The 49,710-nt window shown below is 66.2% G+C and carries 49 protein-coding genes, 3 tRNA genes and 7 pseudogenes; 42 read left to right on the forward strand and 17 right to left on the reverse strand.

From position 1 onward, the window contains the following. Positions 1 to 214, forward strand: a pseudogene (locus tag K6T84_RS21170) (hypothetical protein); the annotation flags it as partial. Between the two features lie 82 nt (positions 215 to 296). Here K6T84_RS21170 and K6T84_RS21175 read toward each other — a convergent pair. Together K6T84_RS21175 and K6T84_RS21180 are read right to left on the reverse strand one after the other, a co-directional pair. After that, positions 297 to 369: transfer RNA gene (locus K6T84_RS21175), tRNA-Arg, on the reverse strand. A gap of 41 nt (positions 370 to 410) precedes the next feature. Then, a tRNA-Ser gene (locus K6T84_RS21180) sits at positions 411 to 502 on the reverse strand. A gap of 198 nt (positions 503 to 700) precedes the next feature. Between K6T84_RS21180 and hisC the strand changes: the two genes are divergently transcribed. The 3 genes from hisC to K6T84_RS21195 are packed head-to-tail and all read left to right on the forward strand — an operon-like array spanning position 701 to position 2,643. Further along, the gene (gene hisC, locus K6T84_RS21185; RefSeq protein ID WP_225400896.1) at positions 701 to 1,747 is read left to right on the forward strand and encodes a histidinol-phosphate transaminase; all 1,047 of its coding nucleotides are present in this window, start codon (positions 701 to 703) and stop codon (positions 1,745 to 1,747) included. An 11-nt stretch (positions 1,748 to 1,758) separates the two neighbouring features. Beyond that, positions 1,759 to 2,172, forward strand: a complete 414-nt coding sequence (locus K6T84_RS21190) for an SRPBCC family protein (RefSeq protein WP_225400897.1) — start codon at positions 1,759 to 1,761, stop codon at positions 2,170 to 2,172. 3 nt (positions 2,173 to 2,175) lie between these two features. Further along, entirely contained in the window at positions 2,176 to 2,643 is a 468-nt protein-coding gene (locus tag K6T84_RS21195; protein WP_225400898.1) for a DUF4334 domain-containing protein, read from the forward strand. On the opposite strand, the gene K6T84_RS21200 is transcribed toward K6T84_RS21195, so the two are convergent. Both K6T84_RS21200 and K6T84_RS21205 read right to left on the reverse strand, forming a co-directional pair. Next, on the reverse strand, positions 2,579 to 3,577 hold the full coding sequence (locus tag K6T84_RS21200) for a TerC family protein (protein WP_225400899.1): 999 nt from the start codon (positions 3,575 to 3,577) through the stop codon (positions 2,579 to 2,581). The genes K6T84_RS21195 and K6T84_RS21200 overlap by 65 nt on opposite strands. Positions 3,578 to 3,632: 55 nt before the next feature. Then, complete coding sequence (locus K6T84_RS21205; protein WP_225400900.1) at positions 3,633 to 4,208, reverse strand: TIGR03086 family metal-binding protein; 576 nt, start codon at positions 4,206 to 4,208, stop codon at positions 3,633 to 3,635. A gap of 24 nt (positions 4,209 to 4,232) precedes the next feature. On the opposite strand from K6T84_RS21205, the gene K6T84_RS21210 reads away from it, so the two are divergent. The 4 genes from K6T84_RS21210 to lipE are packed head-to-tail and all read left to right on the forward strand — an operon-like array spanning position 4,233 to position 7,517. After that, positions 4,233 to 5,057: a crotonase/enoyl-CoA hydratase family protein gene (locus K6T84_RS21210; RefSeq protein ID WP_225400901.1), complete on the forward strand. Its 825-nt coding sequence runs from the start codon at positions 4,233 to 4,235 to the stop codon at positions 5,055 to 5,057. Then, positions 5,057 to 5,380: a DMT family transporter gene (locus K6T84_RS21215; protein WP_225400902.1), complete on the forward strand. Its 324-nt coding sequence runs from the start codon at positions 5,057 to 5,059 to the stop codon at positions 5,378 to 5,380. The genes K6T84_RS21210 and K6T84_RS21215 overlap by 1 nt, the downstream gene beginning before the upstream one ends. Beyond that, positions 5,377 to 6,243, forward strand: coding sequence for an acyl-CoA thioesterase (locus K6T84_RS21220; protein ID WP_225400903.1), 867 nt, complete (start codon positions 5,377 to 5,379; stop codon positions 6,241 to 6,243). The genes K6T84_RS21215 and K6T84_RS21220 overlap by 4 nt, the downstream gene beginning before the upstream one ends. After that, positions 6,240 to 7,517: a lipase LipE gene (gene lipE, locus K6T84_RS21225; protein ID WP_225400904.1), complete on the forward strand. Its 1,278-nt coding sequence runs from the start codon at positions 6,240 to 6,242 to the stop codon at positions 7,515 to 7,517. Before K6T84_RS21220 ends, lipE begins: the two co-directional genes overlap by 4 nt. Here lipE and K6T84_RS21230 read toward each other — a convergent pair. Then, entirely contained in the window at positions 7,496 to 8,164 is a 669-nt protein-coding gene (locus K6T84_RS21230; RefSeq protein ID WP_225400905.1) for a glycoside hydrolase family 25 domain-containing protein, read from the reverse strand. The genes lipE and K6T84_RS21230 overlap by 22 nt on opposite strands. 49 nt (positions 8,165 to 8,213) lie before the next feature. Between K6T84_RS21230 and cynR the strand changes: the two genes are divergently transcribed. The 4 genes from cynR (at position 8,214) to K6T84_RS21250 (ending at position 10,645) form a co-directional block, all read left to right on the forward strand. Next, on the forward strand, positions 8,214 to 9,131 hold the full coding sequence (gene cynR, locus K6T84_RS21235; RefSeq protein ID WP_225400906.1) for a transcriptional regulator CynR: 918 nt from the start codon (positions 8,214 to 8,216) through the stop codon (positions 9,129 to 9,131). A 93-nt stretch (positions 9,132 to 9,224) separates the two neighbouring features. Then, on the forward strand, positions 9,225 to 9,482 hold the full coding sequence (locus K6T84_RS21240; protein ID WP_225400907.1) for a hypothetical protein: 258 nt from the start codon (positions 9,225 to 9,227) through the stop codon (positions 9,480 to 9,482). Beyond that, positions 9,479 to 9,925 (forward strand): hypothetical protein, encoded by a 447-nt coding sequence (locus tag K6T84_RS21245; RefSeq protein ID WP_225400908.1) that lies wholly within the window; start codon positions 9,479 to 9,481, stop codon positions 9,923 to 9,925. The genes K6T84_RS21240 and K6T84_RS21245 overlap by 4 nt, the downstream gene beginning before the upstream one ends. 132 nt (positions 9,926 to 10,057) lie before the next feature. Then, positions 10,058 to 10,645 (forward strand): hypothetical protein, encoded by a 588-nt coding sequence (locus K6T84_RS21250; protein ID WP_225400909.1) that lies wholly within the window; start codon positions 10,058 to 10,060, stop codon positions 10,643 to 10,645. On the opposite strand, the gene K6T84_RS21255 is transcribed toward K6T84_RS21250, so the two are convergent. Next, a complete protein-coding gene (locus K6T84_RS21255) occupies positions 10,608 to 11,456 on the reverse strand; it encodes an alpha/beta fold hydrolase (protein WP_224863439.1) in 849 nt (282 codons plus the stop codon). The genes K6T84_RS21250 and K6T84_RS21255 overlap by 38 nt on opposite strands. 57 nt (positions 11,457 to 11,513) lie before the next feature. Between K6T84_RS21255 and K6T84_RS21260 the strand changes: the two genes are divergently transcribed. The 3 genes from K6T84_RS21260 to K6T84_RS21270 all read left to right on the forward strand — a co-directional run bounded on the left by K6T84_RS21260 (position 11,514) and on the right by K6T84_RS21270 (position 12,646). Then, entirely contained in the window at positions 11,514 to 11,864 is a 351-nt protein-coding gene (locus tag K6T84_RS21260) for a LysR substrate-binding domain-containing protein (protein ID WP_225400910.1), read from the forward strand. Between the two features lie 93 nt (positions 11,865 to 11,957). Beyond that, the gene (locus K6T84_RS21265) at positions 11,958 to 12,209 is read left to right on the forward strand and encodes a hypothetical protein (protein WP_224863442.1); all 252 of its coding nucleotides are present in this window, start codon (positions 11,958 to 11,960) and stop codon (positions 12,207 to 12,209) included. Positions 12,210 to 12,211: 2 nt separating this feature from the next. After that, a complete protein-coding gene (locus K6T84_RS21270) occupies positions 12,212 to 12,646 on the forward strand; it encodes a hypothetical protein (RefSeq protein ID WP_225400911.1) in 435 nt (144 codons plus the stop codon). A 7-nt stretch (positions 12,647 to 12,653) separates the two neighbouring features. Here K6T84_RS21270 and K6T84_RS21275 read toward each other — a convergent pair. Next, positions 12,654 to 12,740 (reverse strand) — tRNA-Ser (locus K6T84_RS21275). Between the two features lie 24 nt (positions 12,741 to 12,764). On the opposite strand from K6T84_RS21275, the gene K6T84_RS21280 reads away from it, so the two are divergent. Next, positions 12,765 to 13,733, forward strand: coding sequence for an NAD(P)H-quinone oxidoreductase (locus K6T84_RS21280; RefSeq protein WP_225400912.1), 969 nt, complete (start codon positions 12,765 to 12,767; stop codon positions 13,731 to 13,733). Between the two features lie 86 nt (positions 13,734 to 13,819). Here the strand turns inward: K6T84_RS21280 and K6T84_RS21285 are convergent, their stop codons facing one another. Continuing rightward, positions 13,820 to 15,016 carry a cysteine desulfurase-like protein gene (locus K6T84_RS21285; protein WP_225400913.1) on the reverse strand — a complete coding sequence of 399 codons (1,197 nt, stop codon included), beginning with the start codon at positions 15,014 to 15,016 and terminating at the stop codon, positions 13,820 to 13,822. Between the two features lie 89 nt (positions 15,017 to 15,105). Here K6T84_RS21285 and K6T84_RS21290 point away from each other — a divergent pair, with 89 nt between their 5' ends. The 5 genes from K6T84_RS21290 to wzm are packed head-to-tail and all read left to right on the forward strand — an operon-like array spanning position 15,106 to position 20,115. Continuing rightward, positions 15,106 to 17,058, forward strand: a complete 1,953-nt coding sequence (locus K6T84_RS21290; RefSeq protein ID WP_225400914.1) for a DUF6541 family protein — start codon at positions 15,106 to 15,108, stop codon at positions 17,056 to 17,058. Beyond that, positions 17,034 to 17,561 carry a bacterial proteasome activator family protein gene (locus K6T84_RS21295; protein ID WP_225400915.1) on the forward strand — a complete coding sequence of 176 codons (528 nt, stop codon included), beginning with the start codon at positions 17,034 to 17,036 and terminating at the stop codon, positions 17,559 to 17,561. Before K6T84_RS21290 ends, K6T84_RS21295 begins: the two co-directional genes overlap by 25 nt. A 6-nt stretch (positions 17,562 to 17,567) precedes the next feature. After that, positions 17,568 to 18,377, forward strand: a complete 810-nt coding sequence (wzt, locus tag K6T84_RS21300) for a galactan export ABC transporter ATP-binding subunit Wzt/RfbE (protein WP_408066160.1) — start codon at positions 17,568 to 17,570, stop codon at positions 18,375 to 18,377. Continuing rightward, positions 18,374 to 19,288 carry a galactofuranosyltransferase GlfT1 gene (glfT1, locus tag K6T84_RS21305; RefSeq protein ID WP_225400916.1) on the forward strand — a complete coding sequence of 305 codons (915 nt, stop codon included), beginning with the start codon at positions 18,374 to 18,376 and terminating at the stop codon, positions 19,286 to 19,288. Before wzt ends, glfT1 begins: the two co-directional genes overlap by 4 nt. After that, on the forward strand, positions 19,285 to 20,115 hold the full coding sequence (wzm, locus tag K6T84_RS21310; RefSeq protein WP_225400917.1) for a galactan export ABC transporter permease subunit Wzm/RfbD: 831 nt from the start codon (positions 19,285 to 19,287) through the stop codon (positions 20,113 to 20,115). Before glfT1 ends, wzm begins: the two co-directional genes overlap by 4 nt. Positions 20,116 to 20,215: 100 nt before the next feature. Here wzm and K6T84_RS21315 read toward each other — a convergent pair whose 3' ends face one another. From K6T84_RS21315 to K6T84_RS21325, 3 genes are all read right to left on the reverse strand, one after another. Continuing rightward, a complete protein-coding gene (locus K6T84_RS21315; RefSeq protein ID WP_225400918.1) occupies positions 20,216 to 21,154 on the reverse strand; it encodes a fatty acid desaturase in 939 nt (312 codons plus the stop codon). A 126-nt stretch (positions 21,155 to 21,280) separates the two neighbouring features. After that, positions 21,281 to 25,966: a PE family protein gene (locus tag K6T84_RS21320; protein WP_304621293.1), complete on the reverse strand. Its 4,686-nt coding sequence runs from the start codon at positions 25,964 to 25,966 to the stop codon at positions 21,281 to 21,283. Between the two features lie 507 nt (positions 25,967 to 26,473). Beyond that, entirely contained in the window at positions 26,474 to 27,589 is a 1,116-nt protein-coding gene (locus tag K6T84_RS21325; RefSeq protein ID WP_225400919.1) for a mandelate racemase/muconate lactonizing enzyme family protein, read from the reverse strand. 72 nt (positions 27,590 to 27,661) lie between these two features. Here K6T84_RS21325 and K6T84_RS21330 point away from each other — a divergent pair, with 72 nt between their 5' ends. The 6 genes and pseudogenes from K6T84_RS21330 to K6T84_RS21355 all read left to right on the forward strand — a co-directional run. Next, entirely contained in the window at positions 27,662 to 28,030 is a 369-nt protein-coding gene (locus K6T84_RS21330; protein WP_304621341.1) for a GtrA family protein, read from the forward strand. A gap of 115 nt (positions 28,031 to 28,145) precedes the next feature. Beyond that, the gene (locus K6T84_RS21335) at positions 28,146 to 28,364 is read left to right on the forward strand and encodes a DUF2191 domain-containing protein (RefSeq protein ID WP_408066161.1); all 219 of its coding nucleotides are present in this window, start codon (positions 28,146 to 28,148) and stop codon (positions 28,362 to 28,364) included. Then, the gene (locus K6T84_RS21340) at positions 28,361 to 28,528 is read left to right on the forward strand and encodes a hypothetical protein (protein ID WP_329786823.1); all 168 of its coding nucleotides are present in this window, start codon (positions 28,361 to 28,363) and stop codon (positions 28,526 to 28,528) included. Before K6T84_RS21335 ends, K6T84_RS21340 begins: the two co-directional genes overlap by 4 nt. Positions 28,529 to 28,804: 276 nt before the next feature. After that, positions 28,805 to 29,032, forward strand: coding sequence for a type II toxin-antitoxin system VapB family antitoxin (locus K6T84_RS21345; protein ID WP_224863461.1), 228 nt, complete (start codon positions 28,805 to 28,807; stop codon positions 29,030 to 29,032). Further along, positions 29,029 to 29,436 carry a PIN domain-containing protein gene (locus K6T84_RS21350; RefSeq protein ID WP_224863463.1) on the forward strand — a complete coding sequence of 136 codons (408 nt, stop codon included), beginning with the start codon at positions 29,029 to 29,031 and terminating at the stop codon, positions 29,434 to 29,436. The genes K6T84_RS21345 and K6T84_RS21350 overlap by 4 nt, the downstream gene beginning before the upstream one ends. Positions 29,437 to 29,714: 278 nt before the next feature. Continuing rightward, positions 29,715 to 29,945 (forward strand): annotated as a pseudogene (locus K6T84_RS21355) (GtrA family protein); the annotation flags it as partial. A gap of 83 nt (positions 29,946 to 30,028) precedes the next feature. Here K6T84_RS21355 and K6T84_RS21360 read toward each other — a convergent pair. Together K6T84_RS21360 and K6T84_RS21365 are read right to left on the reverse strand one after the other, a co-directional pair. Further along, a complete protein-coding gene (locus tag K6T84_RS21360) occupies positions 30,029 to 30,997 on the reverse strand; it encodes a PGRS repeat-containing protein (protein ID WP_329786824.1) in 969 nt (322 codons plus the stop codon). A 628-nt stretch (positions 30,998 to 31,625) separates the two neighbouring features. Continuing rightward, a pseudogene (locus K6T84_RS21365) lies at positions 31,626 to 32,135 on the reverse strand (PGRS repeat-containing protein); the annotation flags it as partial. An 884-nt stretch (positions 32,136 to 33,019) separates the two neighbouring features. Between K6T84_RS21365 and rfbA the strand changes: the two are divergent. Further along, positions 33,020 to 33,892: a glucose-1-phosphate thymidylyltransferase RfbA gene (gene rfbA, locus K6T84_RS21370; protein WP_329786825.1), complete on the forward strand. Its 873-nt coding sequence runs from the start codon at positions 33,020 to 33,022 to the stop codon at positions 33,890 to 33,892. An 86-nt stretch (positions 33,893 to 33,978) separates the two neighbouring features. Here the strand turns inward: rfbA and K6T84_RS21375 are convergent, their stop codons facing one another. Beyond that, positions 33,979 to 35,442, reverse strand: a complete 1,464-nt coding sequence (locus K6T84_RS21375) for a tetratricopeptide repeat protein (RefSeq protein WP_329786826.1) — start codon at positions 35,440 to 35,442, stop codon at positions 33,979 to 33,981. 539 nt (positions 35,443 to 35,981) lie between these two features. Here K6T84_RS21375 and K6T84_RS21380 point away from each other — a divergent pair. The 3 genes from K6T84_RS21380 (at position 35,982) to K6T84_RS21390 (ending at position 40,101) form a co-directional block, all read left to right on the forward strand. Then, the gene (locus K6T84_RS21380; RefSeq protein ID WP_329786827.1) at positions 35,982 to 36,140 is read left to right on the forward strand and encodes a hypothetical protein; all 159 of its coding nucleotides are present in this window, start codon (positions 35,982 to 35,984) and stop codon (positions 36,138 to 36,140) included. Positions 36,141 to 36,315: 175 nt separating this feature from the next. Further along, positions 36,316 to 38,475, forward strand: a complete 2,160-nt coding sequence (locus K6T84_RS21385) for a preprotein translocase subunit SecA (protein WP_329786828.1) — start codon at positions 36,316 to 36,318, stop codon at positions 38,473 to 38,475. A gap of 675 nt (positions 38,476 to 39,150) precedes the next feature. Next, the gene (locus tag K6T84_RS21390) at positions 39,151 to 40,101 is read left to right on the forward strand and encodes a TylF/MycF/NovP-related O-methyltransferase (protein ID WP_329786829.1); all 951 of its coding nucleotides are present in this window, start codon (positions 39,151 to 39,153) and stop codon (positions 40,099 to 40,101) included. Between the two features lie 123 nt (positions 40,102 to 40,224). On the opposite strand, the gene K6T84_RS21395 is transcribed toward K6T84_RS21390, so the two are convergent. Then, on the reverse strand, positions 40,225 to 40,635 hold the full coding sequence (locus K6T84_RS21395; RefSeq protein WP_329786830.1) for a DDE-type integrase/transposase/recombinase: 411 nt from the start codon (positions 40,633 to 40,635) through the stop codon (positions 40,225 to 40,227). Positions 40,636 to 41,114: 479 nt separating this feature from the next. Between K6T84_RS21395 and K6T84_RS21400 the strand changes: the two are divergent. Next, positions 41,115 to 41,285 (forward strand): annotated as a pseudogene (locus K6T84_RS21400) (ATP-binding protein); the annotation flags it as partial. A gap of 280 nt (positions 41,286 to 41,565) precedes the next feature. Here the strand turns inward: K6T84_RS21400 and istB are convergent. After that, entirely contained in the window at positions 41,566 to 42,369 is an 804-nt protein-coding gene (istB, locus tag K6T84_RS21405) for an IS21-like element helper ATPase IstB (RefSeq protein ID WP_329786831.1), read from the reverse strand. Further along, positions 42,366 to 43,346, reverse strand: a pseudogene (locus tag K6T84_RS21410) (Mu transposase domain-containing protein); the annotation flags it as partial. The pseudogene K6T84_RS21410 and the gene istB, both read right to left, overlap by 4 nt. Positions 43,347 to 43,387: 41 nt before the next feature. On the opposite strand from K6T84_RS21410, the gene K6T84_RS21415 reads away from it, so the two are divergent. The 10 genes and pseudogenes from K6T84_RS21415 to K6T84_RS21460 all read left to right on the forward strand — a co-directional run. Continuing rightward, positions 43,388 to 43,624 (forward strand): hypothetical protein, encoded by a 237-nt coding sequence (locus K6T84_RS21415; protein ID WP_329786832.1) that lies wholly within the window; start codon positions 43,388 to 43,390, stop codon positions 43,622 to 43,624. Then, positions 43,621 to 44,112, forward strand: coding sequence for a tyrosine-type recombinase/integrase (locus tag K6T84_RS21420; protein WP_329786833.1), 492 nt, complete (start codon positions 43,621 to 43,623; stop codon positions 44,110 to 44,112). Before K6T84_RS21415 ends, K6T84_RS21420 begins: the two co-directional genes overlap by 4 nt. Then, complete coding sequence (locus K6T84_RS23955) at positions 44,109 to 44,387, forward strand: site-specific integrase (protein ID WP_225401859.1); 279 nt, start codon at positions 44,109 to 44,111, stop codon at positions 44,385 to 44,387. Before K6T84_RS21420 ends, K6T84_RS23955 begins: the two co-directional genes overlap by 4 nt. Positions 44,388 to 44,417: 30 nt before the next feature. Continuing rightward, positions 44,418 to 44,681: pseudogene (locus K6T84_RS23960) on the forward strand (tyrosine-type recombinase/integrase); the annotation flags it as partial. 49 nt (positions 44,682 to 44,730) lie between these two features. Next, positions 44,731 to 45,102 (forward strand): tyrosine-type recombinase/integrase, encoded by a 372-nt coding sequence (locus K6T84_RS23965; protein ID WP_329786834.1) that lies wholly within the window; start codon positions 44,731 to 44,733, stop codon positions 45,100 to 45,102. A 371-nt stretch (positions 45,103 to 45,473) separates the two neighbouring features. After that, the gene (locus K6T84_RS21440) at positions 45,474 to 46,514 is read left to right on the forward strand and encodes an IS110 family RNA-guided transposase (protein ID WP_225401858.1); all 1,041 of its coding nucleotides are present in this window, start codon (positions 45,474 to 45,476) and stop codon (positions 46,512 to 46,514) included. A 13-nt stretch (positions 46,515 to 46,527) separates the two neighbouring features. Next, positions 46,528 to 46,782, forward strand: a pseudogene (locus tag K6T84_RS21445) (ATP-binding protein); the annotation flags it as partial. Between the two features lie 167 nt (positions 46,783 to 46,949). Next, complete coding sequence (locus K6T84_RS21450) at positions 46,950 to 48,194, forward strand: GSCFA domain-containing protein (RefSeq protein WP_225401857.1); 1,245 nt, start codon at positions 46,950 to 46,952, stop codon at positions 48,192 to 48,194. Continuing rightward, positions 48,191 to 48,949 carry a hypothetical protein gene (locus tag K6T84_RS21455; RefSeq protein ID WP_225401856.1) on the forward strand — a complete coding sequence of 253 codons (759 nt, stop codon included), beginning with the start codon at positions 48,191 to 48,193 and terminating at the stop codon, positions 48,947 to 48,949. The genes K6T84_RS21450 and K6T84_RS21455 overlap by 4 nt, the downstream gene beginning before the upstream one ends. A gap of 420 nt (positions 48,950 to 49,369) precedes the next feature. Next, positions 49,370 to 49,710 (forward strand): transposase (locus K6T84_RS21460; RefSeq protein ID WP_329786835.1); only part of this gene is annotated, 341 nt, incomplete at its 3' end.

The following is a 49,710-nucleotide window of genomic DNA, read 5'->3' on the forward strand; positions in this document are numbered from 1 at the left end:
CACTTTCATGCCGCCCCACCGAGGGTCATCCACAGGTTCTGATCATTGCTCGTTGGGGGCGGCATCAATAGACGGCCTTGGTGTTGAGGCGGCGCAACGGCAGCTGAGCCATAAGCAGCTGTCGACCACCGAGGCGCACTACGAGCAGCGGGTCACGGCCGGCCCGGATGCCCGCGCAGTGCTGGATGAATGGGCTAGCAAACCGACCGGCTGATCCAATTTACGGGGAAAGTACGCGACTTCGCGGTCCGGAGTTTGCCAACAAACTGCCCAAAGCCTCTGACCTGCAAACTAAGTGCGCCCGAAGGGATTCGAACCCCCAACCTTCTGATCCGTAGTCAGATGCTCTATCCGTTGAGCTACGGGCGCGTGTCTTCAGTTGTACTGCATCGGCCGAGCAGGCTCAGCCGTGGCGGAGGCGAGAGGATTTGAACCTCCGGTCCCCCGTAAAGGGGACAACTCATTAGCAGTGAGTCCCATTCGGCCGCTCTGGCACGCCTCCTCGAACTCGTTGAGGGTACCGGATCGATCCCCCGGTTCTAAAACCGCGGGGTTGGTGCGGCGGTCCCAGCATCGGCTCTCCTGCGTCGAGCCTCGTGAACCGCGGGGTTGGTGCGCGGTTCCAGCTTCGGCTCTCCTGCGTCGAGCCTCGCTAAACCGCGGGGTTGATGCGGCGACCGGCCCACATATGCTGTGGTCCGTGACCCCCCGCCTGCGCCCGGAGATCGCCGCACTGCCGGCCTACGTCGAGGGCAAGACGGTGCCGGGCTCGATCAAACTGGCCAGCAACGAGACCGTCGGAGCCCCGCTGCCCAGCGTGCTCAAGGCCGTCGAACAGGCCCTGACGGGCATCAACCGCTACCCGGACAACGGTTACGCCGCGCTGCGGGCCCGGCTCGCCGAACATGTCGGATTCGACCCCCAGCACGTGGCCGCCGGCGCCGGATCGGTGAGCCTGTGTCAGCAGCTGATCCAGATCTGCACCGGCGCCGGCGACGAGGTGGTGTTCGGCTGGCGCAGCTTCGAGATCTACCCGTTGCAGGTGCGCACGGCCGGCGCGGTCCCGGTGCAGGTGCCGTTGCGGGCACACACCTATGACCTGGACGCGATGCTGGCCGCCATCACCGAGCGCACCCGGCTGATCTTCGTGTGCAACCCGAACAATCCCACCTCCACCGTCGTCGACCCCGATGCGCTGGCCCGCTTCGTGGCCGCGGTGCCGTCGCACATCCTGGTCGCCATCGACGAGGCGTATGTGGAGTACATCCGCGACGGCATGACACCCGACAGTCTGGGACTGGCCCGTCAGTACCCGAATGTGGTTGTGCTGCGTACGTTTTCGAAGGCCTACGGGTTGGCGGGGCTGCGGCTGGGCTACGCGGTCGGGCACCCGGAGATCATCACCGCACTGGGCAAGGTCTACGTGCCGTTCACGGTGTCCAGCGCGGCGCAGGTCGCCGGGATCGCCTCGATGGACGCCGCCGAGGAGCTGCTGGCCCGCACCGACGCGGTGGTCGCCGAGCGGGTCCGGGTCGCCGGGGCCCTGCGGGACGCCGGATTCGAGCTGCCCGATTCCCAGGCCAACTTCGTCTGGCTGCCGTTGACCGAGCGCACCGCCGACTTCGTGACCGCCGCCGCCGCGGCCCGCATCGTGGTGCGCCCGTACGGCGCCGACGGGGTCCGGGTGACCATCGGCGCGCCGGAGGAGAACGACGCGCTGTTACGGTTCGCTCAAGGCTGGATCTGAGGAGGACCCCAATGCACGCCACCGCCACCACCACCGTTGCCGCACCCCCGTCGCGGGTGTGGGCGGTGCTCTCCGACTACGAGGGCATGTCCGACTGGGCCCCCGGTCTGAAGGTCACCCTGGCCCGCGCGGGCGCCCCGGAACCCTCCGGCGTCGGCGCCCAGCGTCGGGTCAACGCGGTGCCGGGAATGGCGCCCATGGTGGAGGAGATCATCGCGTTCGAACCGGACCACCGGCTGAGCTACCGGGCCGTCTCGGGCATCCCGTTCCGCAACTATGTCGGCGACGTGGTGTTGCGGCCGGCGGGTTCGGGCACCGAAGTCAGCTACACCGTCAGCGCCGACAATCGGCTGCCCGCGGTGGCCACGGTGCTCTCGCAGGTGATGCTGTTCCTGTTGAAGCGGGCCGTCAACAAGGCCGGCTGAGCGATGAGTGACGAGTCGGCCCGCACCACGTTCGCCGCGTTCAAGGAGCGCACCGGGCAGATCCCCGACGCCGAACTCGACGAGTTCTGGGCGACGCTGCCCCCGGCCACCGTCGAGGGCATGATCGGCGACTGGCGCGGCGGGGAGTTCGTCACCGGCCACAAGATGAACGGCCTGCTGGAGAAGGCCCGCTGGTTCGGCAAGAGCTTCCGCTCGGCCACCGATGTTCAGCCGCTGGTGTGCCTGGACGACGACGGCAACAAGTTCTCCAACATCAAGCTCGGCAAGGGCGAGGCCAGCCTGTGGTCCGAGGAGTTCCGCGGCGAAGTGGTGGCCACCATGGTTTATGACGGCCAGCCCACCCACGACCACTTCAAGCGCGTCGACGACGACGCCGTCATGGGCATCATGAACGGAAAAGGGGTACTGGATCAGGGTCGGTACTTCTACTTCTATCTGGAGCGGATCTGACCGAAGGGCTACTGCGCAGCGAGGCGACGACGGTGACCGCCAGTACGCCGATGATCACCAGCAGTGACACCCCGGTGCCGATCTCGGGGACGTCGACGCCGTCTTCGTGCAGGGCGTGCAGGATCAGCTTCACCCCGATGAACCCCAGGATCAGCGACAGGCCGTGGGAGAGATAGACCAGCCGATCCAGCAGGCCGTCGATCAGGAAGTACAGCTGCCGCAGACCCAGCAGTGAGAACGCGGTGGCGGTGAACACGATGTAGGTGTCGCGGGTCAGGCCGAAGATCGCCGGGACCGAGTCGAGCGCGAACAGCACATCGGTGCCGGCGATCGCGGCGATCACCAGCAGCATCGGCGTCATCACCTTTCGGCCCTGCACCGTGGTGAACAGTTTGTCGCCGTCGTAGTCATCGCTGGTGTGGATGACCTTGCGCGCCAGCCGGATCACGGCGTTGTCGGCCTTGTCCGCCTGCTCGCCGCTCTCCGAGCGCAGCATGTTCGCGGCCGTCAGCAGCAGGATCAGCCCGAAGAAGTAGAAGACCCAGGCGAAGGTGTTGATCAGGGCGGCGCCGGCGAAGATGAAGCCGGTGCGGGCGATCAGCGCAAAAGCGATGCCGAACAGCAGCACCTTCTGCTGGTCCTCGGGCGGCACCCGGAAGCCGGCCATGATCACCAGGAACACGAACAGGTTGTCGACCGACAGTGCCTTCTCGGTGACATAGCCGGCGAAATACTCCGACCCCGGGTCCGAGCCGCCGAGCACGAACATGCCGAGGCCGAACAGCACGGCCACGCCGATGTAGCCCGCCGACCAGACCGCGGCTTCGCGCAGCGTCGGCACATGGGCCTTGCGGACGTGGCAGAAGTAGTCGAATGCGAGCAATCCGACCAGGCCGACGATCGTCAGCCCCCATACCCAACCGGCTACATTCATCTCCCACCAGGCTAGGGGGCGGGGACGACGCCCGGCTGAAGTGCAGGTTGCGGGGCTATGACCGGCCGGTGAATGCGATCAACCGGTCCAGAGCGGGCGCGGAGTCGGCGACCTCGACGGGCGGGTCGAACCCGGCTGTCGCCCGGCCCGCCGGGGTGAGGATCTGCTGTGTCCGGTCCAGCACGTACTGGGCCAGCGGTTCCGGTGCCTCCAGGGTGCGGCCCGTCGCCGTCGCGTAGTCCCAGGCGTGCACCAGGAACTCCAGCGCCAGAATGCCCACGGCCACCTTCGCGGGCAGCTCGTTGGGGCCGAGGGTGACGGGGCCGTCCAGGCCGCGGCTGCGCCACGCATCCAGTGCGGGCCGGCCCGCGGCCAGGACCTGGGCAGCCGATGAATCGACCGCGTCGCCGGCCGGAGACTCTGCCCCCGCCGCACCACCGAGGACGGTGATCGAGTTCAGCAGGTGATCGGTCAGCTGCGCGACGTCGAATTCCGAACACGGCGTCGGTTTGGACGATTCGTCGCTGCCGATCCCACGCAGCAGCGGCTCCAGCACCGCCCACGCGGCTTCGGCGGCGGCGAGTTCGTCGGCTGGGGGCACGTCAGGGCCGGGTCTCAGGTCGGGAGTCATGCCCCCAGGCTACGGTTTCAGGCTATGACTGAGTCGTACGAATCCGTCACCGTCGAGATCAAGAACCACGTCGCCCAGGTCACCCTGATCGGGCCCGGTAAGGGCAACGCGATGGGCCCGGCGTTCTGGTCGGAGCTGCCGGAGGTGTTCGCCGCCCTGGACGCCGACCGCGACGTGCGCGCGATCGTGCTGACCGGCTCCGGCCGCAACTTCAGCTACGGCCTGGATGTGGCCGCGATGGGCGGCACCATGGCCCCGGTGCTGGCCGAGGGGGCGCAGGCCCGCCCGCGGTCGGAGTTCCACGCCGAGATCCTGCGGATGCAGAAGGCCACCAACGCCGTCGCCGACTGCCGCACCCCCACCATCGCGGCGATTCACGGCTGGTGCATCGGCGGCGGGGTGGACCTGATCGCGGCCGTCGACATCCGCTACGCCTCCGCCGACGCCAAGTTCAGCGTGCGCGAGGTCAAGCTGGCCATCGTCGCCGACATGGGCAGCCTGGCCAGGCTGCCGATGATCCTGTCCGACGGGCACCTGCGGGAGCTGGCACTGACCGGTAAGGACATCGACGCCGCCCGGGCCGAGAAGATCAACCTGGTCAACGACGTCTTCGACGACGCCGAGGCCTGCCTGGCCGCTGCGCACGCCACCGCCGCCGAGATCGCCGCCAACCCGCCGCTGACCGTCGAGGGCGTCAAGGACGTGCTGGATCAGCAGCGCATCGATGCGGTGTCGGCCAGCCTGCGCTACGTCGCCACCTGGAACGCGGCGTTTTTGGCGTCCAAGGACCTGATGGAGGGCATCGGCGCGATGATGGGCAAACGGAAGCCCGAGTTCACCGGCGAGTGATGGCCTGGATACTGCTGCTCGGGGCCATTGGTTTCGAGGTCGCCGGAACGCTGTCGCTGCGGGCCTCCGACGGGTTTTCCCGGCTCGGCTGGGCGATTCCGGTGGCCGTCGGCTACCTGGTGTCCTTCGTGCTGCTGGCGATGGTGCTCAAGCGGGGCATGCCGGTCGGGGTGGCCTACGGTGTCTGGTCGGGCGTCGGGGTGGCGCTGACGGCGGCGCTGGCCCGGTTCCTGTTCGACGACCCGTTCACCCCGGTGATGGCCGCCGGGGTGGTGCTGATCGGGGCGGGCGTGTACCTGATGGAGATCGGGGCGCACACGTGAGCGAGCCGTCTTTCCCACAACCGACCCTGGCCGACCTGGTCGCCACCCTGAACGTCGAGCAGACCGACGAGCATCGCTTCACCGCCACGCAGCTGGACAATCCGCACCACCACATCGTCGGCGGGCACATCGCGGGCCAGGCTCTGATGGCGGCCAGCCGCACCGCCCCGGGCCGGGTGCCGCACAGCATGCACGCCTATTACCTGCGGGCCGGGGACGCCGGCCGCCCGGTCGATCTGCAGGTGGAGGTGGCCCGCGACGGCGGCACGCTGTCGACACGGCAGGTCACCGCCCGCCAGGACGGCCATGTCCTGCTGGAGATGCTGTCGTCGTTCACCACGGCCGTCGAGGCACCCGAGCACCAGCTGCCGATGCCCGATGTGCCCGAACCGGATTCGGTGCAGCCGGTCCAAGCTCAGCTCGCTGCCTACGCCGACGAGCTGGACGGCTACTGGGTTCAGCCGCACCCGTTCGACCAGCGCTACATCGACCCACCGCCGCGGGCGGCCCTCGATCTCGGCGAGCCGTCACCGCGAATCCGCTTGTGGTGGAAGCCCTGTGAGGCGGTTCCGGTTGACGCCGCGCTGCACAGCGCCCTGCTGACCTACCTGACCGGCACCAAGATGGTCGAGACGGCGGTAGCCATGCGGGGGGCTACGCAGGCCAGCGCGTTCAACGCGCTGATCGACCATGCGCTGTGGTTTCAGCGGCCGGTGGATCTGTCGGATTGGGTGCTGTCCGATCAGGTCTCACCCAGCGGCGTCGCCGGGCGCGGCCTGGGAAGCGCCACGATGTACAACCGGGCGGGGCAGCTGGTGTGCGTCGCCACCCAGGAACTCTATTTCGGGCGGGGACGACAATGATTCCAGAGATCTTGACTCCCGACGGCAAGATCCGGCTCCCGGCCGACCTGGATGCGGTCACCGACGTCGGCGCCGAGGAGGAGCCCTTCGATTCCGCTGCGGTGGAACGGATCTGGCAGGCGGTACGGCACTGGTACTCAGCCGGCATGCACCCGGCGATCCAGTTGTGCCTGCGCCACAACGGCCGGGTGATCCTCAACCGCGCGATCGGGCACGCCTGGGGCAACGCCCCGTCCGACCCCGCCGACGCCGAGCAGGTGCCCGTCACCACCGACACCCCGTTCTGCGCGTATTCGGCGGCCAAGGCGATCAGCTCGACCGTGGTGCACCGGCTCGCCGAACAGGGTCACTTCTCGCTGGACGATCGGGTGACCGATTACCTTCCCGATTACGGCCGTAACGGCAAGGCGCGCACCACGATCCGCCAGGTGATCACCCACAGCGCCGGGGTGCCGTTCGCCACCGGGCCGCGCCCGGACGTGCAGCGTGTCGACGACAGCGACTACACCCGTGAGCAGTTGGCCAACCTGCGGGCCATCTACCCGCCGGGGTGGGCGCACATGTATCACGCGCTGACCTGGGGGCCGCTGGTCCGCGAGATCGTCTCGGCGGCCACCGGCCGCAACACCCGCGACATCCTGGCCACCGAGATCCTTGCACCCCTGGGCTTCCGGTGGACGAATTTCGGTGTGGCCGAACAGGACGTGCCGCTGGTGGCGCCCAGCCACGCCACCGGCCGCCCGCTGCCCGGGCCGATCGCCGCGGTGTTCCGCAAGGCCATCGGCGGGACCATGCATCAGATCATCCCGTTCACCAACACGCCGCTGTATCTGACCAGCGTCATCCCGTCGTCCAACACCGTCTCGACGGCGTTCGAGATGTCCCGGTTCGCCGAGATCTGGCGTCGCGGAGGCGAACTCGACGGCGTGCGGGTGGTCTCACCGGAGACCATGGCCGCCGCGACGGCCCAGTGCCGCAGGCTGCGCCCGGATGTGGCGACCGGGCTGGTGCCGCTGCGCTGGGGCACCGGATTCATGCTGGGCTCCAACCGATTCGGCCCGTTCGGACGGGGCGCGCCGGCGGCGTTCGGGCACCTGGGTCTGGTCAACGTCGCGATCTGGGCGGACCCGGCGCGCGGACTGTCGGCCGGGCTGATCTCCAGCGGCAAACCGGGCAGCGATCCCGAGGCCAAGCGCTACACCGCGTTGATGGACCGGATCGCGGCCGAGATCCCCGCTACCCGTTGGGGCGGCTACAGCGGCGACGGCGGCTGAGCCGGACGCGGACCGATGCCGCAGGCCGACGCGAACTGCTGCGGGGTCAGCCCGTCGGCGGAATTCATGTCGCACCGCCCGAACGGCGGGCAGCCCTCCGGCAGCCCTCCGCCGTAACCGTTCCCGTCGGTGTACTGGTGGGCCACCTTGCCCGGATACGGCGGGTTGGAGCCGTAGGCGGCGATGATCAGCCGGATGTCGTCGGGTTTGGTGGGCCACAGCCGGTTGAGATCGTAGACGTTGCCGTAACCGATTATCCGGGAACGGTTTCCGCACCACTCGGCCAGATTCCAGTACAGCCGATTGATCGGATCGGATTGGTCGCCGCCCGGATTGCCGCCGGACTCGACATCGAGCATCAATGACACCCGCGGGTGCAGGCCGCCGTTCTCGGCGAACATCGCCTGCACCGTGGCGGCATTGGACTGCCAGGTCGCCGGCCGCACGTAGGTGTAGACGATCCCGAACGTCAGGCGGCCGTCATCGAGCGCGCTGCGCATCCAGGCGTAGTTGCGCGCGAAGTTGTGGTCTCGGTAGGTGCCGTCGCTGACCCGGATCGACAGCACCCGGTAGGGGTAGGAATCATCGACCGGCACTTGAAATTCGGAGACATCGGCAAACAGCGTGTTGGGCTGTGCGAGCTGCATTCGGTTACGTTATCGCACCTCCGCGCTCGATGATTCCTATAGTGAATCGATGGAACTGCGGCATATCAGGTACCTGTTGGCGGTCGCCGATCATCAGAACTTCACCCGGGCGGCCGAGGCACTGCACGTCTCCCAACCGACACTGTCCCAACAGATCAAACAACTCGAGCACACGCTCGGGGTCGAACTGTTCGATCGCTCCGGCCGTACTGTCCGGCTCACCGACGCCGGGTCTGCCTACGCACACCATGCCCGACTGGCGCTGCGCGACCTGCAGGCCGCCGAGCGGGCCGTGCACGACGTGCGCGATCTGTCCCGCGGCAACCTGCGGATCGCGATGACTCCCACCTTCACCGCATATCTGCTCGGGCCGCTGATTCACCGGTTCCGGTCGGCCTACCCAGGCATTCGACTGACCGTGCTGGACACCAGCCAGGATCGCATCGAGGCCGACCTGTTGGCGGACCGACTCGACCTCGGCATCGGCTTCGCCGGTCCACACGCCGCCGGAATCGACGCGCAGACGTTGTTCACCGAGACGCTCGGCCTGGTCGTCGGATCGGGCCATCCACTCGCGGCGACCCCCGCCCGGGTGCCGGTCTCGCAGCTGGCCGACACACCGCTGGGGCTGCTCAGCGCCGACTTCGCCACCCGGTTACACGTAGACGACTACTTTGCGGACTGTAAAGTGCCGCAAAACATTGCGATCAACGCGAACTCGATCAGCGCGCTACTGGAGCTGGTACGCCACAACGTCGTCGCCACCGTATTACCGGATGCGATCACCAGCGAACGCCCCGACCTGCACCCGGTTCCCCTGGACCCCCCGCTGCCGACCCGCACCGTGGCACTGCTGCAGCGCGCCGGCGTCTACCGGTCCGCCGCGGCGCGGGCATTCACCGAGACCGTCGACGCGGTGGTAGCCGAGCGGCGGTGCCCATCAGGCAAGTATTGGTCGTACCAATAGTTCCACGTGGATCTGCGTATTGGACAGTGCGCCCGTTGCCTTCCATGCTGAATGTCATCTGAGTGAACACTTTTCAAACAGATGGAACATGGTATGCAATTTTTGAAGTTGAACTTGATCAACAAGCACGGGGTCTCCGACCGACACGGCGAGGTGCTGATCGCCACGTCTGAAATCGAGTCAGTGCGCTCGTTCATCCATGCCGATCACATGCTGTCGCACCACGAGGTCGGTTCGATCATCACCACCAAGACCGGTGACAAACACCATGTCTCGCAACACACCAATGAGATCGCCGACCTGCTGCGGTCAGCGGCCGATCACGAACAAGACTGGGTGGCCATCCGATGACGATCGCGGTATGCGACGACGAGGCCCTGGGCGTGCCCGAGCTGGCCCAACTCGAGCGATGGCTGCACGTCCCCCGCGGGCACCGTATCGCGTTGATCAACGCACCCGTCGATTCGGCACTGCGACTGTTGGCCGTCAGCCGCAGGAACCCCTACGACGCCGACGTGATAATCGCTTTCGCGACGCGGCGCAAGGAACTTGCCCGGCTGAAGGCGGCCTACCGTACCGCTTCCGCGGGCCGGCCGACGTGGATTGTTCACCCCGATCCGGACCGGCCCGGGACGGACCTGCGCTGGCAGTGGCTCATAGCCGCGCTACGACAGTACGGCGTCAACGCGGTGCAACAGGTTCCGATCGGCCGGCTCTGGTCGGCGGTGCTGTTGCAGCCGATCCACGACGCCCATCCGGGCGAGGAACTGGTGGGCCATCCGGGTTCTTCCTAGCCGATGCCTACCACCCCGCGCCTGTGGCTGATGACGCCCGTTGCCATTGGGCTGCTCGTTCTCGGCTGTCACCACCACCAGCCTCCGGGTTCGTCAACCCGTTCTGGGGCAATCACTTTGGAAGATGCCGCGATGGCAGCGATGCCACCGGGATGGCAACCCCATGTCGTCAATCCGATCAGTCAGCAAGAGGCCCAGGACACCGTGTTGGGCTACTTCGAGATGACGCTCCAGGCCCTTCCACCGGGAGCCGTCATCGTCGCCACCGACTACGGCGGAGCCGAAACCACCGGACCGTGCAACGGCGCGGTCGCCGGCACCGACCCGCCGCAGGAGTTCTCGGCCATCGGTCAACTCGAGACGCCCGGACCGGGGTCGGACCGCACCGTCGTCGCCGTCGGCGACACCTGGAGGAGTTGGGGCTGGTGGGTATTCGAGCGAGACGGTCTTGCCAAGCCCAACAGATTCGGCTACGCCCCGGACGGTTACGCCTTCCAGATCCAGGTATCCGACCCGCCCGGATACTCGCCGATCGTCAGCGCCATTTCACCCTGCTACTCGCACGCCGCGGCACGTGCTGACGCCCCGTTTCCGGCGATGATCTCCGCCGACGGCCGGCTCGACGACGTCGGAGCCTCGCGCCCCGTTTCGTACGGCATACAGTTCGTCAGCCATAACGGCGTCAGCGGGCGGTCGCATGCCTTCCGAAGTGCTCGGTGAGCAGCTTGGTCAGCCGCTGCGGCGCCTCGTCCGGAATCCAGTGACTGATCCCTTCCAGCGTCTGCAACTCCCACGGACCGGTGACGCGCCGCTGGGACAGCTCATGGCCCTTGCGGCCGACGGCGGTGTCGCCGTCGCTCCACACCTGCAGGGTGGGAACCGGCACCTTGCGCCGCAGAATGGCCGGCGGCGTCAGCGGCATGCCCCGATACCAGTTCAGCGCGGTTCGGGCGCTGCCGAGCCGCTGCAGTTCGGCGAAATCCCTGGCGGCGTTCGCCTTGCTCTGGCCGGTTCCGTGCAGGTTGGCGATGAAGCGGGATTCGTTGCCCAACAACATCTCCGGCAGCCACGGCAGCTGGAAGAACAGCATGTACCAGGACTTGAGGGCCTGGCCGCTGCGGGCCATCGACTTGATGAAGGCCAGCGGATGCGGAACCGATACCGCACTCAGGGTCTTGACCAGGTCAGGGCGCTCGGCCGCGACGCCCCACGCGACGGCGGCTCCCCAGTCGTGGCCGACAACGTGCACCGGACCGACACCGGCGGCGTCGATCAGGGCGACGGCGTCGGCGACCAGCTCGGTCAGCCGGTAGTCGCGGCGCCGCGTCGGCAGCGCGCCGGGTGTGTAGCCGCGCTGATCCGGCGTCAGCGTCCGGAACCCTTGATCGTTCAGCAGTTCGGCCACCTCCACCCAGGACGACGAGGTCTGCGGAAAGCCGTGCAGCAGCACGACCGGGACGCCGTCCTGCGGGCCGGAGTCGCGGACGGCGAAAACGAGACCCTGTCGTTCGAATGTGGTCAGTCTGGACATATAGCCATCTTCTCAGTCCTGCCGATCATTTCTATAGTTGATCGATGGAGTTGCGACATGCCGATGGGCCTGCTCAGCTCGGACTTCGCCACTCGGCTGCACGTGAACTCCTATTTCGCGGAATACAAGGCGCCGCACTACATTGCGATCGAGTCGAACTCGATGAGCGCGCTATTGGAGTTGGTGCGGCGCAACGTCGTCACAACCGTGTTGCCGGCCGCGATCACCAGCGAGCAGGCCGACCTGCACCCGGTGGTCTTGGAGCCGTCACTGCCGATCCGCACCGTACAACTGCTGCAGCGTGGCGGCATCTACCAAACTGCCGCGGCACGCGCATTCAGCAGCACCTTGGACACGGTGGTGGCCGAACGGCGGTGCCCCTCGGGCAAGTATTGGTCATATCAATAGCTCCCGGTGGATCTAAGTATTGGACATCGATTACGTCGGCTCCCATGCTGAATGTCGTCTGAGTGAACACTTTTCAAACAGATGGGGGCGGCGATGCAATATCTGAGGTTCAACCTGATCAACAAGCACGGGGTCTCTGACCAACGTGGCGAGGTGTTGATCGCCCCGTCCGAGATCGAGTCGGCGCGCTCCTTCATACACACCGACCACATCCTGTCCCATCACGAAATCGGCGCGATCATCACGACCAAGACCGGTGACAAGCACTACGTCTCACAACACACCAACGAGATCGCCGAGATGCTCCGCATGGCCGACGATCGCGAGAGAGGCTGGATTTCCTAACAATGACAACTGCCCTGGATTACGAGCTCGAGATCGTCGACCCACCCGGTTTTGCCCAACTGGTGGAGCGACTGAAGCTCGGACACGGCCGCCGTATCGCGGTCATCAATGCACCGCTGCATTCAGCGTTGCGCCAACTGCCGGTCAGTCGCGAGAACCCCTACGGCTCCGACGTAGTCATCGCGTTCGCGATGCGACGAGTAGATCTGGCCTGGTTGAAGCCGGCCTATCGGGCCGCCTATGCGCGTCGGACGAGTTGGCTCGTCTATCCCGAGCCGACCCGCCCCGGAACAGACCTGCGCTGGGACTGGTTCCTGGCGGCGCTACGTCAGTACGGCGTCCACGTCATCGAGCAGATTTCCATCGACAGAAACTGGTCGGCAGTCCAGTTGATGTCGAAGCAGGCCGGCGATCAGGACGCGACCCTGGTGGGGTAAAAAATTGCGGTGGCGGAGGGATTTGAACCCCCGGACGGTTTTGGCCGTCTCTCGCTTTCAAGGCGAGTGCATTAGGCCGCTCTGCCACGCCACCGCGGAAAATCGTACCCTGGCCGTCATGCGTGCCATCATCGCCGACTCCCCCGAAGTGCTGTCCTGGAAGGACGTCGCAGACATCCAGCCCGATCCGGGCGAAGTTCTGATCCAGGTCGCCGCAGCCGGGGTGAACCGCGCCGACCTGTTGCAGGCGGCCGGAAAATATCCGCCACCCCCGGGAGCCAGCGAGACGATCGGCTTGGAGGTGTCGGGTGTCATCGCCGCGGTCGGTGACGGGGTCGAGCAGTGGAGCATCGGCCAGGAGGTGTGCGCACTGTTGACCGGCGGCGGCTACGCCGAGTACGTGGCGGTGCCCGCCGCGCAGGTGCTGCCGATTCCTGTCGGCGTGGACCTGGTGGACGCCGCGGCGTTGCCGGAGGTGGCCTGCACGGTGTGGTCGAACCTGGTGCAGACCGCCGGCCTGTCCGAGGGCCAACTACTTCTGGTGCACGGCGGCGCGAGCGGGGTGGGCAGCCACGCCATTCAGGTGGCCCGCCAACTCGGCGCGTGGGTGGCCGTCACCGCCGGGTCCGATACGAAGTTGCAGCTCTGCCGTGAACTGGGCGCCGAGATCACCGTCAACTACCACGACGAGGATTTCGTCGAGCGCGTCCGCGAGGCCGGCGGCGCCGACGTGATCCTCGACATCATGGGCGCCGCCTACCTCGACCGCAATATCGACGCTCTGGCCAGCGACGGCCGCCTGGTGGTGATCGGGATGCAGGGCGGGGTCAAGGGCGAGCTGAACATCGGCAAACTGCTGGCCAAGCGAGCCGGGGTAATCGGCACGACGTTGCGCGGCCGGCCGGTGGAGGGCCCACACGGCAAGGGCGCCGTGGTCGCGGCCGTGGCCGAGAAGGTCTGGCCGATGCTGGCCGACGGCCGGATCAAACCGGTGATCGGGGCCAGCCTGCCGATCGCTCAGGCCGCTGAGGCGCACCGATTGTTGGCGTCCGGTGAGGTGGCCGGGAAGGTCGTGCTGACCGTCTGACCCCTCCTGCGCCGAGCGCGCACAAACGTCCACCCCCACCTGGGGAGATACCGGAACTTTCTGCACGCTCGGCGCAAAGGAACTTGTCAGCCCAGCGACGCCAGCGCCCGAACCAACTGATCGACCTCGGACATGGTCGAGTAGTGACTCAACCCGATGGTGACCGCTCCCCCGATGTCGTCCACCCCGATCGCCTCAAGCACCCGCGACCCGGCGTTGGCGATCGCCAGCACGCCATTGTCGGCCAGGCGCTGCACCACCCGCTCGGCCGGCACGTTACGCACCGCGAAGCTGACCACCGGGATGCGTGCCTCGGGCTGGCCGATCATCATCACCAACGGCAGCGACCGCAGTGAGTGCAGCAGGTAGTCGAACAGCCGGTTCAGGTACTCGGTGACCGAGCGCATCGAGATGGCCAGCCGCTCCGGCCGGCTGCCGCGGGCCGACTCATCCAGCGACGCCAGGTATTCGACGCTGGCAACGACCCCGGCCAGCAGGCCGAACTGGTGCAGTCCCACCTCCAGGCGGGCCGGGCCGGTGGCCACCGGATCGAGCGACACCGACGCGAAGGTGTCGATCAACGCCGGGTCGCGGAACACCAGCGCACCCACCGGTGGGCCGCCCCAACTGGCGGCGTTGACGGCCACCACGTCGGCACCGATGTCGTTAATGTCCATCAGCTGATACGGCGCGGCCGCGGAATGGTCGACAACCGCGACTCCGCCCACGTCGTGGATCAACTTGGTGACCGGCCGCAGGTCGGTGATGGTGCCCAGCACCCCCGACGCCGACGTCAGGGCCACCAGCCGGGTCGACTGGTTGATCAGGTTCGCCCACTGCCAGCTCGGCAGCTCCCCGGTCTCGATGTCCACCTCGGCCCAGCGCAGCTTGGCGCCGTAACGGTTGGCCGAACGCACCCAGGGCGCGATGTTCGCCTCGTCGTCAAGCCGGGTGACCACCGTCTCGTAGCCCAGGCTGACCCGCGACGACGCGGCATCGGCCAGCGCGCTCAACAGCACCGCACGATCCGGGCCCAGCACCACCGCGTCGGGATCGGCCCCGAACAGGTCGGCCACCGCCTGGCGGGCCGCCACCAGCACCGCCGCACTGCGCCGCGCCGCCGGGTGCGGACTGGCCGCCGTCGCCAGTGATCCGCGGAAGGCGGTGGACACCGTGGTCGCCACCGAATCCGGGATCAACATGCCGGTCGGAGCGTCGAAATGCACCCAGCCGTCACCCAACGTCGGGTGCAGTCCACGCACTCGGGCGACGTCGTACGCCATGGCAGCCACCTTCAAATACACAGGTACCTGAGAACGGATAGCTCCCCCGCCACGCTCAGCCGCCTCACCTAGGCAGACATACTAGTGCAGTGCTTGTGGGCCCCGGATTGATTGCCGCCTTGGTGCTCCTTGTCGTACCCGGAACCCTGGTGGCAGCCGGTGCGCGACTCTCCTGGCCGCTGGCGGTGACGGTCGGGCCGGCCCTGACCTACGGCCTGGTCGGCCTGGCGATCGTGCCGTTCGGCGCGTGGGGAATCCCCTGGAACGCGGGCACCGCGGGCGCGACGCTGGTGGTGGGCGGCGCTTTGGTGGCCGGGCTTGCGCGCGGGTTCCGGTCGCTGCTGGACCGCCGCCGGAGTATCCACGTGGCCGCGCCGGGATCGTCGGGCGGGCCGACGCTGCTGGTGGCCGCCGGGGTGCTGATCGGCATGGTCCTGATCGGCTGGGCGGCGGTGCGCGGGCTGGGCCATTGGCAGTCGATCCCGAGCACCTGGGACGCGGTCTGGCACGCCAACACCGTGCGCTTCATCCTCGATACCGGCCAGGCCTCCCCCACCCATATGGGCGAGCTGCGCAACGTCGAGACCCACGCCCCGCTGTACTACCCGTCGGCGTTTCACGCGCTGACCGCGGTGCTGTGCCAACTGACCGGCGCCGCACCCACCTCGGCCGCCACCCTGGCCGGAGTGGCCGCCTCGATATGGCTGTTCCCGATCAGCGCTGCGCTGTTGACGTGGGGCCTGCTGCAACGGGTTTCCAGCACGGCGGTGACGGCCTTGTCGGCGGCCGCGGCGGCGGCGTTGTCGGCATCGTTCACCGCGCTGCCTTACGTCGAGTTCGGCACCGCGGCGCTGCCCAACCTGGTGGGCTACGGGCTGGTGGTGCCGACGTTCACGCTGCTGACCAGCGTGCGCACCATGCGCGACCGGATTCCGTTGGCGGTGCTGGCACTGCTCGGGACGTTCTCGGTGCACCTGACCGCCGGTGTGGTGACCGTGCTCTTGGCGGCGGCCTGGTGGCTGTGCCCCCGCGACGGCGCGCTGTGGAACCCGTTGCGCGGCAAGCGACGTGACACTCTGGCGCTGGCCTCAGCGGTGGTGCCGGCCGGGTTGCTGCTGCTGCCGCAGCTGTTGAGTGTGCGACGGCAGGCCGAGATCATCGCCGGGCATTCCTTTCTGACCCATGAGGGCCGCAAGTCCGGGCTGCGCGACGCGCTGCTGCTGCACACCCGCCACCTCAACGACTTCCCGATTCAGTACGCGCTGGTGGGCCTGTGCGCGGTCGGGGCGGCGGTATTGCTCTACAAGAAGGTGTACTGGCCGCTGGCGCTGTGGGCGGTGCTGGTGGTGGGAGTGGTGCAGTCCTCGGCGCCGCTCGGCGGGCCGGTAGGCCGGACGCTCGGAACGTTCACCGACCTGTTCTACAGCGACCCGCGCCGGATCATGGCGGCGATGACACTGCTGCTGATCCCGATGGCCGGCGTCGGGCTGGCCTTTCTGGCCGGGCTGGCGGCCAGGCCGGTGGGTGCTCGGCTGCGTCCGGTGCTGACCGGGGTGCTGCTGGTGGCGGTGACGGTCGGGCTGGCCTGGCACTACCTGCCGCGGCACGCGTTCCTGCTGGGCGACAAGTACGACTCGGTGATGGTCGACGCCCGCGACCTGGAGGCCTTCGCGCATCTGGCGGCGCTCCCCGGGGCGCGCGACAGCGTGATCGGCAACGCCAACGTCGACGGCAGCTCCTGGATGTACGCCGTCGCCGGCCTGCACCCGCTGTGGACGCACTACGACTATCCGCAGCAGGAGGGCCCCGGCCCGCAGCGGTTCATCTTCTGGGCGTATGCCGACGACGCCGACACCGATCCGCGGGTGGCGCAGGCCGTGCATGACCTCAACATCCGCTATGTGCTGATCAGCAGCCCGATAGTGCGCGGGTTCACCCTGCCCGACGGACTAGTCTCACTGGATAAATCGCGGTCGTGGGCCAAGATCTACGACAACGGCGGGGCCACTATCTACCAATGGCAGGGAGGCGCGGGGCATTGAGTGTTGACCCGGGTGACAGGGACGATCTGGACGGGGTGGAGGTCATCTCCGGCTCCGACTCCGATGGCGGCGAGCAGTCGGTGACCGACTTGATCGAGCAGCCCGCCAAGGTGATGCGGATCGGCACCATGATCAAGCAGCTGCTGGAGGAGGTGCGGGCCGCTCCGCTGGACGACGCCAGCCGGGTCCGGCTGCGTGAGGTGCACGCCGCCAGCATCCGTGAGCTCGAGGACGGCCTGGCCCCGGAACTGCGTGAGGAGCTGGAGCGCCTGACCCTGCCGCTGCGCGAGGACGCCACCCCGTCCGACGCCGAGTTGCGGATCGCCCAGGCCCAGCTGGTCGGCTGGCTGGAGGGGCTGTTCCACGGCATCCAGACCGCGCTGTTCGCCCAGCAGATGGCCGCCCGCGCGCAGCTGGAGCAGATGCGTCACGGCGCACTGCCGCCCGGTGCCGGCCAGGGGGGCCAGCTCGGGCACGGCCACGACTCCGGCCAGTACCTGTAGCTGATCGTGGCCGGCACCGACCCGCACATCGAGACCCGGGACGCCTGGGTCGAGTTCCCCATCTTCGACGCCAAGTCCCGGTCGCTGAAGAAGGCGTTCCTGGGCAAGGCCGGCGGGGCGATCGGGCGCAACAACTCCAACGTGGTGGTGGTCGAGGCACTGCGCGACATCACCATGTCACTCGAGCTCGGCGACCGGGTGGGCCTGGTCGGCCACAACGGCGCCGGCAAATCTACACTGCTGCGCCTGCTTTCGGGCATCTACGAGCCGACGCGCGGGTCGGCGACGGTGGTGGGCCGGGTGGCGCCGGTGTTCGACCTCGGGGTGGGCATGGACCCGGAGATCTCCGGATTCGAGAACATCATCATCCGCGGGCTGTTCCTCGGTCAGACCCGCAAGCAGATGGCCGCCAAGGTCGACGAGATCGCCGAATTCACCGAACTGGGCGACTATCTGGCGATGCCGCTGCGCACCTACTCCACCGGCATGCGGGTGCGCCTGGCGATGGGTGTGGTCACCAGCATCGACCCGGAGATCCTGTTGCTCGACGAGGGGATCGGCGCGGTGGACGCCGAGTTCTTGAAGAAGGCCCAGACCCGGCTGCAGGCTCTGGTGGAGCGCTCCGGAATCCTGGTGTTCGCCAGCCATTCCAACGAATTCCTGGCCCGGCTGTGCAAGACCGCGATGTGGATCGACCACGGCACCATCAAGATGACCGGTGGAATCGAGGAGGTCGTCGGCGCCTACGAGGGCCCGGAGGCCGCCCGGCACGTGCGTGAGGTGCTGACCGAGACACAGTCCGAGGGCATGGCGTGAGTCAGACCGTCTACGCCGTCGTCGTCACCCATCGCCGGGTCGAGCAGTTGGCGGAGTCGCTAAAGGCGGTGGTGACCCAGTCCCGGGTGCCGGATCACCTGATCGTCGTCGACAATGACTTCGCCGCCGGCGACCCTGAAGTGGCCGAGTTGGTGGCGTCCCAACCGATACCGTCAACCTATCTGGGTTCGCGCCGGAACCTCGGTGGCGCAGGTGGTTTCGCGCTGGGCATGCTGCACGCCCTGGCCGCCGGCGCGGACTGGCTGTGGCTGGCCGACGACGACGGGCGCCCGGCCGACTCCGCGGTGCTGGACCGGCTGCTGTACTGCGCGACCCGCTACGGCCTGGCCGAGGTGTCACCGATGGTGTGCAACATCGACGAGCCGGAACGGTTGGCCTTTCCGCTGCGGCGCGGCCTGGTGTGGCGGCGGCGGGTCGACGAATTGGTCCGTGACGGAGACGACCTGCTGCCGGGCATCGCGTCGTTGTTCAACGGGGCGCTGTTCGCCGCATCCGCCTGCGAGGCGGTCGGCGTGCCGGATCTGCGGTTGTTCATCCGCGGCGACGAGGTGGAGATGCACCGGCGGCTGGTGCGTTCCGGCCTGCCGTTCGGCACCTGCCTGACCGCGGCGTACCTGCATCCCAGTGGCACTGAGGAATTCAAGCCGATTCTGGGCGGTCGAATGCACACCCAGTACCCCGACAACGCGGCGAAGCGGTTTTACACCTACCGCAACCGCGGCTACCTGATGGCTCAGCCCGGCATGCGCAGGCTGCTGGCGCAGGAGTGGCTGCGGTTCGGCTGGTTCTTCCTGGTGTCGCGGCGCGATCCGGCGGGGCTGGCCGAGTGGATTCGGCTGCGCCGGCTGGGGCGCCGGGAGCAGTTCGCCAAACCCGAGGGGCAGCAATGAGTTTCACCGATATAGCGGTCGAGTCGCGCACCTTCGCGCGGGCCCGGGCCGACTTGGCGGACGGCTTCGGCCGCCGCGAGCTGTGGCTGCACCTGGGCTGGCAGGACATCAAGCAGCGCTACCGGCGTTCCGTGCTGGGCCCGTTCTGGATCACCATCGGCACCGCCACCACCGCGGTGGCGATGGGTGGGCTGTACTCCAAGCTGTTCCACCTCGATCTGGCGGTGCACCTGCCGTACGTGACGCTCGGGCTCATCGTCTGGAACCTGTTGAACGCGGCCATCTTGGAGGGCGCCGACGTGTTCGTCGCCAACGAGGGGCTGATCAAGCAGTTGCCGACGCCGCTTTCGGTGCACGTCTACCGGCTGGTGTGGCGGCAGATGATCCTGTTCGCCCACAACATCGTCATCTACCTGCCGATCGCACTGATCTTCCCGAAACCCTGGTCGTGGGCGGATCTTTCGGTGATCCCGGCGCTGGCGCTGATCGCGCTGAACTGTGTGTGGGTGTCGCTGTGCTTCGGGATCCTGGCCACCCGCTACCGCGACATCGCGCCGCTGCTGTTCTCGGTGGTGCAGTTGCTGTTTCTGATGACGCCGATCATCTGGAACTACGAGACGTTGAAGGCCCAGGGCGCGACCCGGTGGATGAACGTCGTCGAGCTCAACCCGCTGATGCACTACCTGGAGATCGTGCGGGCACCGCTGCTCGGTGCGCACCAGCCGCTGCGGCACTGGGCGGTGGTGCTGGTGCTGACCGTCCTCGGCTGGGCGGTGGCCGCTTTGGTGCTGCGCCAGTTCCGCGCGCGGGTCGCCTACTGGGTGTAGCCCGCCCCGACCCCGAGTCACATTCGCCCCATGCGTACCTCGGGGGAACCACAGAGATGTTGACGAATCGGATAGCGCGGGCGATATCAGCAACGAACACCTACCCCGCCTTCCACTCCCGGTACTCCTGGGGTGTCAGCTCTCGGCCGAAGACGGTTGACAGAGCCGGATTCTGGGCGAGGTAGGCGTCCTCGTTGCTTCGCCAGGCCTGCCCATACCGATAGAACGGCAACCACGGGTGCAGGTGGTGCACCAGGTGATAGGTCTGCGACAGCATGACCGGCATCAGCAGCCACTCCATGCCGACCCGGTTTCGGGTGGCCCGGTAGCGATTCTCCTGCTGCGTCTGTTCCAAGCCGTGGTGCGGCAACCAGTCGAACCACCAGCCCAGGATCGCCATCCCGATGCGCTGCGGGATCAGCAACACGATCACGATGGTCCAAAAGTTCCCGGTGAGGATCGCGGCGCCGAGGCCCACAGCACTCAACGAGAACACCACTACCGTTTCGGCGACCTCGGCCAGCGGGCGACGTCGGCCACGCTGCAGCCTCCGCTTGAGCTGTCGGCAATACCAGACCGCATAGAAGGCATCCATCAGCGCCCAGCGGAACGGCAACTGCCAGGCCGGCGCGTGGCTGGCGAACAGGTCCGGATCGTTGTCGCCGTCGTTGGCGTTGCGGTGGTGCTGAAGGTGGACGTAGCTGAACGCCGGCAGCGAAAACATCGGCCCCACAAAGAGCCACGCCGCGCGACCGAACACCGAGTTCACCCAGCTCGCCGAAGACAGCGAGTGGTGCAGCGCATCGTGGGCCACCATGAACATCGCGTAGACCACCGCGGTGTTGACCGTGATGGTCAGCCAGATCGGCGCGTGGCCGCCGATCGCGGCGGCCGTGGAAAGAACGAAGACCACCAAGGCCACCGCACCCAGCGTCAGGGTGGGCCAGGCAATATCGGGTATCGACTCGCCCGGGTGCGGGTGCCGTTGACGTAGAACGGTTCTTGACGGCGCGTGATCCATCGTCTCGAGCGGCGGCATGAGCCTCCTCCAATACGCGACTACGCGAGTGCGAAATAACCTAAGCCGCATAAGAGATTATGGGATTTTCGACGAGAACTTCCCCACGCACGCTTGATGTTTGGTCAAAATGCCATCACGGTTTCGCTACGGAGTGACCGGGTTGTTCGCCCCGTTGGTGCCACTCGCCGTCGCGCCTTCCGACTGGGTGCCACCGGTGTTGACGATGTCGCCGTCGCCGCCACTGCCGCCGGTGTTGCCAGTCCCGGTGCCGCTGCCGCCGCTGCCGCCGGTAGCGGTGCCGCCGGTAGCGGTCGAGGGAGTTGCTGGGTCGGCACCGTCGTTGCCGAAGGCGTCGAGTCGGCTCGACCCGCCGAGGCCACCGGCGCCACCGTCCAGGCCGTCGCCGCCGTTGCCGCCGGTCGACGTCCCGTTGGCCAGGTTGCCCGCGTCACCGCCGGTCGCGATGCTGGCCTTGCCGCCGTTGCCACCGGTGCCACCGTTGCCCGCGTCATCGGATGTGGCGTTGCCGCCGGTACCGCCGTGCGCGGTGCCGCTGGCCGTGCCACCGGGGCCACCCAGCGATCCACCGTTGGTGGTCTTGGAGCTCTGGATGTCCGAGCTTCCGCCGTTGCCGCCGTGGCTGCCCGCGCCGGTGGCGTTGCCGCCGTCACCGCCGGTCGAGGTGCCGTACGAGTCGCCGCCGGTGGAGCTGTAGCCGGCCTCACCGGATTCCAGTTCACCGAAGCCGCCGTTGCCACCGGTGCCGCCGTCGGTGCCGGTGCCGCCGTTGCCGCCCTGGGCCACCGCGTCGCCTCCCGCACCGACCGAGCCGCCGCCGGGTGCGTCGACCACGAGGTAGCCGGCGCCGCCGTCGCCACCGGTGCCGTTGTCGCCGAGACCACCCTTGCCGCCGGTGGCGCTGCCGGTGACGCTGCTGTCGATGCCGGTTGCCGAAACAGCGGCCGCGCCGCCCGTGCCGCCCGTGCCGGTGTTGTCACCGGCGCCGCCGTCACCACCGGTGACGGTGGTCTGGTCGATGACGGCGCCATCGGTGGCCGTGATGTCGGCCGTTCCGCCCGCGCCGCCGCTACCGCCGTTGGTTCCGGTACCGGCGTTGCCACCGGTTGCGCTGCTGCCGGTGATGGCGCTGCCCTTGCCGATGGCGGTCAGGCTCGCGGCCCCGCCGTCGGCGGTCGCACTGGCGTTACCACCGGTCACCGTGGTGCCGGAGATGCTGCCACCGTCGCTGACGTTCACCGCGGCGCCGCCGCCGACATGGTCGCCGACGTTGTCGCCGCTGCGCACGGTGACGTCGCTGACGGTACCGCCGCCCTTGTTGACCATCGCGTTGTTGGTGCCGTCCTGACCGTTCACACCGTTGGCGCCGCCGTTGGTGGCGTTGCCACCGACCACGTTGGCGCCGTCGATGGTGCTGCCCTGGCCGTCGGCCTGGATACCGGCGTAGCCACCGGTGCCGCCCTGGCCGCCGACGCCGGTGATGCTGCCCGCACCGCCGTCGCCGCCGTTACCGCCGGTCGCGGCGCTGTTGGTGACGATGCCGCCATCGATCTGGCTGATGATGGCGCCACCGCCGCCACCACCGCCACCGCCGCCCTGGCCGGCGGTCGTGCCGGTCGCGGCGGCACCGCTGCCGCCGTTGCCGCCGTTGCCGCCGGTCACGGTGTTGGTGTTGTCGCCGCCGTTGATGGCGCCGCCGCTGGCGCCGGCACCGCCGTCGCCGCCGTTGCCGGCAGTGCCGGTTCCGACATTGCCCTCGCTGTCCACGGCCACCGCACCGCCGTTACCCCCGGCGCCGCCGTGGCCACCGGTGAAGCTGCCCGTTCCACCATCGCCACCGTTGCCACCCGCACCTGCGGTGCCATTGACGGTGGTGCCGCCGTCACCGCCGGTACCGCCCGAGCCGCCGGTGCTCAGCACCGGGTTGGTCAGGTCGGCGCCGACGGGTGCGCCCGTTCCGCCTCCGCCACCCTTGCCGCCGGCGCCGGCCGTGCCGTTCTCGGAGGAGCCGCCGACGCCACCGTTGCCGCCGTGCCCACCGGCCATGGTGGCCATCGGGATGAACTCGGGGTTCGCGGCACCGGTGGTGTTGCCACCTGCGCCGCCATCGCCACCGTTGCCCGCGGTGTCGTCACCGGTGGCGTTGGCACCGGCGCCACCCTGACCGCCGTAGCCGCCGTGGCCGGAACCGTCGCCACCGACACCGCCGACGCCACCGTTACCGCCGATGCCGTTGCCGCGGTCGGCCGCCGAGGTGACCGCGCCACCGCTTCCACCGTTACCGCCGGTGCCGCCGTAGACGCCCTGGCCACCGCCGCCGCCGGCACCACCGGTGCCTGCCGCGTAGCCGGATCCACCACTGCCGCCGTTGCCGCCGGAACCGCCGACCCCGGTCGCGTCGTCGTGCGCGGGGCCCAAGCCGTTGCCGACGAAGTTGCCGTTGTCATCGGTGAATGCGTCGCCGCCGAGCCCACCGGCGCCGCCGTCGCCGCCGTTGCCGATCCGGCCCAGGTTGCCGTCAGCGCCGTCGCTGTGGCCGTCGCCGCCACCGGTGCCGCCGACACCCACCGTGGCGCCGGCCGCGCCGCCGTCACCACCGTTGCCGCCGACGCCACCGGTGCCGCCGCTGCCGTTCTGGTCGGTGGGCACCAATTCCGTGATCAGTACACCGTTGGCGCCCTTGCCGCCGATACCGCCGACACCGGCATTGCCGCCGTTGCCGGTGTCGCCGCCGTTACCGCCGTTGCCGTTGGTCGCGTTACCGCCGTTGCCACCGGCGCCGCCTACGCCACCATTGCCGGCGTTGCCACCGGCTCCACCGGCCATGGACGGATCGATGGAGTCGGCACCGGTACCGCCGGTGCCGCCCTTGCCGCCGACACCACCCGCGCCACCGTTGCCGGCGTTGCCCGAGACCGAGCCACCGTTGCCGCCGACACCGCCCGCGCCACCTGCACCACCGGCGAAGCCGTCGCCGCCGGCACCGGGCGTGCCATCTTCCTGCAGGACACCATTCGAGCCGTCGCCGCCCTGCGAGCCGGTGCCACCGACACCACCGTTACCGCCGTTGCCGTGGTCGCCACCGGCACCACCGTTGCCGCCGGCGCCGCCGGCCACGCCGGTGCTGTCGGGGTTGAGTCCGTTGCCCGTGCCACCGACGCCGCCGTTACCGCCGTTACCCGAGACGGTCGTCGGCAAAGTGCCGTCGCTGCCGGCGGCACCCGCGGTGCCCGGCGTGCCACCGAACAGCAGCCCGGTGGCGAGGCCCGCCGCGCCGCCCTTACCACCGAGACCGACCGCGCCGAGGTTGCCGCCGTCACCGCCGGCACCGCCGTTGCCGCCACCGACCAGGCCCGTCGGAGCCGCGGCGGCGCCGACCAGTCCGGGACCATTGGCCGGCGCGGCCCCGCCGCCCGATCCACCGTCGCCGCCGTCGCCACCGTTGCCGGCCAGACCGGATCCACCACCGTTACCTCCGGCGCCGCCGTTACCGGCCGCACCCGCGGTGTGAATGCCGAAGAAGCCACCGGCACCACCGTTACCGCCGGCGCCACCGATGCCACCGGCACCACCGGATCCGGCGTTACCACCGTTACCGCCCAGACCACCGACGCCGCCGGGGCCGGTCGGGTCGGCGGCAAGTGCGGTGATGCCTTCGTTCACGGGCTGCGTGTTGTCGTTGCCGTTGCCGCCGACACCACCGTCGCCACCGTTTCCACCGACGCCGCCGTTACCTCCGGCGCCACCGGTGCCACCGGCGCCGGACGTGCCGAACAGTCCGGCGGCGCCACCGTTGCCGCCGACGCCCCCGGCACCGCCGGCCAAGCCGTCGACACCGGCACCGCCATTGGTGCCGGCGATGCCGGCCGCACCGTCGGCGCCGCCGGGGAAGCTCAACGCGTCCATGCCGCGGTTGCCGTTGGTCCCGGCCGCGCCGTTTCCGCCGGCGCCGCCGGCGCCACCGCTGCCGCCGTTGCCGAACAGGAAGCCGGCGACACCGCCGTTGCCGCCGGTCAGGCCGGCCAAGCCCGCCGCGGCGACACCGTCGGCGCCGAATGCGCCCGCGCCACCGTCGCCGCCGTTGCCCAGCAGGAAGCCACCGGCGCCGCCGTCGCCGCCGGCCATGTTGATGCCGGCACCGCTGCCGCCGGCACCACCGTCGCCGAGCATGCCACCGGCACCACCGTCGAGGTCAATCGAGCTGGCGTTCGCGAAGGAGTAGGTGCCGTCCTGAACGTCGGCCAGCGTGATCACATTGCCGTCGGCGTCAGTCAGGGCCGCGCCGCCCGCACCGATCAGGTCACCGTCGGCGTTGGTGAGCGTGCCGCTACCGCCGTCACCGAACAGGAAACCGCCCGCGGTGGCGGCGTGGTACATCAGGTCGCCGTCGTCGGCGAGGCTGACGTAGGCGTTGGCGCCGTTGGCGAAGACACCGTCGACGGTGAACCCGCCGCTGATCAGCGATTCACCGAGGCTGTGCAGCGGCTGGTAGATCACCGTGTTGATCGCGTTGGCGACGAAGTCATCCAGCCCCTGCAGCGGGTCGACCATCTGGTCGGCGGCCGAGCCTGGGACGTCGCCACCGAACAGCGCGCTGTAGTCGACGAGCGAGGACTCCATGGACGACGAGTCGAACCACGTCGACATCTGGCTCCACAGGGCATCGAACATGTCGTCGAACCCGTCGGCCCGTGCGGGTGCCGCGCTGAGCGGCATCATCCCGAATGCGAGGAAAGCCCCGACCGCACTCGTAGCGCCGACCACGCGGCCGGCCCGACGCCTGCCCTTTCCAGCGATAGACCTCGACGACATGATCCCCTCCTCCAGGCGATGGTGCGCGTTGACGACGACGTAAAAAACCTAAGTAACCGTAAGCTAGCTGAAATACGAGTCGGACGTGATGCCTTATCCGGACTTTGTTTTCGGCACATTACGAGCATGCGATTACACCGGTCAAGTGGGGTTTCGACGTGATGTTTGCCGGGTAACTTTCACAAATTCGGGCAACTGAGAGCGGATTTGTAACCCTGATAGTCGACGGGCCGCTGCTTATGCAGAGCCAGGAATTTCTTTGCTGACCCATCAGAAACAGCGAGCTGGTTGATTATCTGGGGCGTACCGAAAACCCCTGTGACGGCACACTTCCGGCTACGCGGAGATAGCTGCCGGGGAGCGCCATGGGTGGTCGAAGAATTTACTGCGGCAGCGAACCACCAGCTCAGCGGCTCGCCACGCAGCTGGTCACGCGGCCCCACCCCACCGCCTTGTTCGCTGAATTCCCGACAGGGTAGTTAACCTTCGGTGTTTGCAGGGTGTATGTCAGGAATCAAGATCGAAGCGGTACGCACTGATCACATCGGGATCGGGGTCCAGCCCCAGGCCGGGTCCGTCCGGCACCGCGATCCGGCCGTTCACCGGCATCAGGGCTTCGCCGTAGATCGAGGCTTCCAGGTCGAACCAGCGCCACTCGACCATCGCACCGGCGCCACCCAGTGCGGCGGCGGCGTGCATCGCGGCCAGCAGACCCGGCCCGTCATAGAAGGAGTGCGTCATCACCGCGACGTTGTGGACCGCCGCCAGCGGAAACACCTTGCACAACTCGGTGATTCCGCCCATCTTCGCTGGGCTGGGCTGCACGAAGTCCACCGCGCCGGCGGCCAGCAACCGCTCGAACTCCATGAGGGTGCCGACGTTTTCGCCCGACGACACCGGCAGACCCGTGCTGCGGCGTAGTTCGGCCAGTCCGCCGAAGTTCTCCGGCGGCCACAGCGGCTCCTCCAAAAACGTCAGCCCCAGGGCGTGCAGGTCGGTGGCGAGCGCTTGAGCCTGCGGCAGGCTCCAGGAGCAGCCGGCATCCACGATCAGCGCGATACCGGCCCCGGCTTGGTCACGGGCGGCCTGCATGGCGGGCAGCGTCGATTCGTGCAGCTTGATCGCGCCGAATCCGTCGTCGACGACGCGGCGCACCGCGGCACGAACCCGATCCGGCTCGGTGTAGCAGGCCAGGCTCGCATAGCAGGGCAGGACGTGGGCCCCGGTCGTGCCGCCGAGCAGCGCCGAGACCGGGACCCCGGCGCGTTTTCCGGCGATGTCCCACAGCGCGATGTCCACTGCCGACAGCGCGTAGGTGATGGCGCCGCCGCGGCCGAAGACGTGCAGTTTGCGTTGCACCTGCTCCATGAGCGCGGCGATGTCGCCTGCGTCGCGGCCCAGGCACAGCGGCGCGACGAGTTCGTCGAGCGCACGGGCCGCCAGGTCGGTACCGTACAACCCGAACGCCTCGCCCCAACCCACGGTGCCGTCGTCGGCGGTCACCTTCACCAGCAGTGAGTCCACGGCGTCGATCGGTTTGCCCCACAGCGCGGCACCCGGCAGGTCTGGCTTGAGCGGGATGCGCAGCGGAATCGCTTCGATGACAGCGATGACGGTGGGCATGGTTTTCAGGGTAGGACTTAAGCTTCCCGGGTGACTGAGACGCCGCAGCATCATCAGCACCTGCCCACGCAGATGCTGCGTTTCCTGATCACCGGGGTGCTGTCGGCGGTGGTGGACTTCGGACTGTACCTGCTGCTGTATCTCGGTTTCGGGGTCAAGGTCGACCTGGCCAAGGCGTGCAGCTTCGTCGCCGGCACCCTCACCGCCTATGTGATCAACCGGCGCTGGACATTCCAATCCTCAGCGCACACCGGGCGCTTCGTCGCGGTGATGGCGTTGTACGCGTTGACGTTCGGGGTGCAGGTGGGGATCAACCACCTGGTTCTGGACCTGCTGGACTACCAGCGGTGGGCGCTGCCGGTGGCGTTCGTGGCCGCGCAGGGCACCGCGACCGTCATCAACTTCGTGGTGCAGCGGACGCTGATCTTCCGGGCACGCTGAGCTCAGGCGAGCACGACCTACGGCGCCGGCGAGTGCGCGGTCGACGAGCCGGCGGAGTAATCGGCGCGAGCTGCGGCCACACCTGTCACTTCCGCACCGTGAGGTGACCATGTGGATGATGTTGAATCGGATAGCGCCGGCGATAGCACCGCGGTTGGTTGCCGAGCACCTGGGCCAGACGCTGCGGTCGACGGTGGAATCCGCGCTGCGCCGGCTGGTAGCCGAGGCCCAGGACGAGGCCAATGAGCGCCGGCGGCGGATCACCGAGCATCTCGCCCGCGCCGGCACACAGGTCGACACCGCGATACTGCTGTCCGATCAGGCGTGGCAATGACGCTGTGGCTGCTCGACAAAAGCGCGCACGTACGGCTGGTCGCCGGGGCGCCCGGAGTGGAAATTTCCGGATTCTGGCCTGATCACGGGTGGTTCGCGCCGGGTGAGTCGTTGGAGGCACGGCCCGATTCGATCGCGCGCAAATATTTCCGGCAACGTCAATAAAAACACCTGGCCCGGTCTCGCGACCGGGCCGGGTGTTCTCAGAGGGTATGGGTCACGGCTTGTTCTGGCCGGTCGTGCCGGTGACGGTCTCGCCGTCCGACTGCGCGCCGCCGGTGGTGACGATATTGCCGTCACCGCCAGTCGTACCGGATAGCCACCAAGAAGCGCCCTTTTTTGCTCCGTATTTCTCTGGAAACTCGCCCAGCGGCGTCTTGGCGCCGGCGATACCAGCGCTGGTCAGCTTGATATGTACGTATCCGTCAGTAATATGTACGCATGGCGGTGAAGCGGACGACGATCGAACTCGACGAGGATCTGGTGCGCACAGCCCAGTCGGTGACAGGCCAGACACTGCGGTCGACGGTGGAATCCGCGCTGCGCCGGCTGGTAGCCGAGGCCCAGGACGAGGCCAATGAGCGCCGGCGGCGGATCACCGAGCATCTCGCCCGCGCCGGCACACAGGTCGACACCGCGATACTGCTGTCCGATCAGGCGTGGCAATGACGCTGTGGCTGCTCGACAAAAGCGCGCACGTACGGCTGGTCGCCGGGGCGCCATTGCCGGACGGCATCGACCTAACCGACCTGGCCATCTGCGAGATGAGTGAACTCGAATGGCTGTACTCGGCGCGCTCAGCGGCCGACTACGACGGCCAGTCCGCGTCGCTGCATGACGCCTACCCGGTGATGGCCGCACCCACCGACATCTTCAGCCGGGTCCGCCGCCTTCAGCGGGACCTGGCACACCACCGCGGGATGTGGCATCGAACTGCGCTGCCCGACTTATTCATCGCCGAGACCGCGCTGTACCATCGGGCCGGCGTCTTACATCACGACCGGGACTACCGGCGAATCACCGAGGTGCGGCCGGGTTTTCAGGTCCGGGCGCTCGCGGCTGACAACGGCTAGCGGGGTTACGGCGCCGGTGTGACGCTCGGGTCGCCGTTGGCGCCGCCACCCGCGCTGGTTCCACCGTCGCCGCCGTTGCCGGAGACGGCCCGGAAGCACCGAATCCGCTGCCGGCGTTGGTGGCGTCGCCGGCGTCACCGCCGGTCGCGACGCCATGGGCGATGCCACCATTGCTGCCCTGGATCAAGCCCGTCCCGCCGAGACCTCCGGTGCTACCAGCACCCGTACCGGTACCGCCGGCCCCGCCGGTGGCCTGGCCGTAGGAGGTACCGCCATTAGTGATCAACCGGCGCTGGACATTCCAATCCTCAGCGCACACCGGGCGCTTCGTCGCGGTGATGGCGTTGTACGCGTTGACGTTCGGGGTGCAGGTGGGGATCAACCACCTGGTTCTGGACCTGCTGGACTACCAGCGGTGGGCGCTGCCGGTGGCGTTCGTGGCCGCGCAGGGCACCGCGACCGTCATCAACTTCGTGGTGCAGCGGACGCTGATCTTCCGGGCGCGCTGAGCAGCGCTCACGTAACCCTCCGCACAGACAGATTCGGCCGGCCGATGCCGGCCGGCCGAATCTAGTGAACAAGTGTGGAGAGGTTAGCCGGAGGCTCCCGCCGAGCCGCTCGGTCCCGGTGCGCCAGCCGCCCCGGCCGCGCCGTAGATCCCGGCTGCGCCGCCGGAACCGCCGGCACCACCGGCTGCGCCTTCACCACCGATACCGCCCAGGGGGCCACCGGTTCCGCCATCGCCGCCGCGACCGCCTGTACCGCCGTCGCCGCCGTTACCCATCCAGGTCGAACCGTTACCGCCGGCACCACCGGCGCCGCCGGCGCCGCCGACACCGCCCGGTCCATTGCCGGTGCCGGTGACGCCCACGGCCCCGACCCCGCCGTCTCCGCCGTTACCGCCGATTCCGAACAGGAAATTGGCCCCGGCGCCACCAGCACCACCGGCACCACCGGCCGCGCCGGCCACGGTCGCGGCCCCGCCGTCACCGCCATCACCGGCTATGCCGTACTGGGAGAGACCGCCGATACCGCCGGCAGCGCCGGCACCACCGTCACCGCCGGCACCACCGATACCGTCGTAGGACATACCCCCGTTGCCACCGGCCTGGCCGGCCACAGCGCTGTCCCAACCGTTGCCGCCGTCACCGAACCAGATTCCACCGGCGCCGCCGTCGGGGTGCGTCTCGGTTCCATCGATGCCGTTGCCGATCAACATGCCCTGGCCGCCGATCGCGGTCCAGAAGCCATTCAGCGCGTCATCCCACTGAACCGTCAGGTTGCCCAGCCACGTGTCACCGGCAATCCAGTCCTGGTTCCACTGGTAGTGGGGCTCCCAGATGTTGTCCTGGTACCACTGCGTGAGGTTGAACGGGTCAGCGGGCGCAGCACCGGACAGCCACGAGTCGTCCGAGTTATTGAGGTTCCACGAACCCTGCAGCGCGTCATTGAGGTTGTCGAGCCAGGTGTCCAGGTCGTGATTCTGCGCCGGGTCCACCGCGAACAGCGCATCGAAGAACTCGTTGAAGTCGATGACGAAGTCGTCGTCAGCCCTTGCCACCGGCGCCCCCGCCACCGGCGACAAGCCGAAGGTAAGGAAGGCTCCAGCCGCAACACCGAGTCGGACGACCCGATTGTGAGCCGTAGTCCGGCTAGCCGGTTTACCGTCCTGCTTCTTCGAGTGCCGACCCGTCATCTGTGCCCCTCCCATGTGCTTCTCATATGCACGCTCAGCTAGTTCCAATCATCCTAAGTGAAACTGTGTTCTCAGCCAAATCGATGCTCTACCAGCGGTGTAACGCATCCGTGTCCCGCGTCCGGCAGTCCTGCTGACTACACGCAATGCCTCTCACCTGAGATGATCCGCGATTGACCTTAGACGGTAAGTTAACTGAGCGGAAGCCAAAAGTACAAAATTTTCTACATTACTGCCCAGTAATTCGACAACACCGCTCTGACCTGCAGTTTTAAGGGTCGTAAAGAAAGAACCGGCGGTGGTGCCACTCGCACCCGTCCGCACAGTCAGATTCGGCCGACCGAAGCCGGCCGACCGAATCTGGTGAACAAGTGTGGAGCGGTTAGCCGGAGGCGTGTCCCGCCAAGCCACTCGGTCCCGCGGCGCCAGCCGCCCCAACCGTGCCGAAGATCCCGCGGGCGCCAGGCGCGCCGCCGGCACCGCCGGCACCGCCCGCACCGCCGGCACCACCGAGGGGGCCACCGTCGCCACCGTTGCCGCCCTGGCCGCCCATACCGCCGTCGCCGCCGTTGCCCATCCAGATCGCGCCGTGACCACCGGCGCCACCGGCACCGCCGACACCGCCGGCCAGGCCATCTCCGCCACCGTCGCTGCCCGTGGCCCCGGATCCGCCCTCGCCGCCGTCACCGCCGATGCCGAACAAGAAACCGGTCGCATTGCCACCAGCACCGCCGGCGCCGCCGGTAGCGCCGGCCGCCGCGGCGGCGCCGCCATCACCGCCATTACCTGCGAAGCCGTAGTTGGCGTCACCGCCGATACCGCCAGCAGCGCCGATACCACCGTCACCGCCGGCACCAGCGTTACCGTCGTAGGAGTAACCCCCGTTGCCACCGGCCTGGCCGGCCACCGTGCTGTTCCAACCGTCACCGCCGTCACCGAACCAAAGCCCACCGGCTCCGCCGTCGGGATGGTCCGCGGTTCCATCGATACCGTTGCCGATCAACATGCCCTGGCCGCCGATCGCGGTCCAGAAGCCATTCAGCGCGTCATCCCACTGAACCGTCAGGTTGCCCAACCACGTCTCACCGGCGATCCAGTCCTGATCCCACTGATAGTGGGGTTCCCAGATGTTGTCCTGGAACCACTGCGTCAGGTTGAACGGGTCAGCGGGCGCAGCCCCGGCCAGCCAGTCGTCTGAGCTGTTAACGTTCCATGAGCCCTGCAGCGCGTCATTGAGGTTGTCGATCCAGCTGTCCCAGTCGTGACTCTGCGCGGGGTCGACCGCGAACAGCGCATCGAAGAACTCGTCGAAGTTGAAGCCGAAGTCGTCGCCGTCAGCCCTTGCCACCGGCGCCCCCGCCACCGGCGACAAGCCGAAGGTAAGGAAGGCTCCAGCCGCAACGCCGAGACGGAGAATCCGGTGCTGGCTAGCCGGCTTGCGGTCCTGCTTCTTCGAACCTCGACCGATCATCTCTCTGCCCTCCCAATGCGCTTCTCATGTGCACGCTCAGCTGGTTGGGATCACCGCAAGTAAAACTGCGTGTTCAGCAAAATTAGTGATCTACCAGCGGTGGAACGCTTCCGCGGCCCGTGTCCGGCAGTCCTGCTGACTACGCCCAGTCCCTCTTACCTGAGATAATCCGAGGTTGACATTAGACCCGAAGTTAACTGAGCGGAAGCCAAATAATCAAAGTTTTCTATGTTACTGCTCAGTAATTTGACACCTCTGCTCTGACCTGCGGTTTTGAGATCCTCAGTCCCAATCCGACTAAGGCTCAATCAGCCGACTCTGCGGCCGGCCTAACGAACACCTGTCGCGGGGGGAGGGTTTCCGTCAGTCACGGCGGCGACTTGTGAGTATTGATCCGCCGCTGGCACACTCCTCGCGTGCGCGGAATCATCTTGGCCGGCGGAGTCGGCTCTCGGCTGCACCCGATCACCGTGGGTACGAGTAAGCAGTTGTTACCGGTCTTCGACAAGCCGATGATCTACTACCCGCTGACGACGCTGATCCTTGCCGGGATCCGCGACATCCTGGTCATCACCACACCGACCGATGCCGCGGCATTCGGCAGATTGCTGGGCGACGGATCGCAGTTCGGTATCTCGATCAGCTACGCGGTTCAGGCAAACGCAGACGGACTCGCCCGGGCATTCACGATCGGCAAGAGTCACATCGGAAAAGGCTCCGTTGCACTGGTTCTCGGCGACAACATCTTCTACGGCCCCGGGCTGGGGTCACAACTCAGCCGACTCAGAGACGTCCGCGGGGGCAGAATTTTCGCCTACCGGGTGTCGGATCCGACAGCCTACGGTGTCGTCGAATTCGACGCGGAAGGCCACGCGATCTCGCTCGAGGAGAAACCGAAGTGTCCGCGATCGAACTACGCGGTCCCGGGGCTGTACTTCTACGACAACGACGTCGTTGAGATCGCAGCGTCGCTTCGGCCATCGGATCGCGGTGAGTATGAGATCACTGACGTCAACCGCACCTACCTCGACCGCGGCACCTTGTCGGTCGAGGTCCTGCCTCGCGGCACCGCGTGGCTCGACACCGGAACGTTCGATTCGCTGCTGGACGCCGGCAACTATGTCCGCACCATCGAACTACGTGCGGGCTTGAAGATCGGCGTGCCCGAGGAAGTCGCCTGGCGCCGCGGCTTCATCAACGACGACCAGCTCCGGGAACGAGGCGAGAGCCTGATCAAATCGGGATACGGCCAATACCTGCTTGAACTGCTCGACACAGGTAACGGCTGAACTCGACCACCACGTTCGCTGGTCACGCCCGAAATACCAACTGGGCGAACAAGCTTCATCGGATGCTTCCCGATTGGGCAGGGCGTCTACGGCTGTGGGCCTGCGACGCACAGGACTTCATCGAGGCTGGCGGTGCGTGGGCCGGTGGCCGGATCGAGGTTGGTGTTTTTGACGCGGAGGGCCCGGCCTAAGCGTGCGGTGTCGTACATGGCCGGGCCCCGGGCCATGACGTTGGTCAGGATGTAGCGGCCGGTGTCAGCGGCGCGGTGAATCGCCTCTTCGGCTGCGCTGGCGCCGGTGAGTTTGGTGGCATCCCCGAGGTTGATGCCCACCTGGAAGACCCGGGGGTCGGCGTCGAGCACTGCGGTCAAGCAGGTGAGGTAGTTCTCCGGGGCGAAAAACCGCCAGCCTTGATCTAGGTGCAGCCAGAACCGTCCCTTGATCTGCGCGTGCAGCTGTGCGAGCTGGGCCCCCAGCCCGCCGCCGGTTCTGTCCCGGATGAGGGTGAGGAAGCGGTAGCGTTTGCGCAGGTGTGCGCGGTCCGCGGTCGATAGCCCGGTATCGAGCACCAGGACCTGCCCGATGCGTGAGGCATCGAGGCAGCAGTTGAGGAATGAGTTCAGTGTCTGCTCGGTCATGTCCCGGTCGGGTCCGGCGATCAGGGTGACGGTGACCGCGCCCTGGCCGGGTTTTGCGGTCAAGGTCTGTACTAAGGCGTCGGGATAGGGTGCGGCCGCGTCGAGCATGGCCGGTACGGCAAAGTCGCGGTTGGCTGCGATCCGTTGCCGATCCGAGTCGGGTAGGTCGGTGCGGGCCAGCAGGCGTCGGCCCAGGGTGAACGCCTCGTCATGCCGGCCGATCCAGGACGCACACACCGCCTGCTCATCAAGTGCACGCCAGGTGTAAACCTCGGCGAAGTATCCGAGGACGAAGAGGTCTTCGTCGGGGAACGGGATGGCGGCGGCGCGCTGGGCGAACGTGTAACCAAGCCGGTAGCTTTGCTGTTTCCGGTATTCGGCGGCGATCGCATGCAATGCTTCGGCGCGGGTCGGTCGGAAAGCCGAGGCAGCTAGGTAGGCGTCTTCTACATCGGGCCACGGTTCGCCGAGCTCCTGCATCGCCGCCGCAAGCCGATACATTGCCCAGTAGATCTCCTCCTCATCGCCGCCCAGCTCGATACGCCGCGCGTACCACCTGCGCGCGGCGATGAAATCCTCCAACTGGAAACACGTCTCGGCGAGGAAGAACACCGACCGGGCGTCCGTAGGATCACGCTCGACCTCGGCCAGCCACCGATCACGGTCCGGTACGAACTTGTGCCTGAACAGTTCCCGCTCCCGGCGTTGCTGATCAACGCTGTTGTCTCGGCCGTCCGCCTCCAGGGGCAACTCGATGCACGAGACGTCAACTGCCGCGGTCTCGTGGGTGAGCCCGTCAAGGCTTGCCGACAGTGCGCGCTCGACGATGGCGACCTGGTCGCGCGCGGAGAACAACTGGTAACCCTGCTCGGCGAGCTCGCGTCGCGCCCGCTCGTCGGCGAGCAGTTCCACACAACGATCAACCAGATCATCGTAGGCGGCGAACGCGAACCGGACTCCAACTCGTGCTCCAAAGCCGGATCATCACCCCGCTCGGAGACCACCGCACGCTTGTTGGCCAGCAGATAGGACACCCGCGCGATCTCGAAGATCTTGGCATCCCAGTAATGCATGTTCAGCACGATCTTCGAACGCGCGATCCACGCATCACGACTCGCCCCGTAAACGCCCGACAACCATTTGACGCGAAGGCCCCGATCATGCAGGTCTTTCAGAACCGCGTACCGGCGCTCGTATGATGCGCCGTAGAAAAGGACGTCAATGTCCTCGGGGGCGTGGGTGATCCGGGTCAGCTCGGGGACATACCCGATCGGGACATATGTCGGCCGGGGCAGCCCTCGCGCAGCGAGGTACTCGATGTTGGCCTGACTGTAATCCCACGTCGGATAACGCCGGAAAGGGTCGAAGAAGGCCGGTAGCGTCGCCGATGGCAAGTCGTCACCTAGTTGCTCAAGGTTGTAGAAGATGGCGTTTTTGGGCGGCCCCAGGCCATGCCGGACGAGGACATTTCCGCCGAGGACGATGGTGCGGCGCTCGTCGAGGTCGAGACGATTGGTCAGCACCGAGTCATGCCCCAGCGCCACAAGAGCATGGTGCAAACCCTCGGCAACTTCATCAAATGCTTTGCTGTGCTGAAAATTCGGAGGTGACACAATCGCGACGGCGAAGCGCATGGGCGCAGATTATCAGGACCAAAACACTGGCCACGGTGCTGGACAATGAACTGTGGCGGATTCGAGCGGCCTCGCACTTGTATCGTCAAAGCCCTACCGGGGTGGCCTCCGGGTGACGTTGTTCCGATCTTGACCTGGGAGGTGATGACCTGTGCTCTCCAGGCTGTTGCGCACCGGTGAGGGGCGAACGGTTAAGCACCTAAGTAAGGTGCATGACCGGGTCGATGCCTTCTCTTCTGCTGCGGCTGCACTCAGTGAGACAGAACTGATGGCAAAGACCGCGGAGTTCCGTATCCGTCATCAAGCCGGTGAATCCCTGGACGACCTACTGGGTGAGGCATTCGCGGTGGCCGGGGAAGCGGCATTTCGTGTGCTGGACCAGCAGCCCTACTACACCCAGGTGATGGCCGCTGCTGGGCTGCACCTCAACATGCTGGTGGAGATGGCACCAGGTGAGGGCAAGACGCTGTCGTGCGCGCTGGCCGCCTACCTCAACGCGATCTCGGGACACGGCGTTCATATCATCACCACCGACGCCTATCTGGCGAATCGCGGCGCTGAAACCATGGGCCCGCTGTATCAGGCACTGGGGCTGACCGTGTCGGCCATTACCCCGCAGATGGGGATTGAGCAACGGCGCGCTGCCTACCGCGCAGACGTCACCTACGCAACCGTGAGCGAAGTCGGCTACGACTACCTGCGCGACAACATCGCCACCGTAGCCACCGCCACCGTTCAGCGTGACTTGAACGTCGTGATCGTCGACGACGCCGACACAGTCCTGGTCGATCAGGCGAACCATCCCCTCACTATCACCGATGCCGGAGTAACACGCGATGCGTCCGTGACGGAAGACGGCGCGCTGCGCGCAATAGTCCTGCTAAGCCGTTACTGGGATCGGTCGGTCTCGCGGCGCTCCGCAGCAGAACTCGAAGTCGACGCACCCGAAGACGAAGAACAGATCTGGGCCACCATTCCGGTGGCGAGCTTCTTCTCGCTGTATCGCAAGCTTGGCGCGATTACCTCGGTGGCCGGTCAGACAGGTACGGAGATCGCCGAGGTTTATCAGCTCCAGGGGGCGTCGGTCCCCAGCGCGTGGCCTTCTGCTCGGACAGATCATCCCGACCTGATCTACAAGACCAGAGAAGCCAAATGGACCGCCGTCGTCGATGACATCAGTGACCGGCATGAGCGAGGCCAGCCAATTCTGATCGGTGCCGCCGACGGCGACGCCGCGCAACTGAGCGAGCACCTGACCGAGCGGGGCATCCCGCACCGGGTCGCCGATTCCGGAAATCCTCGCTCGGCCAGCGTCGTGATCAGCGAGGCAGCACAGTTCGGTGCGGTCACGATCATCTCCGGGACCACCGGCCGGGGTGTGGACATTCCCCTGGACACCGAGCGTGGCGATGAAGTGCGCGACGGGGGCGGGCTTTACGTGATCGGCACCGGGCGATACCCAGCTGCACGCAGCGATCTGCAGCTGCGCGGCCGGGCCGGCCGTCGCGGTGAGCCCGGCGAATCCCGGTTCTACCTATCACTGCGCGACAACCAGGTGCAGCAATACAACCGCGACGCAGCCGAATCGCTGGTCGCGTTGCAAGGGTTGCCCGAGGACGCTCCGCTGGCTTCGAAGGCGGTCACGCGGATCATCGACACGGCCCAACTGCGAGCCGAAGACGGTCCGGTCGCCCGGCGGATCGACGAGCCGGTCTGGGATGCCGTCGTGGGCCAGCAACGCACAGTCATCTACAGCCGACGGCGTGAAATCCTCGATGAGCACGATCTGACCGCTGTGGTCCGCCGCCTGATCGACACCACGATCACGGCGTACGTTGCCGAAGCCCACGCTCAGGGCCGGGATCTCGACGAACTGTGGCGGGGGCTGAGAAAGCTCTACCCGGTGGGCATCACCTCTGCCGAGTTGGCTGATACCGGGGGCAGCCTTGCTTATGAAGACATGGTGGAGAGGCTGATCTCCGACGCGGAACGCGCCTACGCCGCCCGCGAGGCCGCAATAGCGACCACGGCCGGCCCTGGAGCAATGCGCCAGGTGGAGCGGGCCGTGCTGTTGTCGATCATCGACGGCCACTGGCGCGAGTACCTGCGTCAACTGGGCGATCTTCGCAGAACCGTCGGCTGGCGAGCACAGGCCAACTCACCAGGGATGCAGACTAGGCCGGTTGACTATTACGGCCAGGATGCCCACGCGATGTTCAGCGCGATGTCCTCGGCCCTGGACCGGGAGTCGCTACGCTGCCTGTTCAACGTCAAGGTGGTTCCCGCGGAACCGCCGAGCATGACGGAATGACCCCAGCGACACGGCGAGAGGGAGCCATTTGTTGGCCCAGTTGATATGTCCCCGTGTTGTTGGTCCGACTGATCTGTACCCGTGTTGTTAGTCCGACTGATCTGTACCCGTGTTGTTGTCCACGATTGCGAGAGTCGAGGGCAGAGTGATCAGCAGGAGGTCACATGCCCCTGTTGGAGGACCCGATTGATGGTCCAGTCGCTATGCGGCTTGGGGTTGGTGGGTCGTGGTCCACTGTAGGGCGAACTCGGGCTTCGGCGGGCTTCCCCTGATTCGGCTTCGCTACGGCGGGATGGGTGAGCACGTCGATCACCGTCCTGGCTGCCAACAACTTCAGGGACGGTGGCGGCCCCCGTTGACACAATGCTGTGGTCCAATATTTGGCCGCAGGGTCGCTAGCCTACTCGGTCGGCTTCGACCTTGAAGTACTGGCCGCTTCGCGACTGGACGGATGCCACCAGGAGGCGGCAGATGGCACTCGATGGGACGAGGCCATGCCCGCGGCGACGCGCAGACAGCCGAGTTGACCAGACTACGACGCCAGAGCAGTAGCGGGGACAGGCGAACCGCGGAGGAAAGCGTCGACGACCGCAAAAATTTAATGCTAGGTTCGTGATAAACCTGTTTAGACAGAGTAGAATTCACGCAGATGTCGCTCGACGCTCGGAGGAAGGCTTGAACGAAAACGAGGAATTAATAACGGTTCTCTATAGTCGAATGTTAAATCGCACTCCGTCTGAAAGAGAATTTCAGGAATGGGTTGCGGTATTAGAATCCGGCCAGTCGGCAGCCTCTGTCGTTTCCGCGTTTTATGAATCGCGGGAATATCAGGACAAGAAGAGCGTCAAGCCCGCGCACCAAGATTCAGGCCGCGGAAGATTGGTCCAGCGATACCTCAACCTTCTCGAGGCGTCGCTAACCGGCATGATTCTCGAAGATGCGCCGTGCGATTATTGGTCGAACGGTAAATTCGATCCCAATCAGCGCATTTTGGGGAGGGACTGGCCCTCGCTTTCGTTCTCGATGATCGGGAGTGCTCGCATGCGGAATCTACGCTACGCCTGCGAGACAGTGCTACTTGATGGTGTTGAGGGCGATTTTATTGAGACCGGTGTTTGGCGAGGCGGCGCCTGCATCATGATGAGGGCAATTCTGGGGGTATATGGCGATGGCACGCGACGTGTCTTTGTCGCTGACAGTTTCGCGGGACTACCACCGCCAGATCCTGTAAATTTCCCCGCCGATATGGGTGACGAGCACCATACCCACCGGCAACTTAGTGTGTCGCGCGCGGAGGTCGAGCATAATTTCCACCGCTTCGGGTTGCTGGACGAACGGGTTGTCTTCCTTGAAGGGTGGTTCAAAGATACGTTGCCAAACGCTCCGGTTGATCGGCTAGCTATATTACGGCTTGACGGAGATATGTATCAATCGACAATTGAAGCATTGGATGCGCTGTATCACAAGGTTTCATTTGGTGGCTTTGTGATAGTCGACGATTATTTCCTGCCGGCTTGCGCGAAGGCGGTTGACGATTTTCGTGAACGTTACGAGATCGCGTCGCCCATACTGCCGATTGACGGATGGGGCACGTACTGGCGCGTTGATCATGCGCCGATCCGATAACTCTGTCCTTGGCGCCCCCTGTATGGTTGCCGTCAATGGCGGCGAGGAGCTCGACAATTTTCGGACAGTGAGATTTCGGTTTCTCAGGCCGTTTTCTGTTGGTCGAGCCATTCCAGCCCTACCTCATTCGGTGTGCGATATGCAATCGTGGAATGGAGTCGAATCTGGTTGTATCGCAATTCGATGTAGCGGGCGATATCCTTTCTTGCGTGCTCGCGCATCGGGCACTGTGTTCGACCGAAGTACGCCCAGTTCCTTCGTCAGCGCGGCGAATTCCATGGACAAATACTGGGTGCCGCGGTCGGAATGGAATATGGTCTCGCCGGCGGTGAATGCGCAATTGCGGGCCGCCATGACCAGCGCGTCGGAGACCAGCTCGGTGCGCATGTGGCCGGCCATCGCGTAGCCGAGGACCTTCTTGGCGAAGCAGTCCAATACCGTCGCCAGATACAGCCAACCCTCCCAGGTCCGGATGTGGGTGATGTCGCCAACCAGCCGACGGCCCGGCGCGTCGGCAGTGAAGTTGCGGCCCACCCGATCCGGCAGCGACCCGGCGTCAACGGCGATCGTCGTCGTCGGCCGACACGGCCTGGGCTGACATGCCACCAGGTCCAGCTCACGCATGATCGCCCGGACCGTCTCGGGTCCACCGTCGTGCCCCAGCGAGCAAGCCGGGCGTGGATCCGACGGTGACCGTAGGTGCCGTCGGAATGCTCGAACGCGAACCGCCTGAGTTTCGACGTTTGGCTTAGTACCCAGGTTTGACCTGACTTAGCTCACCTTCGGCCATTTTTTGATATCGCGGTTCGCTGACCTGCCAGTTCTCTGCGCTTTAGTGCCCTGTTTGGGGCACTAAGCGGGTAGTTTCGGGCGGTCAACGGCGCCACTCAGCCCTCGGTATGCGCACCCCGATAGAGTTCGAACTGCTACACCAAACCACCCAACCCGTGGCCTGAAACCCAGCATGGCGACTCCACCGAATCCGGGGCACATCAGAGTCTCCGGACACGCCGGGGGATTCACACCTGTCGATCGGACTAGGTATCCGCGCTTGTCAGGCTGGGCACCGCGTCGCGTTCGCTAGCGCCGCCCAATGGGTCGACCGCCTCGCCGCAGCCCACCACGCTGACCGGCTCCAAGATGAACTCATCAAGCTCGGGCGTGTGCCACTGCTGATCATCGATCTATGCCGACCCCGAAACTATGCCGACTGCTCTTCGAGTCGCTGAGCGAAGTGCCTGGTTAGCGCGGTGTTGAGCGGCTCCTGAGTTTTGAATTGCTCGGCATAGTTCCAACGGTGTGGTGACGCTTCTGTGGTGGAGCACGGTGCTCCGAGACGGAGGTGTGGTCATGTCGGGAACTCGCAGGAAGCCCGGTCGGATGGGACCGCTTATCGGATGTCAATGGCCGGGTTGAAGTATCCGCTGGTGGCCAGGTAAAAGTATCCACCCCGTGCGGTGGTTTTTAGGGTTGGTGGTTCTCCTTTCGGGCGTCTTTCATGCGGTAGGACTGGCCGTCGGTGACGATGACGGTGGCGTGGTGCAGGAGGTGGTCGAGGATGCTGACGGCGGTGGTCTGTTCGGGCAGGAACCGGCCCCATTGCTCGAAGGGCCAGTGTGACCCGATGGCCAGGCTGCGCCGTTCGTAGGCGCCGGCGACGAGGCGGAACAACAACTGGGTGCCGGTGTCATCGAGCGGTGCGAAGCCGAGTTCGTCCAAAATGATCAGGTCGACCCGCAGCAGGGATTCGATGATCTTGCCGACGGTGTTGTCGGCCAGGCCGCGGTAGAGGGTTTCGACGAGGTCGGCGGCGGCGAAGTAGCGGACCTTCAGGCCGGCGTGGATCGCCGCGGTCCCCAACCCGATCAGGGTGTGGCTCTTGCCTGTCCCGGCGGGACCGATGATAGCTAGATTGCGTTGTGCGCGTATCCATTCCAGACTCGACAGGTAGTCGAACACCCTCGGTGGGATCGAAGAGGCAGCCACGTCGAACGAGTCCAACGTTTTCGGGACGGGGAAGGCGGCGGCCTTCAGTCGGTTGACGACGTTGGAGGCATCGCGGGCGGCGAGTTCGGTCTCGACCAGGGTCCGCAGCACCGCTTCGGGGGTCCAGCGTTGGGTTTTGGCGGTGATCAGCACCTCGGGTGCGGTGCGCCGGATCGCCGCCAGCTTCAGCCGCCGCAGCCCAACATCAAGGTCAGCGTCCAGCGGCGGAACTGACGGTGGTGCGACGGGTTTGGTAGCCGTCAATGGTGCTGTCTTCGTCACGAGATCACCTCGCCGTCAACGACCGGTGTGATCCGGTAGGCGTCCAGCGAGCGGGTCGGGGCGACCGGCAGATCCAGGATCAACGCGTCCCCAGCCGGGCACGGCTGCGGAGTGCCGGTCCCGGCGGCCAGGATGGACCGCACATCGGCGGCACGGAACCGGCGGAACGCCACCGCCCGGTGCAACGCCGCCACCAGGGCGTCGGTGCCGTGGGCGTCGCCCAGGGCGAGCAGGATCTCCAGCTCCGATCCCAGGCGGGTATTGCCGATCGCGGCGGCCCCGACCAGGAACGCTTGCGCGTCGGCGCCGAGGTCGCAGAACTGCTTCTCCACAATGGTTTTCGGGCGTGGTCCGCGGCTCGGCGCGGGCCTGGGACCGTCGTAGTGCTCATCGAGGATCGACGCGCTGCCCGGTGCAACCAGTTCGTGTTCGGCCACGATCACCCCGGTGGCGGGTTCGACCAAGCAGACCGCGCCGTGATCGACCACCACGGCCACAGCGGTGCCGATCAGCCGGGTCGGCACCGAGTAGCGGGCCGACCCGTAACGCACACAGGACAACCGGTCGACCTTACGCAACACCGACGGTGTGCCGATCTGCAGGCGTAGCGATGGCAGTGGTTGCAGTACTTCACGTTCGGCGATCAGCCGCTCGTCGGGGATGGCCTGGATCTCGGAGTGGACCACGGCGTTGACTTCGGCGCACCACGCCGCGGCCGCGGCGTTCGCGGCCCTGATATCGATCGGCAAGCCGTCGACGGCGGCCTGGGTCAGCAGCGGGACCGCGAGGTCGCGTTGGGCGTAGCCGCACAGGTTCTCCACGATGCCCTTGGACTGCGGGTCGCCTGCGTGGCAGAAGTCCGGCGCGAACCCGTAATGAGTGGCCAGCCGGACGTAATCCGTGGTCGGGACAACGACGTTGGCGACGACCCCGCCCTTAAGGCAGGCCATCCGATCGGCCAGCACCCGGGCGGGGACCACCCGAGGTCAACCCGTCGGGCACCGTGGCCTCCCACCGGATGACCATCGCCCGTGGCTTCGCCCGGCACATGTCCGGACTGGGCTCGCGCACCGAGATACCCCCTTTCGGTGTGACCGGTTCACGGCGACGCCGCCACGAGCCCTACATCTTCAGCCCCAACGACATCAGCGTGCTGCTGCGCGGCGCTCAAGGCCTACGGACGCGGTTCGCCTCGGCGGCCCATCACAGCGTGATCGGGCTGTTGCCGCCACCGAGATGCGTGTCAGTGAAGTGATCCGTCTCGACCGCACCGATCTCTGCCCCGCCGACGGGCGGCTGCTGATCCGCGAATCGAAGTTCGGCAAGTCCCGCATGGTACCCGTGCATCCCTCTGTTCTCGGAGCATTGCAGCGCTACGCCGAGCTGCGCGACATTGTTCACCCCACACCGACAACGCCGAGCTTCTTCGTCTCCAGCCGTGGCAACAGGATGGTCTATCCCACGGTTTACGCGGTGTTCCGAAACCTGTGTGACGGTGCGGGAATCGGTGCGGACGCGCCGTCGCGGCCACGGATTCACGACCTGCGGCACACCTTCGCCATCCGCACCCTGATCGGTTGGTATCGCGCCGGAGAAGACGTCGAAGCACGGCTGCCGGTGTTATCGACCTACCTGGGTCATCGGGATCCGCGCTGGACCTACTGGTATCTGTCGGCCGCCCCCGAACTGTTGGGGTTGGCGGCCGCACGCCTGGAAGCCGCCACTTCAAGGGGCACCCGATGAGCCCCGTCGCACCGACGCTGCAGGCGTTCTTCACCGACCGGCTCATCAACCAGCGCCAAGTCAGTCCACGCACCATCGCGTCCTACCGCGACTCGCTCCGGCTCCTGGTCGGATTCGCCCAGGAACGTACCGGCAAGGCGCCCTCCCGGCTGGAGTGGAACGACCTCAACGCCGAGCTGATCGCGGCGTTCCTCGACCACCTCGAAGACACTCGGCACAACAGCGCACGCACCCGAAACCTCCGGCTGACCGCGATCCGCTCCCTGTTCGGGTAGGCCGCGCTACGCCACCCCGAGCACGCCGAGGTGATCCAGCGGGTCCTGGCGATCCCGGCCAAACGATTCGACAAACAACTCATCACCTTTCTCACGCCGACTGAGAGCGACGCGCTCATCGACGCACCCGACACCAATCGATGGGAAGGCCGCAGAGATCGTGCACTGCTGCTGTTGGCGACCCAGACCGGGCTGCGGGTCTCCGAGCTGACCGGTCTCAACTGCGACGACGTGACGTTCGGAGACGGCTCCAGCGTTCGCTGCCTGGGCAAAGGCCGAAAACACCGTGCTGTTCCACTGACCACGACAACCCAAGCAGTGCTACGCGTTTGGCTCACCGAGCGTGGTGACGCGCCCGATCGATCAACCCCTGTTTGCGACCCGGACGGGACGCCGCCTCAGTACCGACGCAATCGAACGACTCGTCCGATTGCATGCGATGACCGCCGCGCGAACGTGCCCCACGATCCGACCGGCCGAACTGCACCCGCACGTGCTGCGGCACAGCTGCGCAATGTCCCTGCTGCAAGCCGGAATCGACACCGCAGTCATCGCCCTGTGGCTCGGCCACGCCGACATACGATCAACCGGCATCTACCTGCACACCGACCTCACCATCAAACAGCGAGCGCTCGACGCCATGACCTCGACCTCAGTCAAACCCGGCCGCTACCGCCCACGCGACAAGCTGCTCGCCTTCCTGGAAGGCCTGTAACTATGCTGATCTAAACAGTAAAAGAACTATCGAGATCCCCACCGCTGCAACCAGTTCAGTATCGATCACCGGCAAGAGTCGGCATAGTTTCGGGGTCGGCATAGGTCGATTTATCCCGACATCGGGATAAATCGACGAAGTCGGCTACATCCGACTTGTTGAATATGTTCCAGGCACCACGGCTCTCGAGGCCTAGCGTGCTCAGGGTGCCGGTGGTCTGACTCGGGCTACATCTGCCGCCTTCGGGCTGGCTCGGAAAGGGCGTGTCGAGCCGCCGGCACCCGCTGTGGTGTGGCTCAACAGAGGCATGCGAACGCACACTCGAAGTCGGATTGCCCACCACGGTTTCCTCTCACGCCAGAAGGAGAATCGTGACGATCATCGGAATCGACCCACATAAGAGCGTCCACGAAGCATGCGCGCTTACCGAAGGGAAGCCAGATCGACTGCGCATTAACGCAACTCGATCCGGCTATCAGAAACTACTTGCCTGGGCTCAGCGCTTCCCAGACCGCAGGTGGGCCGTCGAGGGCGCTCACGGGCTGGGCCGTCACTTGGCCCAGTTCCTCGTTGCTCAAGGCGAGTCAGTAGTCGATGTTCCATCGTTTCTGTCAGCCCGCGTCAGGGAACTCAGCCGCGGAGGCCGCCGCAAGACCGACGCAATCGACGCTCAGGCGACCGCTAGAGCAGCCTACGATGCCGACACATTGCACCCCGTTCTGCCCGAAGACATCACCACCGTGATAGCCATGCTCAATGAGCGCAGATCCAACCTCACCGGCCAGCGCACACGCACGGTCAGCCAGTTGCACGCCATTGTTCGAGATTTGGTTCCAGGCGGCCACGACGGTGAGATGACCGCCCTGACCGCCTCCCGACTCCTGCGTACCGTTCGGCCGAACACACTGGTCTGCGAGGAGCGCAAAGCCCTGGCCCATGATCTGCTCGCCGACATCCGGCGACTCGACCGTCAGCTGAGTGACGTCGACAAACGTCTCGACTCAAGTCTGCTCGTGCACGGGACAACGCTCACCGAAATCGGTGGTGTCGGACCGCTTCTCGCGGCCCGAGTCATCGCCCACTCCGGATCGATCGATAGATTCGCCACCGAAGCTCATTACGCAAGCTACGCCGGAGTAGCCCCGATTGAAGTCGCTAGCGGCGAACACAGTCGCCACCGGCTATCCCGAGCGGGGAACCGCCAACTGAACTGCGCCGTGCATCTGATTGCCCTGCAACAAGTCCGCCATAACCGCGAGGGCGGCGGCGACTACTACCGCCGAAAACTGGCTGCCGGCCGCACTCACAAAGAGGCGATGCGATGCCTCAAGCGGAGAATTGCCACCAAGCTCTACCGCCGAATGTTCGCAGATCAGAAGCGTCACGCTCGACCGCATTTCACCGCGGCTTGACACACAGAGGCGCCCCTTCGAACCCGAAGCTGCCAACCTGTTTTTCCAGCTCACCTCCGCTCGCTACGAACGAGCCAGCCTCATCGTCACCTCCAACAAGCCCTTAGGCCGCTGGGGCGAGGTCTTCGGCGACGACGTCGTAGCCGCCGCCATGATCGACCGCCTCGTCCACCACGCCGAGGTCCTCTCCATGAAAGGAGACAGTTACCGACTCAAAGACCGAGACCTCGGCCGCGTCCCCGCGGCCACAACCACCAAGCAAAACTAACGAGGAGGGGGCCATTTTCAACCGACGAATTGGGGTCCAAATTCACCCGACGTTGACACTATCCGCTCAGCCAAGATCAACGAGCTCTATTGCCGACTGCGTGCCACCGCGCTGCGGTAACCTTACGCAACAGATTTACACACCCCAAGATCGGAAGAGTCATCTTCATGCATCCGTACCGCAATGCGCCGGGCCGTTCTTTCTGGAGCCGATCGGTGTCTTCGGGCTTCGATGTCCGCCAACTGGTGGATCACGATGGGCCGCTGATCCGGCCGGGTGAACCTGTTGCGTCCGCCGGCAGTTGTTTCGCCTCCAACCTGGTGCCGTTTCTGGAGCGTGCGGGGTTCGAATACCTTCGGGCCGAGAGACGCAATCCCGCGTTCTCGGATGTCCACCCCGAAAACCTCGGCTACGAGAAATTCAGCGCAGCGTACGGAAATATCTACACGCCGCGGCAGTTACTTCAACTCCTGCGGCGTTGCCAGGGATCCTTCAGACCCGCCGAAGACCGCTGGCACACCGATGCGGGCGTGATCGACCCCTTCCGGCCCGGACTTCGCTATCACGCGCTCACTGACGCCGAGTTCGACATGCTCGGTGCACAGCATCTGCGTGCGGTCCGGCGGGTGTTCGAGGAGGCCAAGGTCTTCATCTTCACGCTGGGCCTGACCGAGGCGTGGGTTTCGCGCCTCGACGGGGCGGTTTTTCCGGCCTGCCCCGGGACAGTCGCCGGCACGTTCGACGAGGCACTCCATGCGTTCGTCAATTTTTCAGTGGACGAGGTCACCTCGGATCTCGACGCGTTCGTCACCGAACTTCGCGTATTGAATCCCGGTGTTCGCATCATTCTCACGGTATCGCCGGTGCCGCTGGTGGCCACCGCAACCGGGAAGCATGTGCTCCTGTCGTCCACCTACAGCAAGGCCGTCCTGCGGGCGTCCGCAGAGGAGATCGTGCGACGCCACGCCTTCGTCTCCTACTTTCCGGCCTTCGAGATCGTCACGGGGCCACAAGCCCCGGATCTTTACCTGGAGGCCGATCGGCGCAGTGTTACACAGGAGGCCATCGCTACCGTGATGACCGCGTTCCTCGCGGCATGCGATGCCGTGGACGAAGCCGCCCAGGTGGTGAACACGGAGCGCGAGGAGGGAGACTCTTCACGTCGGCTTTCACGGGCGCTGAGCCAGGCGGAATGCGAGGAGGCGATGGCCGATATGCCGGCGAACCCGGTCGGCGATGCTGCGGAAGAGACTATCCGGAACCTCTATCTGCACCTGCTCGCGCGCTCACCCGGGGAAAGAGAGCTGAAGAACTGGGCCGCTGCTGCGCGCAGCATGTCGATGATCGATCTCGTCGAGCGGTTCGTCTCGTCGGACGAGTTCAAGGGGCGCCTGAAGGATGTTCCGGCATGAGCGTCAACGAGGGCAAGATGCGGTTGCTGATCGTCGGTAATTCTCACGTCAACTGCTACGGCGGGCATCTCGGCCGATCACCCGATGACTACGAGATGAATCCGATCGACGAAGGTCGAGGATTCATGAGGATCGGCGGTGCACCTGCGAACCCGGCTTACTGGGACGCGGCCTTCGAGCTGGCCAAGACTCTCCGCGTGGCACTCTGCTTTCAGGGCAACCAGCACACCGCACATTTCATGTTCCTCGACACACCGTTCGACTTCGCTCTGGCGTCGCACCCGGGGCTGGTCGTGGACCAGGGAGTCGAGCTCGTCCCCGAGCTGCAGGTGCGCGAAGTGTTCCAGCGTTCAATGAACCACCTCGGGATTGTCCTGACGCGGATGCTGGATAACGGCGGGCCGCGGCCGATCGTGCTGGGTACGCCGCCCCCGAAAGGGGACAACGAAGCCATCCGCCGCGGCATGCAGTTGCGTGGCGAATTCGCCACCGAGTTGGCCAATCTCCGCATTGACCCGGAAGAAGCGCGTCTTGCACCTGCATACCTCCGCTTGAAGCTGTGGTTGCTGCTCCAGGAGATGATGCGCGAGACCGCAGATCGCTTCGCGGTCGAATTCTGGCCGGTAAGCGCATCGGCGATCACCGAGGACGGGTACTTGCGGCCAGAGTACTGGAGCGAGGATGCGACACATGCGAACTCTGCATATGGCGCATTGATGTTGGATGAATACGAAAAGCGCCTGTCCGTGCTCTGACCACCGGTTCTCTGCTGACGTGTTTCTGACTTTGTGATCGAGACTCGCGTTTGGCCAGACAACATGTCCTTGAGGCAGGCGGGTGACACGATTCCAGAACTGGACCGCGATGTCGCTCATGGAGGTCACGCCACCGGTGTCGAACGATGCCTCCTGACTTGGGTCACATCGGCTCATCTCCACAGAGAGCAGCGCGCTGAACTGGGGTGATGAGCCGACGTGACCCAAGTCAGGCCAGAAGTCCCCGGACTTCAGCAGAAAATTCTGGCCCGCCTCAACATCCCCGAACCGGGGCACTAACCCGGATTTTTCGTGGATTGCTGCCGGTAGGGGCGTGTAGATAGGCGAAAGTGCCTGTCCTGCAAGGGATAATTGGACTTGTCTACGGTTCAACCATTCCTACGGGAAGGCACTTCGCAGGTGAACACTATCGCGGGCCGATCGAGGGTGAAAGTTTCCGCGGACGGCCAGGGTGTCGTGTCGCATGCGGGGATGGGCCTGCTGCGTGAGTTGGCCGACCACACCGGCCTATCGGCGCTGGTCACCGCCGCGTTGGCCGATACCTACCGCGGTCCTTGGCGCCACGCTCCCGGTGATGTCTTCGCTGATCTGGCCGCCGCGGTCGCTGATGGGGCGGACTGCATCGACGGGGTCGGACAACGCTGCGGCGATCGTGAGCATGTCTTTGGTCTGAAAGCCTCAACCACCACGATGTGGCGACTGGTCGATGAACGTATCGATGCCGCACATCTGCCGCGGAT

Origin of the sequence: Mycobacterium zoologicum (genome assembly GCF_020181635.2) — a bacterium.
Taxonomy (GTDB): domain Bacteria; phylum Actinomycetota; class Actinomycetes; order Mycobacteriales; family Mycobacteriaceae; genus Mycobacterium; species Mycobacterium zoologicum.

Excerpts from the sequence above, each read along its gene's own strand:
- K6T84_RS21190 (WP_225400897.1), top strand. The coding sequence starts at position 1,759 with ATGCACGCCACCGCCACCACCACCGTTGCCGCACCCCCGTCGCGGGTG.
- K6T84_RS21195 (WP_225400898.1), top strand. The coding sequence starts at position 2,176 with ATGAGTGACGAGTCGGCCCGCACCACGTTCGCCGCGTTCAAGGAGCGC.
- K6T84_RS21200 (WP_225400899.1), bottom strand. The coding sequence starts at position 3,577 with ATGAATGTAGCCGGTTGGGTATGGGGGCTGACGATCGTCGGCCTGGTC.
- K6T84_RS21205 (WP_225400900.1), bottom strand. The coding sequence starts at position 4,208 with ATGACTCCCGACCTGAGACCCGGCCCTGACGTGCCCCCAGCCGACGAA.
- K6T84_RS21210 (WP_225400901.1), top strand. The coding sequence starts at position 4,233 with ATGACTGAGTCGTACGAATCCGTCACCGTCGAGATCAAGAACCACGTC.
- K6T84_RS21215 (WP_225400902.1), top strand. The coding sequence starts at position 5,057 with ATGGCCTGGATACTGCTGCTCGGGGCCATTGGTTTCGAGGTCGCCGGA.
- lipE (WP_225400904.1), top strand. The coding sequence starts at position 6,240 with ATGATTCCAGAGATCTTGACTCCCGACGGCAAGATCCGGCTCCCGGCC.
- K6T84_RS21230 (WP_225400905.1), bottom strand. The coding sequence starts at position 8,164 with ATGCAGCTCGCACAGCCCAACACGCTGTTTGCCGATGTCTCCGAATTT.
- cynR (WP_225400906.1), top strand. The coding sequence starts at position 8,214 with ATGGAACTGCGGCATATCAGGTACCTGTTGGCGGTCGCCGATCATCAG.
- K6T84_RS21240 (WP_225400907.1), top strand. The coding sequence starts at position 9,225 with ATGCAATTTTTGAAGTTGAACTTGATCAACAAGCACGGGGTCTCCGAC.
- K6T84_RS21245 (WP_225400908.1), top strand. The coding sequence starts at position 9,479 with ATGACGATCGCGGTATGCGACGACGAGGCCCTGGGCGTGCCCGAGCTG.
- K6T84_RS21250 (WP_225400909.1), top strand. The coding sequence starts at position 10,058 with ATGGCAGCGATGCCACCGGGATGGCAACCCCATGTCGTCAATCCGATC.
- K6T84_RS21255 (WP_224863439.1), bottom strand. The coding sequence starts at position 11,456 with ATGTCCAGACTGACCACATTCGAACGACAGGGTCTCGTTTTCGCCGTC.
- K6T84_RS21260 (WP_225400910.1), top strand. The coding sequence starts at position 11,514 with ATGCCGATGGGCCTGCTCAGCTCGGACTTCGCCACTCGGCTGCACGTG.
- K6T84_RS21265 (WP_224863442.1), top strand. The coding sequence starts at position 11,958 with ATGCAATATCTGAGGTTCAACCTGATCAACAAGCACGGGGTCTCTGAC.
- K6T84_RS21270 (WP_225400911.1), top strand. The coding sequence starts at position 12,212 with ATGACAACTGCCCTGGATTACGAGCTCGAGATCGTCGACCCACCCGGT.
- K6T84_RS21280 (WP_225400912.1), top strand. The coding sequence starts at position 12,765 with ATGCGTGCCATCATCGCCGACTCCCCCGAAGTGCTGTCCTGGAAGGAC.
- K6T84_RS21285 (WP_225400913.1), bottom strand. The coding sequence starts at position 15,016 with ATGGCGTACGACGTCGCCCGAGTGCGTGGACTGCACCCGACGTTGGGT.
- K6T84_RS21295 (WP_225400915.1), top strand. The coding sequence starts at position 17,034 with ATGGCAGGGAGGCGCGGGGCATTGAGTGTTGACCCGGGTGACAGGGAC.
- wzm (WP_225400917.1), top strand. The coding sequence starts at position 19,285 with ATGAGTTTCACCGATATAGCGGTCGAGTCGCGCACCTTCGCGCGGGCC.
- K6T84_RS21315 (WP_225400918.1), bottom strand. The coding sequence starts at position 21,154 with ATGCCGCCGCTCGAGACGATGGATCACGCGCCGTCAAGAACCGTTCTA.
- K6T84_RS21320 (WP_304621293.1), bottom strand. The coding sequence starts at position 25,966 with ATGTCGTCGAGGTCTATCGCTGGAAAGGGCAGGCGTCGGGCCGGCCGC.
- K6T84_RS21325 (WP_225400919.1), bottom strand. The coding sequence starts at position 27,589 with ATGCCCACCGTCATCGCTGTCATCGAAGCGATTCCGCTGCGCATCCCG.
- K6T84_RS21330 (WP_304621341.1), top strand. The coding sequence starts at position 27,662 with ATGCTGCGTTTCCTGATCACCGGGGTGCTGTCGGCGGTGGTGGACTTC.
- K6T84_RS21335 (WP_408066161.1), top strand. The coding sequence starts at position 28,146 with ATGATGTTGAATCGGATAGCGCCGGCGATAGCACCGCGGTTGGTTGCC.
- K6T84_RS21340 (WP_329786823.1), top strand. The coding sequence starts at position 28,361 with ATGACGCTGTGGCTGCTCGACAAAAGCGCGCACGTACGGCTGGTCGCC.
- K6T84_RS21345 (WP_224863461.1), top strand. The coding sequence starts at position 28,805 with ATGGCGGTGAAGCGGACGACGATCGAACTCGACGAGGATCTGGTGCGC.
- K6T84_RS21350 (WP_224863463.1), top strand. The coding sequence starts at position 29,029 with ATGACGCTGTGGCTGCTCGACAAAAGCGCGCACGTACGGCTGGTCGCC.
- K6T84_RS21380 (WP_329786827.1), top strand. The coding sequence starts at position 35,982 with ATGCCGGACGAGGACATTTCCGCCGAGGACGATGGTGCGGCGCTCGTC.
- K6T84_RS21415 (WP_329786832.1), top strand. The coding sequence starts at position 43,388 with ATGACCATCGCCCGTGGCTTCGCCCGGCACATGTCCGGACTGGGCTCG.
- K6T84_RS23955 (WP_225401859.1), top strand. The coding sequence starts at position 44,109 with ATGAGCCCCGTCGCACCGACGCTGCAGGCGTTCTTCACCGACCGGCTC.
- K6T84_RS21450 (WP_225401857.1), top strand. The coding sequence starts at position 46,950 with ATGCATCCGTACCGCAATGCGCCGGGCCGTTCTTTCTGGAGCCGATCG.
- K6T84_RS21455 (WP_225401856.1), top strand. The coding sequence starts at position 48,191 with ATGAGCGTCAACGAGGGCAAGATGCGGTTGCTGATCGTCGGTAATTCT.